The organism is Nocardia sp. CC213A (assembly GCF_030766805.1).
Classification (GTDB): domain Bacteria; phylum Actinomycetota; class Actinomycetes; order Mycobacteriales; family Mycobacteriaceae; genus Nocardia; species Nocardia otitidiscaviarum.
This window is the reverse complement of the sequence record NZ_JASFXA010000022.1, coordinates 1-56,693: the sequence shown is the minus strand read 5'-3', so window position 1 is coordinate 56,693 and position 56,693 is coordinate 1. Positions and strand designations below refer to the sequence as shown.

The window sequence follows — 56,693 nt, the reverse complement described above, 5'->3', positions numbered from 1 at the left end:
ACCGTGCGATTCTGGATCGACGTATCCGAACCCGGCGGGCTCGACCCCGGCGCTCGGGGACGGCAGACCGCCATGCGGGTCCGGATCATGCACGTATTCATCCGCCGCAAGCTCATGGCCCGACCGGAATGGGACTACGACGCCTGGGGCGTGCCGATCAGCGTGGGTGACGCGACGCTGACCCTGATGGGCGGCAGCGTGGTGCCCGGTCTGGCGCTGTGGAGCATCGGACACCAGACCACGGTGCGCGAAATCGAAGCGACACTGCACTTCTGGCGATACGTGGGACATCTGCTCGGTGTGCAGCCGCCGTGGTACCCGCGGGACTTCCGGGAATCGGTGCGGCTCATGTTCGCGGCCTTCGTCAAACGCGCACACACCGCGGGCGTGGACGGCGCGGAACTGGTGGAGTCGTATCTGCCCGCCTTCGAACCGAAACCCGGTACGCCGTGGCGCAAACGACTACGCGACGAGATCAACTATCGGATGCAGATCGGCTACACGGGCGTCTGGCTGCTGCCGTCCACCTACGCGCGCCACTCCATGCCGCGCCGCTTCCCCTGGGTGCTGCACCCCATCGTCCAGGCCCCGCTCATCTTCGGCGCGGAAACCCTGCGGCGCACCATCCCCGGACTGGATGCCGTCGCCGACCGCGTGCAGCGCCACCGGCGGGAGCAGTGGTACCGCAACGAGGTCGGGGACCGCGCGGCCGAATTCGAGCCGGTCGAGGAATTCCGGCGCTGAGCCCGGTGGCGCACGCGTCGACGGTGACGCGCATGCGATCGGCTCGGCACAGGGTGAAGCCGGGCTCCCTCCGCAGCTGGGAGCCCGGCCCCCTGTCGACACACCGGTGTGGGCGGTGGGCCGACGTCTACGCGCCGGATGGCGCGGGGTCAGTGGGCGTGGCGCACGGTGTCCAGCGCCCGGCCCAGCAGGTCCAGGCCGTGGTCGAGCTCCTCGTCCGTAATCGTCAGCGGTGGGAGCAATTTCACCACTTCGTCCTCGGATCCGGAAGTCTCCACCAGCAGTCCCATCTCGAAGGCGATCTGGCTGACCTTGGCGGCCTCGGAGGCTTCCGCGAAGACCAGCCCGTGCACGAGGCCGCGGCCGCGCGTGGACACGCCGTCGAAATGCGCGGCCAGGGCGGTGAGCCCGGCGCGCACCCGCTCCCCCTTGGCCAGGGTCGCGGCTTCCAGCGCGCCGTCGGACCAGTAGTGCCGCAGCGCCGCGGCACCCGTCACGAAGGCGGCGTTGTTACCGCGGAAAGTGCCGTTGTGCTCGCCGGGCGTCCACTGGTCGAGCTCTCGTTTCATGAGCACCAGCGCCATGGGAAGTCCGTATCCGCCAATGGATTTCGAGAGCGTCACGATATCGGGAGTGATACCCGCGACCTCGAAGGAGAAGAACGGTCCGGTACGCCCGCAACCCATCTGCACATCGTCGACGATGAGCAGGATGCCGCGATCGGAGCACAGGTCGGCCAACTGGCGCAGCCATTCGGGGCGCGCCACGTTCACCCCGCCCTCGCCCTGCACGGTTTCCACGATGACCGCGGCGGGGCGGTCCAGGCCCGAGGACGAGTCGTCGAGCGCGCGGCGCATCCAGGCGAAATCGTCTGCCGCACCGAGGTAGCCGTCGTAGGGCATGGGGGTGGCGTGCACCAGCGGCACGCCCGCGCCCGCTCGCTTGGCGGCATTGCCGGTCACCGCGAGCGCGCCCAGGGTCATGCCGTGGAAGGCATTGGTGAAGTTCAGGACGGTGCCGCGGCCGGTGATCTTGCGGGCCAGTTTGAGCGCCGCCTCCACCGCATTGGCTCCGGTCGGGCCCGGGAACTGCACCTTGTAGTCCAGCTCGCGCGGGTCGAGGACCACCTCGCGCAGGGCTTCCAGCAGTCCCCGCTTGGCCGCGGTGGACATGTCGAGGCTGTGCGTGATCCCGTCCGCGAGCAGGTAGTCGATGAGCGCCTGCTTCAGGATCGGATTGTTGTGCCCGTAGTTGAGCGCGCCCGCCCCGGCGAAGAAGTCGAGGTAGTCCTTGCCGCTCTCATCGGTCAGCCAGGCGCCCCGGGCGGTCGCGAAGACCGTCGGCCAGCACCGGCAGTAGCCGCGCACATTTGATTCGAGCGTCTCGAACACGGTCGTCTCGGCGGTGGTCATGGGCGTCCTCGCAGTGCGGCAAAGTGAAACGTGACTGTTTCTATCACTGCGAGGTGGCGGACCGGACCGTTTTCGCCGAATCCCGGCGGGGTGGCCGGAATAAATCCTTTGCGCCAGCGGCGCGGCCACCATACTGTCGACATCTTGTGCGTGCTGACGTAGGGATCTACTGGCAGCTGGTCCGAGCGGGATTCCGCCGACAGTCCTATTACCGATCGGCCATGGTCGCGGGCCTGATCACCAATGTGGTCTTCGGCTTCGTCCGCGCCGCCGTGCTGATGACCGCCGTAAACAGCGGCAGTGAATTCGGCGGCTACGACCAGGGCACCATCGGCGCCTACACCTGGCTGTCACAGGGACTGCTGGGCGCCATCGCATTCTGGGGCGTGCCGAATATCGTGGAGCGCATCAAGTCCGGCGATGTGGCCATCGACTTCCTGCGACCCATCGACATCCAGCTGGCGCACCTGGCGGAATACTGCGGACGCGCCGTCTACACCCTGCTGCCGCGCGGGCTGCCCAGCGTGCTCATCGGCGCGCTCACCTTCGGACTCGCCGTGCCCGCCACGCCGGGGCCCTACCTGCTCGGCGCGATCAGCCTGGTCCTGGCCATCGCCGTATCCTTCCTGTCGCTGTTCACCGTATGCCTGGCCGGATTCTGGGTGGTCGAGACGCGCGGACTGCGGACGCTGCACATGATCCTCGGCACCTTCCTGGCCGGACTCTTCGCACCGGTCCACCTGTTCCCGGAGTGGCTGCGCATCCTGGCCTACTGCACGCCGTTCCCGTCCATGCTGCAATGGCCCATCGACGTGCTCTCCGGGCGCACCGTCGGCTGGCACGCGGTGGGACTGGTCGGAGCGCAGCTCTGCTGGCTGTTCGCGCTGCTGGCCGCCGGGCAGCTGGTGCTGCGCGCCGGACAGCGCAAGCTGGAGGTGCAGGGTGGGTGAGGCGCCCTCGCGGCTGGCCCCCTATCGGGCCGTGCTCGCATCCCGGCTGCGCGCGCAACGCGCCTACCCGCTGTCGTTCGGGCTGGACCTGTGCAGCGCGCTCCTCATCGGCCTCGTCGAATTCGCGGAGATGTACGTGATCTTCGCCAACGTGCCGCGGCTCGGCGGGCTCGACCTCACCGCCATGCTGCTGCTGTTCGGCCTGAGCAATACCGCCTTCACGGTGGCGGACATGCTGGTGGGACATCTCGACACGCTGCCGAACTACATCCGCATGGGACAGCTGGACGCCTTCTATCTGCGCCCGCAGCCGCTGCTGCTGCAATTGGCCACCAGCGATATCGCGCTGCGCCGCATCGCCCGCCTCGCGGTGGCGGTGACGATCCTCGGCCTCGGCATAGCCCACAACGACATCGACTGGACCCCATCGCATCTCGCGTTGTTCGCCCTGACCCTGCTGTCCGGGATCGCGATCTTCGCGGGTTTGTTCGTCTGCGCGGCGGGGCTCCAGTTCTATCTGATCGACGGCGCGGAGCTCACCAACTCCTTCACCTACGGCGGTTCCTACGCCTCGATGCAACCGACCTCGGTGTTCCCCACACCGATGAAACTCATCTTCGGATTCCTGGTGCCCGTGGCCTTCACCTCCTATCTGCCGACCATCGCACTGCTGGAGCTCCCCGGCCCGCCCATGCTGCCGTCCTGGCTGGCCTGGGGCGCGCCGCTGGCGGCGATCTGGGTGTGGGCGGCGGCGCTGGGACTGTGGCGGCTGGGGACCAGGCACTACCAGGGAGGCGGCGGATGACCGGACAGATCATCGATATCGAGGAACTGACCAGGACTTTCGTCCTGCACCGCCGCCAGGGACGCTGGCGGCGACGACGCGAGGAGCTGACGGCGGTGGACGCCATGAGCTTTCGCGTCGAACCGGGCGCCGCGGTCGGCTATATCGGCGCGAACGGAGCCGGGAAGTCGACCACCATCAAGATGATCACCGGCATTCTGGTGCCCTCGTCCGGGACGGTGCGCACCTGCGGGCTCGATCCGGTCCGGCAGCGGCGGGAACTGGCCGCCCGGATCGGGGTGGTGTTCGGGCAGCGCTCCCAGCTGTGGTGGGATCTGCCGCTGCGCGAATCCTTCTCGATTCTCGCGGCCATCCACCGGCTGCCCGAGTCGGCGGCGCGGCGACGCCTGGACGAACTCGTGGAGCAGCTGGAGATGGCCGAGACCCTGGACACTCCGGTACGGCAGCTCTCCCTAGGGCAACGCATGCGCGCGGAAGTCGCCGCGGCCCTGCTGCACTCGCCCGAGCTGGTCATTCTCGACGAGCCGACCATCGGCCTGGATGTGCTGTCCAAACAGCGTTTGCGCGAATTCCTGCGCTACGAACGCACCCGGCGCGGCACCACGCTGCTGCTCACCACCCACGATATGGGCGATATCGAGCGACTGTGCGAGCGCGTCCTGGTGGTCGACCGCGGCCGTCTCGTCTACGACGGCTCGCTGACCGGACTGGCCGCCACCGTCGGGGCGCAGCGGGTGCTGACCGTGGACCTGATCGAGCCCTGCGCCGAACTCACCGACCTGCCGGGCGCGAAACTGCTCGACAGCGAGGGCGCGGGGCTGCGGCAGCGGTTCGCGTTCGACTCCGAGCGCACCACGGCCGCGGAGCTGCTGGCCGCCATCTCGGCCCGCACCCAGGTGCGTGACCTGTCGCTGGAGGAACCCGATATCGAGGATGTGGTGCGGCGCATCTACGAATCCAGCGCGAAACCGCTCGGTTCGTAACAATTCCGCGATACCGCCCGCGGCGACCGGCCGGACCGCCGCGGCTCTCGCGTACCGCCGACACGGCGGTGAGCCGATGGACATCTCGTTGTTTCCCGCCGGACCCGAACTCCACATCCCGCGCGAGCAGGATCGTGTGCGCATGTGACATGCCGTCCTCGACACGGTAACCGATCGAGCAGGAGTCGAATGGTGTTATTCCGACCTACGGCATTGCTGCCGAACGGTAGCGGGAAGCGCGCGCTGGCAACGGCATTGGTACGCCCGCGCACGATCCGCGCCCGGCTGCGGCGCATCCTGCTGGTCTCGGTGGCGATGGTGCTCGGACTGCTCGCGATCATCATCTCCCGGGAGGTCGCGGCCTACCGCGACACCGGGTCGACCGTACGGGCGGTCACCCTCGCCCTGGCGGTCCAGGATCTGGTCCACGAGGCGCAGCGCGAGCGCGGCCTCACCAATGGACTTCAGGGCGGCGACGATTCGCTGCGGCCGGTGGTGGAGCAGCAGCGCGCCGCCACCGATAACGCCCTGCTGGCGCTCGAACGCGCCGTGGCCGCGCAGCCCGCCGGTACCGACCAGGTGCGTTCGGCACTCACGCACGTGGCCGGATTGAGCGCCAACCGCGCCGACGTCGACGCCCGCCGCATCGACCGCTCGGCCTCCTTCCAGTTCTACACCGGTGCCATCACCGCACTGAACCGGGCCCGGCCCGGACTCGACAAGGCCGGGGAAACCGACTTGTGGCACGGCCTCCAGGCGCTGTACGCACTCGGCGACGCCAAGGAATACACCGGACAGGAGCGCGGGTTCCTGCACGGCGTCTTCGCCGCGGGCGGCTTCGAACCGGGCGAATACGTGCGGTTCCTCGATATCCGGGCCGCCAAACAGGCCGCGATCACCGCCTTCGACCGCGACGCCACTCCCGAGCAGCGCGCCCTGCTCATCGCCGCCATGCGTTCCGAGGACGCGGTCGGTGCCGGCGCTGCCGAGGCCGTCGCTATCGCGTCCACCGCGGGACCGCTGCTGGAACCGGTGAGCACCGCCGACTGGTGGCGGCAGATGACGGCCGTCGTCGACCTCGAACACGAGGTGCAGCAGTCGGTCGGAGCCGATATCCGCGCTCGCGCCGACACGCTGCGGGACCGGGCCGCGCTGCTGCTCGGCGGGTACGTGCTCGCGGCGCTGCTGGCCGTGCTGGCACTGGTGGCGCTGGTGGTGGCGACCGTGCGCTCCATTGTGCGGCCGCTGGCGCGACTGGCGTCGGAAGCCGACGACGTGGCGGGTCACCGGCTGCCGGAACTCATCGCGGCCTGGCACCGGGACGCGGACGCGGACCCCGCGCCGCCGCCACCGGTACGGGTCAGTGCCGGGGCGGGCGAGGAAATCGTCTCGGTGGCACAGGCTCTCGACCGCGTCCAGACCACCGCCTTCGACCTGGCCTCGGAACAGGCGCTGCTGCGGCGCAATACGACCGAATCCCTGGCGAACCTGGGACGGCGCAATCAGAATCTGGTGCGCCGCCAGCTCGGGCTGATCAGTGAATTCGAGCGGGCGGAACTGGATCCCACCGCACTGTCCAATCTGTTCGAACTCGACCATCTGGCCACGCGCATGCGCCGCAATGCCGAAAGCCTGCTCGTACTGGTCGGGGAGGCCAGCCCGCGGCGCTGGTCGGAGCCCATTCCGCTCAGCGATGTGATCCGGGCCGGGGCGTCCGAGGTGGACGACTACCGCCGGGTGATGCTGCGGCGGGTGGACGAGATCGCCGTCGTCGGCTCGGCGGTCAGCGAGGTGGCGCATATGCTCGCCGAACTCATCGAGAACGGATTGTCCTTCTCCCCACCGGATCTGGAGGTGGAGATCTACGGGCGGCGGACCGGCCAGCGCTACCTGATCGCCATCGTCGACCACGGCGTCGGCATGCCGCCGGACCAGCTCGCCATCGCCAATGCCCGCCTGCGCGGCGAGGCCGACTTCTTGGTCGCCCCCACCCGCTTCCTCGGCCACTACGTGGTCGGCCGCCTCGCCCGTCGCCTCGGTGTGCAGGTGGAGCTCACCATCTCGCCGGTCAGCGGCGTGGTGGCGCGACTGCTGCTGCCACCGGACCTGGTGGTGGACCAGCGCGCGGAGCAATCCGCACTGACGGCGAAAGACACTGCGCCCCAAGCGATCAGCGTGACACGGGACTCCGACGGCGCGGCCACCTGCGAGCGGCAGTCGTTCCCACTCGACCACGCACCGACCGATCGGACAGCGGGCCCGTCCCCGGCAGTGGAGGTGACGAACCCCCTGCCGGGCAACGCTTCTCGGATTGCGGACGAAGCGAACGGCACGGAGGTGCAACGCACTCGAAACGGGCTCGTCAAGCGGAACCGGAAGGCTCGGGGGCACACCGGTGCGGCGGAGAGCGGGCACCCCGCGCCGACTCGGCAGCCCAGCGCCGCGCTCGCACAACGCTCCCCCGACGAGGTGCGCGGCATCCTCGCCGGATTTCGTGCCGGGCATCAGCGCGGCGCGTCGAACACCCAGGAGGACCGCAGGTGACCACCCACTACACCGAGACCGATCCGCACACCTTCAACTGGCTGCTCGCCGACTTCGTCCGCACCACCGACGGGGTGCGCGACGCCGTCGCGGTGTCCTCGGACGGACTGCTCATGGCCATGTCGGCCGGACTGGACCGCACCGGCGCCGACCGGCTCGCCGCCATTGTCTCCGGACTCACCAGTCTGAGCCGAAGCGCCTCCCGCAGTTACGATTTCGACGGGCTCCGGCTCATCATGATCGAGATGGGCCGGGGCTTCCTGCTCGTCTCCGCCATGGCCGACGGCAGCAGCGTCGGCGTCATCGCCGACAACACCTGCGATGTCGGACTGGTCGGCTACCAGATGGCGGTGCTGGCCGACCGCGCCGGAGCGCTGCTCACCCCGGCGCTCATCACCGAACTGAGAGAGTCGCTGTCGCGATGAACGATCGGCAACGGCTCCCGGACCCCCGCATGATCACGCTGAACCAGCCCGCGGGCTGGGCTCGGCCCACCACCGCCCCGCGCGACAGCCAACTCCGCCCCGACCCCGCCGACGAACTCGTGGTGCGACCGTTCATGGTGACCTCGGGCCGCACCACCCCGCTGATGGACGGTCTGCGCCTGGAGACCCTGGTTCGCGCCACCCCCGCCGCGCTGTCCGCCCCGCTGCGCTTCGAACTCGAACGCGTGGTGCGGCTGTGTCAGCACACCCACTCCATCGCCGAAATCGGCGCGGCCCTGCGGGTTCCGGTCGGCGTCGCCCGCGTGCTGGTCAGCGATCTGGTGAGCGCGGGCCACGTATCGGTCAACGGGGCCGATGAACTGTCCACCGCCGCCATCGAAAGGATCCGGGACCTTGTCCGGGCACTCTGAGCACGTCACCGCCGCACCCGCCCTGGCCTCCTCCGTGAAGATCGTCGTGAGCGGCGGTTTCGGGGTCGGCAAGACCACCTTCATCGGGGCCATCTCCGAGATCGAGCCGCTGGCCACCGAGGCCGCCATGACCGAGGTCTCGGTGGGCGTGGACACTCCCGGCCGCGACACCGGCAAGACCACCACCACGGTGGCGCTCGACTTCGGCCGCCTCACCCTGGACCGATCCTTGGTGCTGTACCTGTTCGGCACGCCCGGCCAGGAGCGCTTCGAATTCCTCTGGGACGATCTGCTCGACGGCGCCCTGGGCGGCGTCGTGCTGGTGGACACCGACCGGATCGAGGACTGCTATCCGGTGCTCGACTTCTTCGAACGGCGGCGCACCCCATTCGTGGTGGCGGTCAACCGATTCGACGCCGGGCAGCGGTTCGAACTCGACGAGGTACGCGAGGCGCTGGAAATCGATCCGGCCATCCATCTCATGGATTGCGATGCGCGCGACCGGAAATCGGTGCAGGCGGTGCTGGTCGCGCTGCTGGAGCAGGTCCTGCTGCGCCGCCGCGCGCCCGCGCTGGCGGGATGAACACCGCCCACACGAAGACCGCCCCGGATGCGCTCGCATCCGGGGCGGTAGCCCGAAAACCCTTCGCGGGCGGTATCAGCCGCCGAAGGAACCCGTCCAGAGGGTGCTCAGAATGCCGTGCAGCGCGGCCGAACCGGTGCTGAACAGACCGTTCAGGGCGGCGCTACCGGTGTCGATGATAACCGGGATCATGGAATCAACCTCTCTGTCGTATGGCGCCCCCGGCGAGGATTTCCCGTCGTGGACGTGACCACACTGCCGACGCAGACTTACAGCGCACTGGCCGGTAGCTGAGAGATCGCTGAGTCCCGTTGTGGGTAGTGTCACCGTAACGAAAGCCGGTGCGCGCCTATCGCGGAGGCTGCGCCCCGGCCGAATACAGACTCACCTCGCCGTCCTCCCCCAGGAAGGCGTTGACCAGCATCGTCGCCGAGGTACGCAACTCGTCCGGTTCGGGTGCGGCGGTGGTGATGGAGATCTGCGGGATGGCGGCCCAGTTGACGACGTAGCGCTCCGGCGGGCCGTTGTCGGTGGACAGGTGCGCGAGCCGGAACACCGACACGGTCCGGCGAACCATGAGCGTGCGCACCACTTCCGCGATTCGCTCCGGGTCTTCCAGTGCGAACATGAAACCGAAGGTCAGCTCCGGTGAGGACACGTATGCTGGCACGAATATCGAGGCTATCCCCGCGAACCCGTCCGGCCCGGTCGCCACGCCCTGCGGATTGCCATCGATGCGCCTGACGATCACCGGGTCGCATGCGCCGACGGTCCCGGCGCGCGGGTGCACCCGCGCCGGCAAGCCGGGCGCTCAGGTGTCGAATCGCCTCGAACCGCACCCCGTGTGTGACCGTCCTGTAATGGTGTATAACGATTCCCCGGCAGCTTCGGCGAATCGCACGCCCACTGGTTGCGCGTCTCCGACAGTCGCGCCAACCTGGATATGTCCCGTATTTCGGACAGTCTTCTCATCGCATCGTCGCGGATTTCCCGGTTTCTTCACCGTGTCGTTTGAGTGGTGGGCTGTGCGTTCCGGCATACGGGGCTGCGCCGGAGCCGAGGGGAGCCCCTCCCCGAAACCCCCTCGGCCCTGGCGCATCCAACACCACAGACAGTCGAGGGTGGAAGTATGACAACCGACTACGGCGCAGCGGTTTTCGGGGAAGAACTGCCGATGTCCGGGGCGCGACTACCCGCACCGGCCACCCTCCTGCGGGCCTTCCGCGAACCGGTCGCCACCGACCGCCCGGACCGCGACGTCCTCGACGCCGCCCATGAGCTGGTGCAATGCCACGAACGCCGACACCAGGCGCAGCAGTCCGCGCACGCCAGCGGGGCCACCCCGCGCCGCGTCGCGCACTGCAGCCAGGTCGTGGAGAACATCGACGCCCGCCGCTCGGAACTCGTCGAACGCATCGACACCTGGGTGGCCGCCAATATCGCGCATCGCAGCGGAGCCTCGCTGCACACCGAGACCCTGGGCGCGGTCATCGATCGAATGGCGGCGAAATGGGTTGCGGCACAACAGGCTTTGGGCATGCCCAGCAGTTCCGCCCGGCCCCCCACGGCCGACGGCCGCCCCCGCCCACGCATCGGACCCCATCGAGGTGACGGGCCACCGGTCCACACCGGCGACGGCCCACGCGGCGGTGCCGACGATTCCGCACGAGGCACTGGCACCGGCCGGGAACACATCGCCAAGAACGGCGACGACGCCGCGCGGCGCAATGGCAGGCGCGGCGTCGACCGGGAAACACATCTACTTTGGTACCGCCTGGCCGAGCTGGCCGACGGCTACCGGGATCTGATCACCGACGTGGCCGAGCACCGGCGTCGGCTGCCCGTGTGGTGACCTGCGCGGATGATCGGCCGCAGGGTCCGGGGACGCGGCGCGTCGCCGGGCGGTGCACCGGGACGCACCCCGGCTCGGCCTCGGTGAACCGGCCGCGGCGGCCCGCCCACCACCGGTCGGCGTGGGGGCATCCGGCTGCCACCCCCGCGCCGACAGGACCCCGATTGCCCGGCGTAATGACGGTCAGTACTGGCGAGGTTCGACCACGACCTCGGCGTCGATGACGTCCCCGGAAGGGGAACGCTTGGGCGAAACATCTTGCGGCGCAGCAATATCCGCGTCATCGTCGAGACCATCGACGCTGCCCGCCGCATCACCCTCCGCGGCACGCTGTGCCTCGGCGTCCCGGGCGGCGGCCGCGGCGGCCTCACGCATCTCGATGGCGTCGGTGATCCAGTCGCCGATCTCGCGGGTCACCTCGGCCACGGTGCCGGTGATGATGTTCGCGATATTGCCGACGTGCTTCGCGCCCGACGACGTCAATTCCTGGATCAGATCCTTGTTGCTCTCGAATTTTCCGATCATCTAAACGCCCACTTCGCTCGGCTTCCCCCGCCGCATGACGATAACACCCGGCTGCGGCGACTTCTTGACGAGGAAGTCCGGCAGTGCCAGCTTGAACAGCTTCGCCCACACCGAGCCGATCTGCTTGCCGAGCCGACCGGCGTTGTACGGCAGGCCGTACTTCTCGCACAGCGCGCGGACCTGGGGCGCGATCTCCGGGTAGCGGTTGGCGGGCAGATCCGGGAACAGGTGGTGCTCGATCTGGTGCGACAGGTTGCCCGACATGATGTGGAACAGCTTGCCGCCGGTGATATTGGCCGAACCCAGCATCTGCCGGACGTACCACTCACCGCGCGTCTCCTCAGCGGTCTCCTCCTTGGTGAACGTCTGTACGCCGGAGGGGAAGTGCCCGCAGAAGATGATCGAGAAGGCCCAGACGTTGCGGATCAGATTGGCGGCCGCGTTGCCCGCCAGCGTGGACAGGAACAGCGGCCCGGTCAGCGCCGGGAACACGATGTAGTCCTTGAGCACCTGCCGCCCGGACTTGCGCCACTGTCCGATCAGCAGCGGCTTGATATCCGACCACTTGCGCTTACCCTGCACGATGTTCTCGGCCTCGAGGTCGTGCAGCATGACGCCCCACTCGAACAGCACCATCAGCCAGAACGCGTAAATGGGGTTGCCCAGGTAGTAGGGGTTCCACTTCTGGCCCTCGTCGATACGAAGGATGCCGTACCCGATATCCCGGTCCATGTCGTGGATATTGGTGAAAGTGTGGTGCATGTAGTTGTGCGAGTGCTTCCACTGGTCGGCGGGGCAGACCGTATCCCACTCGAACACCCGCGAGTTCAGGCCCGGTTCACGCATCCAGTCGTACTGGCCGTGCATGACGTTGTGGCCGATCTCCATATTGTCGAGGATCTTGGACACGCCCAGGGCGGCCACGCCCGCCAGCCAGAACGGCGGCAGGAAGCCCAGGTACATCAGGCCGCGCCCGGCGATCTCGAAGCCGCGCTGCGCTTTGATGATCGTGTAGATGTATTCGCGGTCGCGCTCGCCCAGGTCGGCGACGACACGGGCGCGCAACTCGTCGAGTTCGCGGCCGATCTCCTCGACCTGCTCGGCGGACAGGACCAGGGGTCCCGCGGTGGTTTCGGTCAGAATCGCCATGATGAACCCTCCTTTTCAGATGGCGATGTCAACGTCCCCGACCGGGGCGTTGATGCAGAGCTGGATGGGCTGATCCGGGTCGCTGTCGAGCTCCCCGGTGCGCAGATTGCGGGTGCACCCGCTGGTCTTGACCGCCGTGCAGGAGAAGCAGATCCCCATGCGGCAGCCGTATTCGGGCGTGAGTCCGGCGGCCTCGGCCTGCTCGAGCAGGGTCGCGCCGGAATTGGCGGCGGTGACGCCGCTGCCGGAGAAGGTGACCTCGCCCTCGGCGGTCTCCGGATCGGCCGGGGCCACCGTTAGCGTGAACTCCTCGCTGTGCAGGTGGTCGGCCAGTTGCTCGGCCTCGTAGACGGTGCGCACCGCGTTCATGAGCGCGGGCGGGCCGCACAGGTAGGTCTCGGCGTCGGCGAACCAGGGGGCGAACTCCTCCAGCTGGTCGTAGGAGAAGCGGTGCCCCGGATCGCGTTCCGGATACAGCAGCTCGATGCGCACATTGCCGTGCTGCATGGCGATGGCGTCGAGTTCGGCGCGGTGCGGCACCATTTCCGGAGCACGGTTGTAATGCAGGAAGACGACCTGGCCGGCGTAGCTCTCGGCCGCCAGGGTGCGCAGCATGGACAGCACGGGGGTGATGCCGCTGCCACCGCTGATGAGCACGATGCGGTCCGGGCGCGGGTCGGGCAGATGGAACACTCCCGCCGCCGGGGACAGGTCCACCACCATGCCGGGGATGGCGTGCGCGTTGAGGTACTGGGAGACGAGGCCGTTCGGGTGGGCCTTGACGGTGAGTTCGATATGCCGGTCGCGGCGGCTCTGCGTATTCACCGGCGAGTAGCAGCGGGTGTGGCGCACGCCGTCGATGACCACGCCGATCTGCACGTACTGCCCCGCCAGGTGTCCGGTCCACTGCCGGGTGGGGCGCAGGGTCAGGGTCACCGAGCCCTCCGCGCTGCCCGGCCCCGGATGACGGCGCACGTGGGTGATCTCGGCGCGCATATCGCGCACAGTCAAGGTCGGGCGCACCAGCTCGAGGTAGCGGTCCAGCGGGTGCGGGCTGGTGAGCGTCTGCACCAGTTCGAGCAGTCCAACCATGCGGGCCTCCTGTCGCGTCGCCGAGTTCGCCTCGGCGCGCCCCGTCGATCTTGCGGTGCACCGGGAGCACTAGCTCGCCAGCTTTTCGGTGCACATCTGTACACTGAACTAGTCTGCCGAGTACCCGGCCTCGAGTGCAACCAGCAGTTCGTGTGACCCACGCGACATCTCGTGAAGGAACTGAATGTGAACGCATGTATGCTCATCGACGTGAGCGAGCAGGCAGCTACCCGAGTCGAACGCAAGGAACGCACCCGCGCCGCGCTCCTCGAAGGCACCCTCGCTCTCGCCGCCGACCGCGGGTTCGCCGCCCTGAGCCTGCGCGAGATCGCCCGCTCCGCGGGCATCGTGCCGACCGCCTTCTACCGGCACTTCACCTCCCTCGACGAACTCGGCGCCACCCTGGTGGATCAGGGCGTCCGCGAACTCCGCCTGGCCCTGCGGGAACTGCGCCGCACCCCCGACGCCCGCCTGGCCGAGACCGTCCGCTTCGTCTTCGAGCAAGTCGACGGCAAGGAAGATCTCTACGGCTTCCTGCTCCGCGAACGCCACGGCGGTTCCGCGGCCCTGCGCGGCGCCATCTCCGTCGAACTACAGCTCATAGTCCGCGAACTGGTGGTCGACCTCTCCCGCATCCGCGCCCTCGACGCCTGGTCCCACGACGACCTCGAACTGGCCGCCGACCTCATCGTCTCCACCGTCGCCGCCCGCATAGCCGACTACATCACCGCCGCCCCCCACGACCACACCCACCTGATCGACACCGCCGTCCGCCAGGTCCGACTGATCTCCCTCGGCATGAGCGCCTGGCGCCCGTGAGCCGTCAGTCGGCGCGCAGCGCGGGGGCGCGCACCGGCAGCAGGGCGAGCAGGCCGATCGTCAGCACCAGCAGCAGGCCGACTATGCCCGCGCGGTCGGCGTCGAAGGCGTAGGCGAAGAGGCCGAAAAGGGTGGGGGCGAGGAAGGATACGGCTCGGCCGGTGGTGGTGTAGAGGCCGAACATCTGGCCTTCGCGGCCGGGTGGGGCGAGGCGGGCCAGGAAGGAGCGGGCGGAGGCTTGGGCGGGGCCGACGAAGACGGTGAGCAGGAGGCCGAAGATCCAGAACATGAGGGGGCCGGAGACCGCGAGTAGCGCGGTGCCGCAGATGATCATGGACACCAGTGACACCACGATGACGGATTTGGGGCCGACGCGGTCGTCGAAACGGCCCGCGACGACGGCGCCGAGGGCGGCGACCACGTTCGCGGCGATGCCGAACAGCAGCACGTCGGCGTCGGCGATGCCGTAGACGTTCACGGCCAGGACCGCGCCGAAGGTGAAGACACCCGCCAGGCCGTCGCGGAAGACCGCGCTGGCCAGCAGGAAACCGACCGTGCGGCGGTCGACGCGCCAGAGTTCACGCAGGTCTCGCCACAGCACCCGGTACGAGGTGAGCAGGGCGCGCCACCAGCCGGTCAGCCTGCCGCCGGTCCGAACCCGCACGGCCGCACCGGGATCGGCGTCGGTGCGCGGCAGCTCCGGAACCAGGAACAGCACCGGCAGGGCGAAGGCGGCGAACCAGACGGCCGCCAGCACCGCCACCAGCCGGATGTTCAGGCCGGTATCGGTGGGGACGCCGAACAGGCCGCGGAAATCGCCGTCACCGCTGATGAAACCGAAATAGCAGATGAGCAGCAGCAGGATGCCGCCGAAATAGCCCATGGCCCAGCCGAATCCGGAGACGCGGCCCACCGTGGCGGGCGTGGAGACCTGGCGCAGCATGGCGTTGTAGGGGACGTTCGCGAGTTCGAAGAAGGCCGAGCCGAAGGCCAGCAGCACCAGACCCAGCCACAGGTAGTGGTAGTCGTCGCGCACGAAGAACATGAGCGACATGCTCAGCACGGTCAGCCCGGTCAGAATCGCCAGGGAGAGTTTGCGTTTGGCGGTGGCGTCGAACCACTGGCCGCTCACGGGCGCGGTGAGGGCCACCACCAGACCCGCCGCTCCCAGCGCCCACCCCAGCCAGGCGCTCGCCGAGATGTCACCGGGCAGATTCTCGCCCACCTTGTCGGTGAGGTACACCGAGAATACGAAGGTGAGGATCACGGCATTGAACGCCGCCGAACCCCAGTCCCACAGCCCCCACGCGACCACCTGCCCGCGACCACTGGCCTGCCCGACCGTCGCCTGACCCGAAACCTCCGCCATCAGCGCAGGGTATGCGACGAATCGGAAACGGCGGCGGGAAACACGCCACCGTGCACGCGGCGGCCATGCGGCCGTGCCCAGGCTCACTATGCACCGAGTTGCATAGTACAAGTCGTCGCAGTTATCCTCGGCGCATGGCCCTCGAACACGCGTTGCTGGTATCGCTGACCGAGCGCGCCAGTTCGGGCTACGAACTGGCGCGCCGCTTCGACAAATCCATCGGCTTCTTCTGGAACGCCACCCACCAGCAGATCTACCGCGTCCTCAAGCGTATGGAACAGCATGGCTGGGTGAGCGCCGAGGCCGTGGCACAGGACGGGCGACCGGACAAGAAGGTGTACACGGTCAGCGACGCCGGGCGAGCCGAACTCACCCGCTGGATCGCCGAACCCCTCGACATCGGACCCATGCGCAACGAGCTGGGCGTGAAGCTGCGCGCCGCCTCACACGGCGACATCCCCACGCTCTGCACCGAGGTGACCCGCCTGCGCGATCAGCACGCCCAACGACTCGAGCTGTACCGCGCCTTCGAGAAGAAGGACTTCTCCGCACCGGATCGACTCTCCGGGACGGCCCTGCACCAGTACCTCGTCCTGCGCGGCGGCATCCGCGTCGAGGAGGGGTTCGTCGACTGGTGCGATGAAATCCTCGCCGCCCTGCGGCGGGACACGGACCCGCGAGGCGACACAGCCCCGTCGCCCGCGCCTTGAGAAAGGCAGTGCTCAGCGATGAGTCTCTATCCGCACCTCGTCGAACCGCTCGACCTCGGATTCACCACCCTGCGCAACCGGGTGGTGATGGGTTCCATGCACACCGGTCTGGAGGATCGCGCGTGGAACACCAACAAGCTCGCCGCCTACTTCGCCGAACGCGCCAAAGGCGGTGTGGGACTCATCATCACCGGCGGCTACGCCCCCAACCGCACCGGCTGGCTGCTGCCCTTCGGGGCGAAACTGACCAATAGGACCGAGGCGTACCGGCATCGCGCCATCACCAAGGCGGTACACGCCGAGGGCGGCAAGATCGCCCTGCAGATCCTGCACGCGGGCCGCTACTCGTATATGCCCGGCAGCGTGTCGGCCTCTTCGATCAAGGCCCCGATCAACCCCTTCCGCCCGCGCGCCCTGTCATCCAGGGGCGTCGAGCAGACCATCGACGATTACGCGCGCTGCGCCCAGCTGGCCAAGTTCGCGGGCTACGACGGCGTCGAGATCATGGGCGGCGAGGGCTATTTCATCAACCAGTTCCTGGTGCCGCGCACCAACAAACGCAAGGACAAGTGGGGCGGCAGCTCCGAGAACCGCCGCCGCATCGCCGCCGAGATCGTCGAGCGGGTGCGCGCGGCCACCGGACCGGATTTCATCATCGTATTCCGGCTATCCATGGCCGATTTCGTGGAGAACGGCCAGACCTGGGACGAGATTGCCGCTGTCGCACGGGATGTGGAGGCCGCCGGGGCCACCATCATCAATACCGACATCGGCTGGCACGAGGCGCGCGTGCCCACCATCGTCACCTCGGTGCCGCGCGCGGCGTTCGTGGAATGGACCGCGAAAGTCAAAGACATCGTGAGCATTCCGGTGTGCGCGTCGAACCGCATCAATATGCCCGAGACCGCCGAGGAGATCCTCACCCGCGGCGACGCCGACCTCATCTCGCTGGCCCGCCCGCTGCTGGCCGACCCGGACTGGGTGGTCAAGGCGCAGGAGGCGCGCACCGACGAGATCAACACCTGCATCGCCTGCAACCAGGCCTGCCTCGATCACGCCTTCCAGGCCAAACACGTGTCCTGCCTGCTGAACCCGCGTGCAGGTCACGAAACCGAACTGAAGCTGCTGCCCACCCGGCGCACCCGACGTTTCGCCGTGGTCGGGGCGGGCCCGGCCGGACTCTCCGCGGCGGTCAGCCTGGCCCAACGCGGTCACCACGTGGACCTGTACGAATCCGATGACAAGATCGGCGGCCAGTTCGACATCGCCCGGCGCATTCCGGGCAAGGAGGAGTTCAACGAGACCATCCGCTACTACACGCGGATGATCGAGGTCGCGGGCGTGCGCCTGCATCTGGAGACCCGCGCCACCGCCCAGCAGCTCATCGACGGGAACTACGACGAGGTCATTCTGGCCACCGGCGTGCGGCCCCGCATCCCGAAGATTCCGGGCATCGACCACCCGAAGGTGCTCACCTACGCCGAGCTGGTGCGCGACGGCAAGCCGGTCGGCAAGAAGGTGGCCGTGATCGGCGCGGGCGGCATCGGCTTCGACGTGAGCGAATTCCTCACCGTGGAAGGGCATCCCAGCCTCAAACTCGACGAGTGGAAAGAGGAGTGGGGCGTCACCGACGATGAGAACGTGCGCGGATTCGTCACCACCCCCAAGCCCTCCCCCGCCGCCCGGGACGTGGTGCTGCTGCAACGCAAGACCTCATCCTTCGGCAAGGGGCTCGGCAAGACCAGCGGCTGGGTGCACCGGGCGGCGGTGAAGGCCAAGGGCGTCGAGCAGATCGGCGGCGTGAATTACGAGCGCATCGACGACCGCGGCCTGCACATCAGCTTCGGCGAGAAGCGGGAACGGCCGCGGGTCATCGAATGCGACAACGTGATCCTCTGCGCCGGACAGGAATCCGTGCGGGAACTGGAGGAGCCGCTGCGGACGGCGGGCGTGCGGGTGCATCTCATCGGCGGTGCGGACCTGGCCGCCGAACTCGACGCCAAACGCGCCATCGACCAGGGCACCCGCCTGGCGGCGGCGCTGTAATGCCGCTGCTGACCCGCCTCGGCCTGCCCGGAGACGAGCGAGCCTGGGCGGCACTGGGATTCACCGTCACCGACGGCGCCGTGCGCATCGGCCAGGTGACGTGCACCTTCGGCGAACCCGCGTGGGGTTTCGACGCGGTGCACGCCGACCCGGCGCTGCTGGACGTCCCGGCCCTGCTGGATACGACGGACGCACCGCCCGCGGCACCGCATCCGAACGGCGTGACCCGCGTGGACCACATCGTCTACTGGGTCCCCGACCTGGACACGGCGGTCGAGGACCTGAACGCGGTCCTCGGCGTGCCCCCGCGCCGCCGCTTCCACCCGCGCGGCCCCGACGGCCCGGAAATGGCCTTCTACCGCGTCGGCGAAGCCTTCATCGAGGTCGTCACCTCCGGCCTGCCCCGAGCCCTGGTCGGCGTCGCCTTCATGGCCGACGACCTGGATGCCACGGTCGCGGCCGTGCGTGCCGCGGGCGGTCCCATCGGCGATCCCAAGCCCGCCGTCCAGGGCGGCCGCATCGCCAGCGTCTGGCGGGGACATGTCAACTGGGGCATTGCCTTCATGGAGAAGTAGACCGCAGACGCGACAACTGATCTCGCGAGGCGAGGGCAACTCGTCGGGTACGTCCAGCATGGTTTCGGCACTCACCGCCGGCACGCGCGCACGACTGGCGACGGCTGTCAACCGCGCGCTGCGAATTCGGGAGGCGGGTAAGCTCGCCAACCGTGAGTCTTCCCGCACCCACCGCTGACAACCGTGCCGTCATCACCGGAGCCTCGTCCGGTATCGGCACCGCCCTCGCCACCGAGCTCGCGTCGCGCGGCTACAACGTCATCCTCGTCGCCCGACGCGAGGATCTGCTGAACCAGCTGGCGCAGCGGCTGACCGAGAAGTACGGCGTGATCGCCGAGGTGCGGGCGGTGGACCTGTCCGATCGGGAGCAGCGGGCTCCGCTGGCCAAGGAGCTGTCCGGCCGCGATATCGCGATCCTGTGCAACAACGCCGGGGTGGCCACCTTCGGGGCGCTCGCCGACCTGGATCTGGACTACGAGCGCGACATCATGGAACTCAATGCCGTCGCCGTGCACGATCTGTCCCTGGCGGTGCTGCCGGGCATGCTGGCGCGGCGCGCCGGCGGCATCCTGATCACCGGTTCGGCGGCGGGCAATATGCCCATCCCGAACAATGCCACCTATGCCGCGAGCAAGGCGTTCACCAACACCTTCTCCGAATCGCTGCGCGGTGAGCTCAAGGACACCGGCGTCCACGTCACGCTGCTGGCCCCCGGCCCGGTGCGCACCGACAACCCGGATCAGGAGGATGTGGGCAACAAGATCCCGGACTTCGTCTGGGTCTCCGCCGCGCACGCCGCCAAGATCTCCATCGACGGCCTGGCCCGCAACCGGATGCGCATCGTCCCGGGCGTGCTCAGCAAGGGGATGAGCCTGGCGGGGCAGTTCGGCCCGCGTTCCATCACCTCGGTGGTCGCCGGCTCGGTGTACAAGAAGCTGGGCAGCTGACCGGCTGAGGGGTCAGGAATCCGTCAAGATCGGCCGGGAGGCCGTCAAAGCAGCGTTACCGTACGCGCCGGTCCCCCGGAACCGGCGTAGTCCTGACATCGGCCCCGCATACCGAACGGCGGGGACGACAGCTGGAGACACCGTGACGCTGCTCGACATGTTCCCCTCCCTGGGATCGACGATGGTGCCGCGACTGGCCCCGTCGGTCTGGCCGACCGACACCCACTACGACACGGACGGCCGCATCACCGTCGGCGGGGTGGCCCTCTCCGATATCGCCGACCAGTACGGCACCGCCACCTACGTGCTCGCCGAGGACGAGGTGCGCGCCCGCTGCCGCGCCTACCGCAAATACTTCCCGGACGCGGAGGTCATCTACGCGGGCAAGGCGCTGCTCACCCGGGCGGTAGCGGAATGGGTTACCTCCGAAGGGCTTTCGCTGGACGTCTGCTCGGCCGGAGAACTAGCCATAGCCCTGGCGGCCGGTGTCGACCCCAAGCGAATCATCCTGCACGGCAACGGGAAACCGTTCCACGAGATGCAGGCGGCGGTGCGCGCCGGTGTCGGTCGCATCGTGATCGACTCGCTCACCGAGATCCCGCTGCTGGCCGCGCTGGCCACCACACCGCAGCGGGTGCTGCTGCGCATCTCCCCCGATATCGACATCGACTCGCATCCGGCCGTGCGCACCGGCGTCGCCGATCAGAAGTTCGGCTTCCCGGTGGGCAGCGACCTGGCCGCCGAAGCGGTGGAACGCGTGCTGCGGCAACCGAATCTGCGCCTGGTCGGCTTCCACTGCCATCTCGGCTCGCAGATCCACGACACCTTCCCGTTCGGGGAGGCGGTCCGCCGCCTGGTCTCCGCCATGGCGCGGGTGCGCGACGACCACGACCACCTGCTCACCGAACTGGATCTGGGCGGCGGGCACGCGGTGGCCTACCGGTGCGGTGACGCCGAGATGAACCTGCCCGAACTCGCCGACATCGTCGAGGACGCCCTGGACGCCGCCTGCGCGCGCTACGGCTTCCCGCGCCCGGGGATCGCCGTCGAACCCGGCCGCGCCATCGTGGCGCGGGCCGGGATCACGCTGTACCGGGTGCTGTCCATCAAGCGGATCGACGACGGCCACACCTACGTGACGGTGGACGGCGGCATGAGCGACAACCCGCGCGTGGCGCTGTACGGCGCGCGCTACGACGCCGTGGTCGCCAACCGGCACACCGTCGGCCCGGAGATGACCGCCACCGTCGCGGGCCGCTACTGCGAAGCGGGCGACATCCTCGCCGCCGACGTGCGTCTGCCCGCCGACCTGCGGCCGGGTGAGGTGCTGGCGGTGCCGTGCACCGGCGCGTACCACCACAGCCTCGCCTCCACCTACAACGGCGTCGGCCGCCCGCCCATCGTGGCGATCAGCGGCGGCCGCTGCCGCGAACTGCTGCGCCGCGAGACGGTCGACGATCTGCTGCGCCGCGACGTGGGCTAGCGGCCGTCAGGCGCGATCCGTGGGCCGGCAGGGTGCGGTCACCGCTTCCTGGTGCCGAAGATGCTGCGGCCGATCTCGCGTCCGGCCACGGTGGCGGCGGAGCGCAGGAAGTTCTTGAAGGCCGCGTTGTTGACGATCTTCTCGGCCATGGACTCCTCCACCGGCTCGGCCCGGCGGGAGCGGGAGCGGGTGGGCGCGGGTTCGTCCTCGGCCCGCTCCGCCGCGGCGGCGACCTTCTCGGCGAGGATCTCGTAGGCCGAATCACGGTCGATGGTCTGGCCGTATTTGGCGTACAGGGTGCTCGACTGGGCGCGGGAGCGGATGCCGTCGTCGCCGATAGTGTCCATGAGCGAACGCGGCGGCTGCATGCGGGCCCAGGCCACCGGGGTGGGCGCGCCCTTCTCCGACAGCACGGTGACCACCGCCTCGCCGATACCCAGTGAGGTGAGCGCCTTCTCGAGGTCGTAGGTGGCGGTCTTCGGGTAGGTGCGCACGGTCTTGGACAGCGCCTTCTGGTCCTCCGGGGTGAAGGCGCGCAGCGCGTGCTGGATGCGTGCGCCCAGCTGCGAGAGCACCGAGTTCGGGATGTCGGTGGGCAACTGGGTGCAGAAGAACACGCCGACGCCCTTGGAGCGGATGAGCTTCACCGTCTGCTCCACCTGGTCCAGGAACGCCTTGGACGCGTCGTTGAACAGCAGATGCGCCTCGTCGAAGATGAACACCAGCTTCGGCTTGTCCATATCGCCGATCTCCGGCAGCGTCTGGAACAGATCGGCCAGCACCCACATGAGGAAGGTCGAGAACAGCTGCGGCCGCGCGGCCTGCGAACCCAGTTCGAACAGCGTGATCACGCCCTGACCGCCCGCGGTGCGCAGCAGATCCGACGGATCCAGTTCGGGTTCGCCGAAGAAGGTGTCGCCGCCCTCGGCCTCCAGGTTCACCAAGGCGCGCAGGATCACGCCCGCCGTGGCAGCGGAGACACCGCCGATACCCTTGAGATCCTCCTTGCCCTCCGGGCTGGTGAGGAACTGGATCACCGACCGCAGATCCTTCAGATCCAGCAGCGGGAAGCCGTTCTTGTCCGACCAGTGGAAGATCAGGCCCAGGGTGGATTCCTGGGTTTCGTTGAGTCCCAGCACCTTCGACAGCAGAATCGGCCCGAACGAGGTGATGGTGGCGCGAATGGGCACCCCGATGCCACCGGTGCCCAGCGAGACGAACTCGCACGGATACCCGGTCGGCTGCCAGTCCGGATCGCCGGTCTCCTCGGCCCGCCGCAGAATCTTGTCATTGGACTGTCCCGGCTGCGCGAGCCCGGACAGGTCTCCCTTGATATCGGCGAGCACCACCGGCACCCCCGCCGCCGACAACTGCTCGGCGATGCCCTGAATGGTCTTGGTCTTACCGGTCCCGGTGGCCCCCGCGACCAATCCGTGGCGGTTCATGGTCTTCATCGGAATGCGCACGCGCGCGGAGGGATTCACCTCGCCGTCCACGATGACGGTGCCCAGCTCGAGGGCGAGCCCCTCGAAGGCGTAACCGGCCGCGATGGCCTCGGCCGCCGGCGCGGCGGACCCGGCCGAATTCGGCGCGGCGGAGCCGGACTTGCCGCCGACGGCCCCATCGCCGCCCGCCCCGGGTCCGGCCGATGTGCCGTCGCCCGCGCCGGCGGCGTCAGACGCCGCAGCCGCCTCGACGGACGATCCCGCCGCGTCCTGTACCGCCGCGTCCGGTACCGCCGCGTCATTCACGGCCGCGGCTTCCTTCCGCGCGGCTTTCCTCTCCGCGGTTTCCTTCTCCGCCACTTCCTGTTCGGCCGCTTCCCGCTCGGCGGCCTCGGCCGCGGCGGCCGCCTCCGCCGCGACGCGCGCCGCTTCCTCCGCGGCCTTACGGGCCGCCGCTGCCTTTTCCTGCGGGGTGGTCATCGCGCCGTCCTCCGTTGATCTGCCACTGCCTGCTCTGCCGAACGCACCGCCGAACAACAAACCGACCGCCTGATAACGCGCGGATCTGCTGGCAACGATAACGCGCGGTCGGTCCGCCAACCCGCCCCGACGCGGCCGAAAGACCGGCACCACCGCGACGGCCAGCCGCCGGGGCCGCCGCACCGGGCCCTCCGACACGCCAACTCGGCCATGCGCCGCGCCTCCAGCGCGCCCGCCCGGCACTCCACCGCGCCCCCGACACACCCCGCCCGGCACTCCACCGCGCCCCCGACACACCCCGCCCGGTACTCCACCGCACACCCCGGCGCGCCCGCGCGGTACGGTCCCACGCTGTCGCGCCGGATCGATGGCGACCCGCATCATCCGACGCCACGCCGAACACGCTGGGGCAACGCCATCCGGGTGCGCCCGGCGGACCAGGACCGAACGGCTACTGTGTCTCCGGTGAGCGACAAGTACCTGGTGTGGATCGACTGCGAGATGACGGGCCTACGGCTCGACAGCGACAAGCTGATCGAGGTGGCCGCGCTCGTGACCGACAGTGACCTCAATATCCTCGGCGACGGCGTGGACATCGTGATCCACGCCGACGATGCCGCGCTGGCCGCCATGCCGCCGGTGGTGACCGATATGCACGCCCGCTCCGGGCTGACCGAGGAGGTCCGCCGCTCCACCGTCACCGTCGCCGAGGCCGAACAGCAGATCCTCGACTACATCAAGCAGTACGTGCCCACCCCGCGCACCGTGCCGCTGGCGGGCAATTCCATCGCCACCGACCGCGGCTTCATCGCCCGCGACATGCCCACCCTGGACGCGCACCTGCACTACCGCATGATCGATGTCAGCTCCATCAAGGAACTGGCCCGCCGCTGGTACCCCCGCATCTACTTCGGCCAGCCGGAGAAGGGCCTCGCCCACCGCGCCCTGGCCGATATCCGCGAATCCATTCGCGAGCTCGAGTACTACCGCCGCACCGCGTTCGTCCCCGCCCCCGGCCCCTCCACCGCGGAGATCGCCGCCGTGGCCGCCGACTTGACCGGCACCGAATCCCACCCCGGAAACACCCCCTCATCAGCCGATTAGGAACTCGACGCCGGTTCGCGCTACGATCTACCGCGCCGGAAGTTACCGGCGATGGTGACCGTAGTTCAGTTGGTAGAGCACCAGGTTGTGATCCTGGCTGTCGCGGGTTCGAGTCCCGTCGGTCACCCCGAGCGGAAGCCCGGTCCATCGCGGACCGGGCTTCTCGCATATCCGGCCCGAATGTGTTTCCGGCCGCAGTGCGCCATCGGGGTTTTCGCCCACCATGATCGTGGGAATCCCCAGGGGACGGGAAATCCATGAGGACGGATGCGAAAGATGTTCGGTAGGAATGCTGTTGCCACCACCGTCCTGGCAGTCGCGCCGCTGTTCGGCGCCGCCGGGACCGCGGTATCCCCCGCGTCTCCCACCACGGCGGAACCGGAGTCTCCGGCCGAGGTCGACGTCAAGGGCATGCTGCGCGATCACCGCGGGCGCGTCGGCGAGCAGGCGCGCGTCTACGGTCTCGTGTACTCCGACGCGGCGGTATGGACGCTGGCCTTCGTGTCCGGCGCACCGGAGGAGTACTACACCATCAACGGATCCCGCGCACAGGTGGTGGGCACGGGCGGCGACGCCGTCCGACAGGGGGACGTCTTCACCGGCACCATCACCCTGACCGGCAAGGACAATCTCGGCGATCCGGTGGTCCGGCTCGACGACGTGACGATCATCGGGCACCGCTGGGAATGACCACCTCCGGCGTTCGGGGCACACCGGAAACGCTGTGCCACAATGCGGCATGACCATCAAGATCGACGCATTGGACTCCGCGCTGCTGGCGGAGCTGGCGTCCGACCCGCGTGCGCCGATTCTCGAACTGGCGCAGCGGCTGGGCATCGCGCGCAATACCGTGCAGGCGCGGATGAAGCGGCTGGAGGCCGCGGGCGTCGTGGTCGGTTACCCGCCCAGTATCGACCTGCAGGCCATCGGCTTCGCGGTACACGCACTGCTGGGCATCGAACTCGATCAGAACAAGATGGATGCGATCGTGGCGGCGCTGCGGGAGTTCCCGCACGTCTTGGAGGTGCACGCGACCACCGGCCGGTCGGATCTGCTGGTGCGCATCGCCGCGGAGACGCAGCAGGATCTGCTGGAGATCATCCAGCGGGTGCACGCGATTCCCGGCGTGAAGCACACCGAGACCATGCTCGCGCTGGCGACGCCGATCCCCTACCGGGCCCTGCCGCTCGTGGAGTACCTGACCGGTCGACAGTAATGTGACCGGCGACACCCGCACTCGAGCAAAATGACGCGCGGCCCCGAGTGCCCTAGATCACTTTTGAGCAATCTGATCAACGTTTTGCCCGACTGTTGACACAGATCACACCTTCACGGCAGATTTCGCTGCACCGATCGCTAGTCCCTTCGTTCGCAGCTCACGATCTGGGTTGTGGAAAGTGTGGTGAAGAGTTCATGACCAGCGTTGCCTGCCCGTCCTCGCTACCGCAGGCCGAGCCGACCGCGCCGTACGACCTCGCCGACCGGTATCGCTCCGGGGCCGGACCGGTCCTGCTCACCGGTGTCCAGGCCATCGCCCGGCTGCTGGTCGAACAGCATGTGCGTGATATCCGCGCGGGCCGTCGGGTGGCGACCTTCGTCTCCGGCTATCAGGGCAGCCCGCTGGGCGGCGTGGACAAGATGCTGCTCGGCATGCCGAACGTGCTGGCCGAACACGACATCACCTTCGTGCCGGGCCTGAACGAGGAACTCGCGGCCACCTCGGTGTGGGGCAGCCAGGCCGATCTGCCCGCGGGAACGCCGACCCACGACGGCGTGGTCGGCGTCTGGTACGGCAAGGGGCCCGGTGTGGACCGCGCCACCGACGCGCTGCGGCACGCCAATATGTACGGCGTCAATCCGCGCGGCGGGGTGCTGCTGCTGGTCGGCGACGATCCGGCCTCGAAATCGTCCACGGTGCCCGCGGTGAGCGAACGTTCGCTGGCGGCCATGGGGATTCCGGTGCTGTTCCCGCGCAACGCGGAGGAGATCATCACCATGGGCATGCAGGGCGTGGCGCTCTCGCGCGCCTCGGGCTGCGTGGTGGCCATGAAGATCGTCGCCGATGTGGCGGACGGCGCGTGGACCGTCGATGCCTCGGTCGCGGACCGGCCGTTGACGGTGCCCGAGATCACCTGGGAGGGGCGGCCTTTCGTCTACCGGCAGCGGCCCATGGCGGCGCCGACCGACAGTGTGCTGGCCGAGGCCGACCTGTACGGTCCGCGCTGGGAGCTGGTGCGCACCTTCGGCGCGGTCAACGACCTCGATGTCATCGAGGTGAACCCCACCGACGCCAAGGTCGGAATCGCCGCCACCGGAACCACTTTCGATGCCGTGCGGCAGGCGCTGCTCGATCTCGGCGTCGACGACGCGGCCCTGCACCACGCGGGCATCCGGCTGCTGCGCATCGGCATGCCCTATCCCCTCGGCGCGACGCGGATCACCGAGTTCGCCCGCGGTCTCGACCAGCTCATCGTGGTCGAGGACAAGACCGCCTTCATCGAAACCCAGATCCGCGAAATCCTCTACGACACAACCGATGCCCCGCGTGTGCTCGGCAAGCACGACGAGCGCGGGGCGCTGCTCATGCCCTTCGACGGCGAACTCACCCCGGGTCGCCTGCTCGGCCCACTGCGCCGGGTGCTGCGCGACCACGTGGAGTTGAAGAAGGCCGCGCCGCCGCCGCTGTCGCTGGAGGTGCTGTCCGCCAAGCGCACCCCGTACTTCTGCTCCGGCTGCCCGCACAATCGCTCCACCGCCCTGCCCGAGGGCTCCATCGGCGGCGGCGGCATCGGCTGCCACACCCTGGTGACCATGTCCGGCCGCGACGACAGCGCGGTGACCGGGCTGACCCAGATGGGCGGCGAGGGCAGCCAGTGGATCGGGCAGGCCCCCTTCACCGATGTGCCGCACCTGTTCCAGAACATCGGCGACGGCACCTTCTTCCACTCCGGGCAGCTCGCCGTGCAGGCGTGTGTGGCCGCGGGCGTGAACATCACCTACAAGCTGCTGTGGAACGAAGTCGTCGCCATGACCGGCGCACAGGACGTCGAGGGCGGGCTCACCGTCGCGCAGCTCACCCACAAACTCGCCGTCGAGGGCGTCAAGCAGATCATCATCTGCGCCGACGAACCCAAGCGGCACAACCGGAAAGCCCTCGCCAAGGGCACCCTGCTGTGGCATCGCGACCGGCTCGACGAGGCCCAGCGGATGCTGCGCGAGATCAAGGGCGTCACCGTGCTGATCTACGACCAGCACTGCGCCGCCGACGCCCGCCGCCAGCGCAAACGCGGCAAGCTGCCCGTGCGCAACACCCGCGTGGTCATCAACGAGGCCGTGTGCGAGGGCTGCGGCGACTGCGGGGTCAAGTCGAACTGCCTGTCGGTGCAGCCGGTGGAGACCGAATTCGGCCGCAAGACCCGTATCGACCAGACCTCCTGCAATACCGACTACAGCTGCCTGGACGGCGACTGCCCGTCGTTCGTCACCGTCGAGCTGACGCCGGAGGACAAGCAGAACCGCAAGCGGGACAAGCAGCTCGAACCCCCGACGGCGCCCGATCCGGGGCTGGGCGCGCCACGGCGCACCCAGAATGTGCTCATCGCCGGTATCGGCGGCACCGGCATCGTCACGGTCAACCAGGTGCTGGCCACCGCCGCGCTGCGCGCCGGATACGAGGTGGAAAGCCTCGACCAGATCGGGCTGAGCCAGAAGGCCGGACCGGTCATCTCCCATCTGCGGTTCTCCGCAACGGAATTGGAGCCATCCAACCGACTCACTCCGGGCAGCGCGGACTGCGTCGTGGCCATCGACCTGCTCACCGCCGCCGACCCCAAGAACCTCCAGTACGGCGATCCGGCGACCACCGTGGCGGTCGCCTCCACCAGCCAGACCCCCACCGGTGACATGGTGTACGACAAGTCGGTCGGCTACCCGGCCACCGACTCGCTGCTGGAACGCCTGGCGTCGGTGTCGAATTCACTGCGGCAGTTCGACCACCTGGCGGCGGCACAGCAGCTGTTCGGCAATACCGCCGCGGCCAACTTCCTGATGGTCGGCGCGGCCTTCCAGACCGGCGGTCTGCGCCTGCCCGCCGCCGCCATCGAGGAGGCCATCGGCATCAACGGTGTCGCGGTGGCCGCCAATATCGCCGCCTTCCGGTGGGGGCGGGTCGCGGTCGCCGATCCGGCCGCCTTCCAGGCCGCGGTCGAGCCCGCCCGGAAGCGCCGCGAGCGACCCGCCGTACCCGCGAACCTGTTGGCCGACACCACCTTCGACGGCGAGGTGCGCCGACTGGTGGAACTGCGCGCCGCCGAACTGGTGGGCTACCAGAACGCCAAGGTGGCCCGGAACTACGTCGAGACGGTGCAGTTCGTGTGGGACGCCGAGCGCACCGTCACCGAGCGCACCGACTTCAGCGCGGCCGTGGCGCGCGGACTGCACAAGTTCACCGCCTACAAGGACGAGTACGAGGTCGCCCGGCTACTGGTGGATCCGGACTTCCTCGCCGACGTCCGGGCGCAGGTGCCCGGCGGCGCGAACCTCACCTACAAGCTGCATCCGCCGGTGCTGCGCGCCCTCGGCCGCAAGAAGAAGATCGGTCTCGGCCCGAAATCGCATGTGGCGCTGAAGGTGCTCGCCAAGGGCAAGGCGCTGCGCGGCACCAGGCTGGACCCGTTCGGCTACGCCCACGTGCGCAAGGTGGAGCGGGAACTGCTGTCCCACTACACCGCCATGGTGCGCCGCCTCGCCGTCGAGCTGAGCACCGACACCTACGACACCGCCGCCGAGGCCGCCGCCCTGCCCGATGTGGTGCGCGGCTACGAGGACATCAAGCTCGGCAACGTCGAGCGCTACCGCTCCGCACTGCGCGAACTCGGCATCGAGTTCTGAACCGACGCTGACACCGTCACACCCGCACGTCATACCGCCGTGCCTGCCTGCGACCACATCCCTTGTGCCCGACAGTTATTCGTGACGCACGGGCACCCGCCGCGAACCCGCGGCACCCGACACCGCCACACCCCGGCGGTAACCACCGCCGCCGCACCCCGGCGGCAGCCAGAAAGGAACCATTGTGACCGCGATGCACACCGACGCAGGGGTTTTCGCCCGCTCCCACGAAGTGAGCGCCCGAAGCCACGAACAGGTCGTGTTCTGCGAGGACGACCGGACCGGACTGAAGGCGATCATCGCCATCCACTCGACGGCGCTCGGGCCCGCACTCGGCGGCACCCGCTACTACCCCTACGCCAGCGAGGCGGCGGCACTCGAGGATGTGCTGCGGCTGTCCTGGGGCATGACCTACAAGGCGGCGGCAGCGGGCGTGAATCTGGGCGGCGGCAAGGCCGTCATCATCGGCGATCCGGCTGTGCACAAGACCGAGGCGCTGCTGGCCGCCTACGCGCGGTTCGTGGAAACCCTCGGCGGCCGCTACATCACGGCCGGTGACGTCGGCACCAACACCGACGATCTCGACATCATCGGCAAGCACACCGGCCACGTGACCGGCCGCAGCAAGGCCGCGGGCGGTTCCGGCGACAGTGCCCGGCTCACCGCCCTGGGCGTCTTCCACTCCATGCGCGCCGGTGCCGAATCCGTCTGGGGCCAACCCACTCTCGCGGGCCGCACAGTGGGGGTCGAGGGCGTCGGCAAGGTCGGCCGCGAACTCATCGCCCTGCTGCTCGAAGACGGTGCGGAGGTCTGCGTCACCGATGTGAACGAGGCAGCGCTACAGCAGGTTTCGCAGGCGCACCCGGCGGTGCGGCTGCTGAGTTCGGTGGCCACCGCGCCCGTGGACGTGTACGCGCCCTGCGCGCTGGGCGGCACGCTCACCGCCGCGAGCGTGGCCGACATCGAGGCCAAGCTGGTCTGCGGCGCGGCCAACAACCAGCTGGCGACACCCGCGGTGGAGGACGCGCTCGGCGAGCGCGGCATCACCTGGGTTCCCGACTTCGTGGCCAACGCGGGCGGACTCATCCAGGTGGAGGGTGAACTGCGCCGGGCCGACGCGGCCGCCGTCGAAGCCGATGTGACCCGCATCTTCGACCGCTGCCGCGACATTCTCGCCGCGGCGCGGACCGAGGGCATCGGTTCCGGCGCCGCCGCCAACCGATTCGCCGAGCGGCGACTCGACGCCATCCCGCGCGCGATCTGACAGCGCCGCGGGGAGTTTCAGAGAGGAGACAACAGTGGCGATCGCGAGCGGATTACTCCGCACCAAATCCGTCGAACAGTCGATTCGGGATACCGATGATCCGGATGCCAAGCTACGCAAGGACCTGACGGCCCGCGACCTCACCATCTTCGGTGTGGCGGTGGTCATCGGCGCGGGCATCTTCACCCTCACCGCCCGCACCGCGGGACACGTCGCGGGACCGTCGGTTTCGCTGGCCTTCGTCTTCGCGGCCATCGCCTGCGGGCTCACGGCGCTGTGCTATGCCGAGTTCGCCTCCACGGTGCCGGTGGCGGGCAGTGCGTACACCTACGCCTACGCCACCTTCGGTGAGCTCATCGCGTGGATCATCGGCTGGGATCTGATCCTGGAGTTCGCGCTCGCGGTCTCGGTGGTGGCCAAGGGGTGGTCGCAGTACCTGGGCGCGGTGCTCGGTACCGACGCGCCCATCCTCACCATCGGTTCGATCCACTTCGACTGGGGCGCGGTCACCATCATCGCCGCCGTCGGCGTGCTGCTGGCCACCGGCACCAAACTGTCCTCACGGGTGTCGGCCATCGCGGTGGCCATCAAGCTCGGGGTGATCGCGCTGGTGCTGGTGGTCGGCGCGACCTATTTCAAGGCGTCGAACCTGTCGCCCTACATTCCGCCCGCGCAGGAGTCGGAGAAGGCCGAGGGGCTGCGGCAGTCGCTGTTCGCCTTCCTGACCGGTTCCGGCGGCACCAGTTTCGGCTGGTTCGGGCTGCTGTCTGCGGCCAGCCTGGTGTTCTTCGCCTTCGTCGGCTTCGACGTGGTCGCCACCACCGCCGAGGAGACCCGCAACCCGCAGCGCGATATGCCGCGCGGCCTGTTCGGTTCGCTCGCCATTGTGACCGTGCTCTACGTGGCCGTCTCGCTGGTGCTCACCGGTATGGTGTCCTACACCCAGCTCCAGGGCGAGAACGCCACCCTGGCAACGGCTTTCGCCATCCACGGCGCGACGTGGGTGAAGAACATCATCGCCATCGGCGCGCTGGCGGGCCTGTCCACCGTGGTCATGGTCATGTTCCTGGGCCAGACCCGGGTGCTGTTCGCCATGGCGCGCGACGGGCTGCTCCCCCGCGGTCTCGCGCACACCGGCTCGAAGGGCACCCCCGTCCGGCTCACCGTCATCGTCGGCGTGGTCTGCGCGCTGCTCGCGGGATTCGTGGATTTCGGCACGCTCGAGGAAATGGTGAACATCGGCACGCTGGTCGCCTTCGTCATGGTCTCCATCGGGGTGCCCATCCTGCGCCGCACCCGACCGGACCTGCCGCGCGGCTTCCGCGTCCCGTTCGTCCCGGTGCTGCCCATCGTGGCGGCGCTGGCCTGCCTGTGGCTGATGGTCAACCTGTCCATCGAGACCTGGCTGCGCTTCGTGGTCTGGATGGTGCTGGGCACCGTCATCTACTTCAGCTACAGCCGCCACCACTCGGTGCTGGGACGCACGCGCGATCTCGACGACCCCGTCGTCACACCGGTGCGGTAGCCACCCGCCGATCGCGGAAACCCCGGCCCGATCATGAGGGGGGCCGGGGTTTCACTGTCTCAGCGCTGGAATCGCGCGACGAAGGGCGTATCCACGCCCACCGCCTCGCCGAATTTCAGGGGCCCGCCCGGAACGCCGAGCGGTTCTTCGCGTCCCGGCAGGGTCTCGCTGAAGAAGCGCGCGTTCTCGGTGACGAACTCCTCCTGCCCCGCCGGCACATCGTCCTCGTAGTAGATGGCCTCCACCGGGCAGGCGGGTTCGCAGGCCGAGCAGTCCACGCATTCGTCGGGCTGGATGTAGGCCATGCGGTCGCCGACGTAGATGCAGTTGACGGGGCATTCTTCGACGCAGGCGCGGTCCAGGACGTCGACGCAGTCCGCGCCGATGACATAGGTCATGGTGTCTCCATAGGTGCTGAGGCGGCCCGGGAAATGTCGCCCCTCGAGCCTGCGTCCGGCACGTGCATTCCGGTAGCCACCGAATCGGGAGCACCCCATAATCAATGCTTATGAGTCTGCCGCCGGGAATGCCCGACCTCGAGGTGCTGGACCTGCTTGCCTCGGTCGGCGAACTGGGCAGCCTGGGCGCGGCGGCCCGACGACACGGAATCACCCAGCCCGCCGCGAGCATGCGCATCTCGGCGCTGGAACGACGGCTGCGGCTGCGGCTGCTCGATCGCGGCCCCACCGGCTCCGCACTCACCGAGCCGGGGCGGACGGTGGTGGACTACGCGCGGCCGATCTTGGCGGCGGCGCACACCTTCGCCGAGGGCGTCGCCGCCCTGCGCGCCGCCGACCGGCCGAGGTTGCGCATCGCGGCGTCGAAAACCATTGCCGACCATCGGATGTCGCACTGGCTCACGGCCCTGCGGGAGGCGCGGCCGGAGGTGGCGGTGGCCCTGGAGGTGGGCAATTCGCGGCAGGTGGAGGCGTGGGTGCGCGACGGGCAGGCCGATCTCGGCTTCGTCGAGGGCCCCCATCCCCCGGCCGAACTCGGCAGCCACGTGCTGGGGGCCGACGATCTGGTCGTGGTGGTCGGCAGTGCGCATCCGTGGGCCCGGCGGCGGACGCCGGTGACGGCCGGGGAGCTGGCGCGCACCGCCCTGCTGTGGCGCGAACCGGGCTCCGGCACCCGCGACACTCTCTGGGAGATTCTCGGCGCACAGACCGAACCGGCGCAGCCCGCCGCCGAACTCGGCTCCGCGGCGGCCATCCTCGCCACCGCCCGCACCGGTATGGCACCGGCGGTGCTGAGCCGCCTCATCGCCGACGCCGACCTGCGCAGCGGGGCACTGGTCGAGATCCCGCTCACCGACGCGGTGCTGACCCGCAAGTTCCGCGCCATCTGGCGCAAGCAGTCCCCGCCCGCGGATCCGGCAGATGTGCTGATCCGCTGCGCTGAGCGGTTCGAGCGGCGGCACACATCGGGCTAGCCCGCTGTTCACGGGGTCCCGACGAATAAACTGTGGTTGAAACAACATCACTTCGAATTTGTGGCGCGGCCCACTCGATCTTCGTAGACTTCATCCGAACACGGGGGAGGTCGGGGCCCCCGAACCAGCTCGATCAGAAAGACCGCACTTGTGAATCGTTGCGCCGTAACCACATTCCTGGCGACCGCCGCCATCCTCACCGCCGCACCGGCCACCGCCTCCGCCGTTCCCCTGGAACCGTTCGTCCCGGCCACCGACGTGGCCGACGATCCGATGGAATCCGAGGTCACCGGCTCCGGCTCGGTGCAGAGCAGCGGTTCCACCGGCGGGCTGGTCACCAGCGGCTCCACCGGCACCGGATCGTTCGGCCTGCCGAATCTCGACAAGCTGCTGTTCGGACCGTTCGACACCATGTGCGCGGTGACCGGCAGCGCCTTCGCGCTGGCGGGCAAGGCGGGGCTGGGCTGCGACCTCATCAAGGACAACAAGCCACCACAGACCATCGCCACCGCCGCCGCCATCATCTGAGCGCGGCCGCTTTCTGACAGAGCGCACGCGAAAGGGGCTCCAGCCGTCGAGCTGGAGCCCCTTTCGCTGGAATCAGCGGTTGTCGTCCGCGTTTCCGGCCTTCCAGGTTTCCCACGGGATATTCCAGTCACCCAGGCCGTCGACGCCGGAGAGCGTGCCGCCCACGGTGTTCTTGATGATGGTGATGTCGCCGCGCTTGGCGTTCTCGTACACCCAGCGCGCGTTGGCGGGGCTCAGATTCAGGCAGCCGTGGCTGGTGTTGTACGAACCCTGCGCGCCCACCGACCACGGGGCCGAGTGGAAGAAGATGCCGGAGTAGGAGATTCGCGTCGCGTAGTCCACCGGGGTCTTGTAGCCGTCGGGCGAGTCCACCGCCACGCCGTAGGTCGAGGAGTCCATGATGATCTTCTCGTGCCGGTCGGCCACGATGTAGATGCCGTTGTCGGTGGGTGTGCTGTTCTTGCCCATCGAGGTCGGCATGGTGCGGATCACCTCGCCGTTCTTCTCCACCGTCACCTGCTTGGTGTTGTCGTCGGCGGTGAAGATCACGGCGTCGCCGATGGTGAAGGTGGACGTGATGTCCGCGTCACCGACCAGTCCGTTGCCCAGATCCTTGCCGTACACGTCGACCTCGATGTCGACCTTGGTGCCCGGAGCCCAGAAGTGCTCGGGCCGCCAACGCACCTCGCGGTTGTTCACCCAGTAGAAGGCGCCTTCCACCGCGGGCGTGGTGGTGATTTTGATCGCGTTCTGCGCGGCCTTGCGGTCCGGGATGTTCTCGTCGAACTGGATCGCGATCGGCTGCCCGATACCGACCACCTCGTTCTCCCCCGGGATCAGGTACGGGTGGGTGCGGTTGTTCGGCGAGATCGTGGTGAAGCTCATGCTGGTGGTGTTCGCGCCGCCGAGCCCGATGGCGTCCACGCTCAGCCGATAGGTGCGCCCGAAGCCGAGCGGCTCGGTCAGCTTCCACGACTGCCCGTCGGCGGCCAGTTCACCGCTGACCTCCCGCCCCTCCGGATTGAGCAGGCTCACCTTGTTGATCTTGCCGTCCTCGACCTTCAGCACCAGCGGATCACCCGGTGACACCCCGATCTGCCCGTCCTTGACCGGCGCGACGAGCTTCGGCTTGATCAGCTCGCTGATCGGATTCGAGTCGATGGCGACCGCGGACGAATCCGTCCCCGACCCGGATGAACATGCCCCCAGCGCCAGCACTAGCGCCGACAGCACAGCCACTGCGCCCAGCAGCTTCCGCGATCGGCGTCGGCCCTGACCATTCCTCATATTCACAACCCCACTTCACGTCTCGGTGCGTGCGCGGGGTCCGCTGCCTACCCCGACTACGCCTGCTCGACCCACCACGCCTGCGGGGAGCGGTCGAGACACGATCATTCTGCCAGGCCCCAGGGACACAGACACACGACCACAACCACCCTCCGCAGGGCTCGCCCCGTTCATCCGTTCCCAACCCCATTCCGTTAACACGGATGATCACATCCGTCCACCGCAACAGAAACCCCAGCTAGACCCCGCGATTTCACTTTCAGAGCCACAGCCTGTTAAGGTTTCTTCCGCACCGAAGAGCTCCCGAAACGCCGGCGAGCACACGGCACGCGCCATTAGCTCAATTGGCAGAGCAGCTGACTCTTAATCAGCGGGTTCGGGGTTCGAGTCCCTGATGGCGCACAGAAAACAGCCCCTGACCTGGCAGTGCCGGTCAGGGGCTGTGGTCGTTTCTTCAGGCGAATCGGACCGTTCCCAAAAATATCCCAAAAATTCGCGCGCCCACCGCGTTCGTCACCCGGTTCCGCCGAAACCCCGCTCCAGCACAGCCGACGAGTCCGGCGCTTGCTCGGGTGAGGCGATGTAGTGCCGCTCGGTGATCCCCTCGCGGGAGTGCCCCAACTGCTTGGCGGCCGTCTTCGCATCGGATGCCTCCGCGATCAGGGTCGCGACGGTCTTCCGGAACGTGTACTGCGTGACATCCTTGTACAGCGTGCCCCGCGCCGCCCGCCATGTCCGGTTGAAGTTGTGCGGATCGCGCAGCACCCCGCCTCGACCGGGAAACACCAGCGGCACCTTGTCTTCCACCTCGACGGCGCTGCCAGCCACTTCGCGCAGCGCCTTCACCGCACACATCCGGCCGTACTCCGGATCGTCGCGCAGCCGTTTCAACATGCGCGTCGTGAACTCCGGCAGCGCGACGATCCGCTGCCCGGCATCGGTTTTGGCCCACTCCTGGCGGAACAGCCCCTTCCCGGCGAGCCTGACGACCGTCGCCGATATCGTGAACGTCGCCGGGACAGCATCGAGGTCGAACTGATCCCACGATGCCGCCAGCGCTTCGCCCGGCCGCACGCCCGAGCCGAGAATCAGATCGGCGACATCGAGCACGAGCGGATCCCGCTTCGGCCCATGCGAATACGCGGGGGTTCCAGGAATATCCTTCCCGGCCAACCACTCCCGCAGCTGCACGCGCAAGCCGTCCAGACGGTCCCGTTCGATAGTACGCGGCGTGGTCTTGCGCCTGCGCAGACGAGCGGTATCGCGAACCGGGTTCTCCGCGAGCGCGCCATAGCGGACAGCGACGCCCATGACGCCGGTCAGGATGACCTTGTGCAGCCGCGCCTTCGACTTCAATCCGGCCGCGACGAGAGACTGAATATGCTCGTCGAGCCGACCGGTATCGGCCTCCCAGACCCGGAGACTGCCGAGGGCGGGACGCAGCTTGACCGCATCCTTCTTGGCTCGCTTGTCGGCGCTCGCATCGATCTCTCCCTTGTACCTGTCGTAGGACTGCTGGCCGACGCCTTCGTCTCGTTGCATCTCGTCGAGCCACAGATCCATCAGTACCGTCAGGCGAGTATCCCGGCTGATCTTGCCGCGCGTGCGACCGGCGTACCTCTGCTGGCGAGCCGTGAGCTTCTTCCGCAACGCCGTCTTGGCCTTGCTCTCCGTCGGCCCGTACGACTCCACCAGACGGCCCTTGCCGTCGTAATCACGGAACGTGGCCCACGCCCTCCACCTCCCGTCCTTCTGTTCTTTGGCTCCGATCTCGCCGTAGCCACCGAGTTCGGTTGCTGGTCTTGGCATTGCGGCTCGCCCTCCCTGCAGGGGTTGTTCATGCCGTGTCCGGTTGCTCCTCGGTGTGCACCAGGTGCGCCTCGAGGTAGGCGTCCAGATCGCCGAGCCGATACATGCACGAGGTGCCCGAGGGCTTCGAGTAGCGCGGGCCGTGCCCCTTGGCAGCCCAGTTCGCGAGGGTGCGGGGGTGAACACCGAGATACTCACCCGCTTCCTCTCGGGTGAGCCACCGCTTGCCGGGAAGGTCGTCTCCCGTGCCGTACTCGTCGGCCACGCGTTTCACGGCCGCATTCCCGTCAGATCGGCCCAGTCGAATCCGGACACGGGACGATCAACCCTCCCTGCGATCGGAATCTTCAAGTCGCCCGTCACCGGATCGACTTCGCTCGGCCGACCGTCACCTGGCACCGGACGGCGTGCATGTCGAATGCGTGACACGGAATCCGCACCGGGTACGCACCACACAGGGCCCCGTACGCGGTGGCGTACGGGACCCGGTCCCAGCGATCGCTGGGGCGGCAAACCGTTGCCGCCGGAACGTCGCCGGCCATTCGCGAATCCCACGCGTCGGCCGAGGCGCTGGGACGCTTCGTATCAGCAGGGAGCGACTTGCGTGGATGCTGGCGCGGGAGCGCGATGGTGCCCATGAGCGTCCGCCCTTCGGATCGGTACGGAATGCGTGCATCAATGCACTGGCCGGACGCCTACCGGAAATCGCCCCAACGGTTCGAAGCGGTTGACTCACACCCCAGGTGCCTGGCTGTGCGCGGCAAGCCCCCGCATGCGGCGGTGAGCGATCTCGGTGAAGCTGACGGGAGGGGTCTTCGACGCGCAGCGGGCAGTGGACCGCGCTGGTCCCGTGTGGGAGTTATGGCGCGCCGGGACTGTGTTCTGTCGCCCGAAGGGGTAGGACGCCGTCGAATATGGGCTGGTCACCGCTGGTAGCGTGTACCAGTGCTCTCCAGCCACGCTAACCCAGATACCCGCGATGCGGCCAGCGAAGCGTCGTGGATCGCCCGCACCGCCGACGCCGTGATCGAGCACGCGAAGCAGGTCGGCGCGACGAAGCTGGTATGCGCCTCGGGCATCAGCCCGTCCGGCGATATCCACCTCGGCAATCTGCGGGAAGCGATGACCGCCCATTTGGTGGCCGAAGAACTCCTCGCCCGCGGTCTGGACGCGATCCACCACCACTCCTGGGACGACTACGACCGGTTCCGGAAGGTACCGGCGGGGGTACCGAAGCAGTGGTCCGAGCATGTCGGCAAGCCGCTCGCCGCCGTCCCCGACCCGGCGGGCGAGTTCGAGTCGTACGCGACCCGGCATATGACGCGGTTCACCGACGCCTTGGCACGTCTCGGGGTTCGGATGCGGGAGGTGCGGCAATCCGCCGCGTATCCCGCTGGCACCTACAACGCCCAGATCCGGGTGGCTCTGGATCGGCGCGGCGACGTCTTCGACATTCTCGAGACCTTCCAAACCGAGGGACGCCACGACACTCCCGTCGAGGAACGGCGGGCCGCCTACTACCCGTACAAGCCGTATTGCGAAGTGTGCGGCAAGGACTCGACGGAAGTGACCGGCTGGGACGGCACCGTCGTGACCTACACCTGTCGGTGCGGGCACAGCGGCGGCCACAGCCTCGCAGACGGCAGCCACCCGTTCGGGAAGCTGGTGTGGAAGGTCGATTGGCCGATGCGTTGGGCGTTCGAAGGGGTCCAGTTCGAACCGGCGGGCGAGGATCATCACGCTCCGACCAGCTCGTTCGCTTCCGGCCGCGTCATCATCCGCGCCCTCTACGACGCGGAAGCGCCATCGACGGCGGTGTACTCGTTCGTCCGGCCCGCCGGAGGCGGCGGGAAGCTGTCCAGCAGCAGGGGCGGCGCGGCCACGCCCGACACGATCCTCGAGATCCTCGAGCCGCCGATGGTGCGGTGGCTCTACGCTCGCCGCCTCCCGTCCAATGGATTCACCATCGACCTGTCCCCCTCGGCCATCGTCCGCCTCTACGACGAGTGGGACCGTTACAGCGCGAAAGTCGCTGCCGGACAGGCATCTCCGGTGGATGCGCACCTGTATGACCTCTGCGTTCGGACCCACGTCGGCGAGGTCGAACAGTCCACGCGTCCGGTGTCGTTCCGGCTGCTTTCAGCTCTGGTCGACATCACCGCAGGGAACACCGCCCAGATCGCGCGCCTGCTGCGTGAACAGCTGACTGCGGAGGACACCGGGCAGGAATTGCCCGCGGACGACGACACACTGTTGGGTGAGCTGGAGCCCCGCTTGGGCAACGCCATCCGCTACACCGAGTCCCTGCCGGACGGTGATCGGACCATCGTCCGAACCGAATTCAACACCGAGGCATGGAACGAACTCGACACCGCCACCCAAGAGGGTGTTGCGCTGCTCGTAGACCAGATGGGCGACAACTGGACGATGCCCGGCCTCACCGCGACCGTGTACGCGGTCCCCAAACTGATGGCCGGACTCCCCGCCGATGCCGACCCGACACCCGAGCTGAAGAAGAAACAACGCGCCTTCTTCAAAGCCCTCTACCAGCTGCTCGTATCCCGTGACACGGGGCCTCGCCTGCCGACATTGCTGCTGTCGCTCGGCACCGACCATGCCCGAAAGCTGCTGACACCACACTGAGCGGGCGGATGGCTACGCAGGTGAACCCTTACGTCACCGCGGCGCATGCCTGGTCGGCTGACGTCCGAACGTCGGGCCGTCATCGTCCTTCGGCATGGCGGATCATGGCGAGCACGTCCGATGTCGGGCGCACATCGCCGAACGAGCGGTAGATCGTGTGCAGCGTGGCGTTGTGGTCCTGGTCGCGGCGAGCGGCGTTGCCGTCCGCGACCATGATCACTCGGAAGCCGAGGGTCGCCGCGTCGCGGGCCGAGGACTCACAGCACACGTTTGTGACGGTCCCGGTGATCAGCACTGTGTCGATGTTGCGCTGTTGCAGCTGCTGAGGCAGTGTGCACCGGCCAGGAAAGAAAGCGCTGAACGCGAACTTCTCCAGAAACAGATCCCCGGGATCGGTGATCAACTCCGACCACAGTCGAGTGTGGGATGCACCGGCACCACCGGTATCGCTGTAGGTTTCGGCGATTCGGCGACCGAAGAACTCGATCGCCGCTGGGCCGGGTTCGCTCGCTCCGGGAAGAACCCAGGCGACTGTTCCGCCTGCCGCGCGCAATGTCTCGGCCAAGCGATTGATGTTCGGGACGACCCCGCGGCAGTAGGCGTTGTCAGCGACGTGGAATGGCACCATATCGATGACGACGAGTGCGGTCGTCGCGGGAACGAGAGTGGTGTAGGCGAATCGGCGCCCGCGGCGATCTTCGTGGCGAGCGTACTCGCGTGCTTCGATTCGCCAATTGTGAACTGCACGGGCTGGCTCGGTGTCCCCGACCTCCATGGTTTCGAAGTCTCTCCTCTGATGCGTGGCTCGCTGACAAGCGAGTCCGAAGGTCAGCAAAGCCCTGCCGATCATTGAGGGCCGGTTCCTTTGAAGATGTCAGAAATCGAGCCCATCATGCGACCGGTCTCGTCGACTTCCCCGCGAAGGGTCGACAGTCCCGGGTCGCGCGCACATAGGAAGTCCGTGGCGCGTTCGGACAGAACGAGTCTTCGCGTCTGGGCGAAGTCGTCGACACCGGCTCGGCCATTGACCTCGAGGGCAAACAGAGTGGTGGGGATGGTGAGCGGATCAGGCCCAACATCTTCGCCGAAGACCTCTGCGCGGTCCTGGTAATAGATCGAGCGCTCACCGGTGGCCGGGACCAGTCGATACCCGGTGAAATCGGTTTCTGCCAACGCCTCGGCGAGCGGCTCGGTGACCCCGTGAATTCCACCGAGCCCTGACGAGAACAGTTCGGTTCCGACCGATGCGACGAAGGAGAAGACCACACTGACCAGGGTGGGCGGGTCGGTCGTGTTATCCCAGGTCTTGTCCGCGTTGTCGGCGGGAACCTCGGGCGTGAGGGTAAACCAGGCCATCGATGTGTCCTTCCCCTTTCGGCCAGGCCGATCTGGCCCACTTCCGTGACTAGCTCAAGCCTTCACAGGCCACATCCTGACGGACATTAGAAGGCGCGAACCGCCCGAACCGGCTGACGCGCCGAAGGCATGACGTCATCTTTCACCGTCCTTCGACCACCACTCACTCACCGGCCGACGTCAGAGTTCGCTGACATATGCCGTCAGATTTCACCAGCACAGCCACTTCGCCTTTCCGCATCCCTGGCGTACATGACGGGTCAGCCGTCGAGGTGTGCAACCGCGATGAATAATCTGCCGATAGAATTCCACGCCGCCCGGGGAAGACGGCGATCATCCTAGATTCAGAGCTAGTATCGTTCATTGCCGAAGGGACGCTGATCAGCCGATGAACCCTCTCGAGCAGATACTGGCACTGCACCCGGCCGAGATCTTGACGTGGCTGCAGAGCCCAAACGCACCTGAGGATTTCAACTGGCTCGGATTGGCCGAAGCCGCTGCCCAAGAGGCAATTCACGCCGATTCGCACACGGCCCTCTCCTGGGCCACGGTAGCCATCGACCTGCGGAACCGGATCGCGGCCACCACCCGGGACGAAGCGCTTCGACACAGTCAGACCGTCAGCGCGATGATGCTGCGCGCTACGATGATCGACCGGTACGGGGCTGTGGCCGGTGACCCCATCCGGGACTGCGAGCAGATCTATCGCTGGTTTCTCGATCGGCACGTTGGCCAGATCGATACCACCACCGCCGATGCCCGCCGATGGCGCGACCTCCCGGTCGAGCGCATCCGCGAGCTACGGCGGACCAAGAACGAACTCGCCGTGCTGAGCAACCTTCAGCGCTGCGCGGATGAACCACCCGCCGAAATACAACAATGGCTTCAGCTGCGGCCAGACCTACCCTGACTGCTGCGTTGCCGCACCGGTGCAGCGCATCGCCGACGGCGTCCACGAAGTCGTCCTGGAGGAACGAGGAATCGGAAAGCCACCCATGAGCACACCGACACTGCGCCCCGACGGTCGCTTCGCCGTGTACCAGGGCCACGAGTACTACCGGTCCTCCTGGCGGCCGAACGCGGTCGTCTTACACGATTACGGCCACACCCCACCCGAGGGATTCGTCGCAAACCAAGGCCACTGGCAACAGGTAGTTCCTCCGAAGGATCTCGACCGCATCTTCCTCCGAGACGCCACTTGCTGGTGGCGCGGGGGTCACTTCACGATCGACAAGGTCGATGAGGATATCGTCGAAGGTGGCTTCCTGATAGACGTGTGGCCAGCACCGCGTGCCGAGATGCTCCAATGGCCGCAGATCAGCCAGTCTCCGTGGGACCGCGCCTTTCTCGTCGGCCAGCTCCCGATACCGGAGATCTACGACGTCATCATTCGCGAATACGACATCGACAAGCACACCGGACTCCTGACCGAACCCGCCGACCCGCGAACATTCCCTCAACGCTTCTACCGACCCGAATACTTCACCACCAACCACAGCAACTGAAAATTCGGTCGAGCTACCGTCGTCAGCTGACACGCACCCGTTCGAGGAGCGGTCGCAAGCGGGCAAGCTCGTGATCTGCTGGCAGGGACGCCGAGCCGCGCGCATACTCCCCCTTGTGGGACAAGCGCTTCGCGAACTCGATCCCCGATCGTCGGCTGCGGCCGCGTTCGGTGCCGAGCTGCGGGACCGCCGGGTCGCAGCGCGCCGATCGCTGGCCGAGCTGGGTAGGGCGGTGCTCGTCAGCGGCGATCTGCTCGGAAAGATCGAGAAGGCACAGCGGCGGCCGCACGAGGATTTGGTCCGGCGACTCGACGATGCGCTCGAAGCCCGAGGCGAATTGCTCCGCCTCGCCGCCACGTTCGTCGAGATCGATAGTGCTGTGGCGCTTCCCGAGGTGGAGTCGTTCACGCCTGATACCGCTGAAGCGCGGCTGAGGCGTCTGATCGGAGAGGTCCGCAGCGCGGATCACATTATGGCCGCGGATCGTGTGCAGGAGATCGTCGGCTATTCCAAGGTCGCGGAGAGATTCACGACGAAAGTACCGGTCAACCAACGTGCTCCGCTCTTGCGGACGGTGGCCGAGGCGCAGCAGCTGACGGGGTGGATGATGTTCGACCGGGGCCACTGTGCGAACGCGGAGCGGATGTTGGCCAGCGCCCGTGCTTCGGCGGAACGAGCCGAGGCATTGGACCTGGTGGCATTCGTCGGCGGCCCGAATGCCGCGTTCATGAGCACCTGGACCGGAACACCCGCCCGCGGCGCGGAGCAAGCCTATGGGGCGTGGGCGTGGGCCCGTCGCAGCGGAAACCGGCGTCTGGCGGCTTTCGTCGCGACCATGGCCGCACGCGCACACGCCAGAATGGGAGAAGCCGACCTGTGCCAGCGGATGCTGTCGACCGCCGAGACCGATCTGGCGCGTCACCGAGCCGAGGAGTTCGACCCGGACTGGCTCGCGGTTTTCGACGCGGCGGCGCTGGCGGGACATCGCGGATCATGCCTGCTCGAACTCGGGAAACCGCGCCAAGCCATCGTGGCGCTCCAAGAACAGGAACGCACCGGGCCGAAGGGGTTCATCAGGAACAACATCATCTGGCAGCTCGAGCGCGCCGCCGCCAACCTTCGACTCGGCGAGATCGACGATGCTGTAGCCGGTGTCGATCGAACACTCGTTTATGTGGAACAAAGACCCGTCACACCGCGGGTGGTCAATGTCTTCCGCTCGATAGAACGAAACTTGCGAAGGACGGCTCGCGCCGACAACACCCTCGTCGACCTGAGGGAGCGGCTCCGCAGGTTCATTGTGGAGTCCGGCTGAGTGGATAGGTCGCCCAATGCAATTCGACTGCCGATGACGTCCGGGTCACGATGAGCAGCTCGCCGCGCAAGCGGCCGGCGACAGCTCGAAACTTGCCCGGCCCCTCGGCGATGAAGTGAGTGTCGGTGGTGGCAGGGCTCGAGGCCAGGTGGGCGTGCAGCCCATCGTCGCACCAGCGGAGGACGATCTCATCGGATTCCGACCACCAGATGCCGAGCAGGTCCCGCACGTCGTCCGGGCATGGGGGCGCTGGCCGCCACATCGATGTCGGTGGTGTAGGTCGGCGGGCGATGACGTCGAGCGCTATCTGCGCGGTGAGGTCGCTGAGCGCGATGCCGCGAGTGGAATTGGTGAGTCCGACAACAACCGTGCGGGTTTGCCGATCGAGGGTCAGGGCCGACTGGAATCCGGGCATCGCGCCGGTATGTCCTCCGAGCACCTGATCGTGGTGCCGGTCGAGGATGAGCCCCAATCCCCAACCGCGCGTCCAGGTTCGGGTATCGACCATGACCTGCAAGGTGTGCATGGCATCGACGACGGCCGGTGGCACAATCGTTGCTTCTCCGCCGCACAGCGCGTGCCCCCATCGCAGTAGATCACCTGGCGTGGACCATATTTGGCCGCCGACGCCGACGGCGACCTGATCCATGACCGGCTCGCGGTGGACGATGTCGGCGTAGGGGTCGAGGCGATATCCGAGGACAGCGTCGGTCGGGGGCGTCCAACTTGTACGGTTCAGCTCCAGTGGCTCGAGCAGCGTCTGCTCGATCGCCTTCTCACAGGATTGGCCGCAGACCTGCTCGATGACTTGCCCGATCACCGCGTATCCGAGATTGGAGTAGTGCCACCGCTGCCCCGGTTCCGCTACCAGTTCGACCTGTTCGAAGGAATCGCGTAGTTCGCGCGCGGACGGTCCCCGCATGCTTTCCCACATGTCGCCGGGGGCCTCGCGTTGCAGTCCGCTGCTGTGGGACAGCAGCATCCGCAGCGGGAGATGTTCGAACGGTACGCCGGTCAGATATCGACCGACCGGCGCGTCCAAGTCCAGCTCGCCTCGATGACACAGCAATAGGGTCAACGCCGCGGTGAAGGTCTTGGTTATCGAGCCGATCCGATAGCAGCTCCCGCCGCTGGCTGGCACGAGGTTCTTCAGATCAGCGAAACCCGCCGACGCCTCCGCCAACACAGCGCCGTCGACCCCGACTGCGACGGTCAGGCTGGGCAAACGATGGGCGCTCTGTTCAGCTGCGACGCGAGTCGCCAGTTCGGATTGGAAAACGGTGTCCATACGCCCCTCTCCGTCATCGCTCAGCATCTCACATCGCCGATATCGGGTGGATGCGGACAGATTCACTGTCCGCATCACGGGTCTTCCGCCGTGATGTCGTCGCGGCAGACGCTGGAATCCCACAGCGAGCACCGTGCTCCAGCGGACACGGTCAGATTCGGAGCACGCTGACACGACCAGAAAGGGTGTACCACCAATGACAACCACCTCGCCGCAGTCCTCCCATGGCAGCGATCGCGGCCCCGTTCCGAAGACGGTACGGCCGATGCTGCTCGCCACGTTCGCGAAAGCCGAACTCATGGAGAACGTCCCCGATATCACTCCGCACATCCACGCCTCGCAGTCCAGCTGACCGCGGAAAGGGACAGGGATGCGGTACAACACCCTCGCCGTGCACGTCACGAATCGATGCCCGCTCACCTGCGCCCACTGCATTACCGACTCGTCCCCCCGCGCGCGGGGGGACCTGTACTGGGATCAGGTGGACGCAGCGGTGAGCTCGGCTGCCCCGTACGTCGACGGGGTGTGCGTCACCGGCGGCGAACCCATGCTGCTGCCGGAGCTGGCCCTTGCGACGATCCGGCTCACCCGTGCTCTGGGGTTGCGGTCATCGATGGTGACATCCGGATATTGGGCACGTGATGACGAAAGAACACGCGAGACAATCGCGCAACTGATCGGGGCGGGCCTGGACAAGCTCGCGGTAAGTTTCGACCAGTATCACCTGGTCCAGCCGACCGCGCCGTACATCGGTGAGGTCACGTTGACCCGATTGCTGTCGGCCGCCAACGCCACAGATCTCGAGATGGTGGTGCAGTACTGCGGGCCACCGGATCACGACGCCTACACCGTCGCACGGGAGGCGGCGGAGCGGTTCGGGGCACGGTTCGAACCTGCCGACGTCCTGCCGTTCGGGCGCGGCATTCAGCTGGCCCGCAAACGCGGCGCGACGATCGACGAGGTCCCCGAGACGGCGTGCGGAGTAGTCGGACGACCGGTCCTCACGCCAGAAGGCGACCTCTACACCTGCTGTGGTCCCGCGCGCGGCGCGCCTGCGGACTCGCCGCTCCGCTTGCGGATGCGACAGCCGGGCGATGTCGGTGATGCGCTGGCCGTCGCGGCCCGCGATCCGATCATCAACGCGCTGTATGTGCGCGGCCCTCGCGAGCTGTTCGACATGTTGAGCGCCGATGCTCGCGACCGCATTTCGCCGAAGCTGCTCAACGCCTCCATGTGCGCACTGTGCCGCGCCATCACCAACGACCCGGGTGCCGTCGCCGAATTGCGCGCCGCGCTCACCCCGCAGGCCCTACGCCTGATAGCGCAGGGCGGCGTGGTGCATGTCCGCGCCGACGACCAGCACGCGCACCCGCCCGCTACTGAGAAACCCCTGGAGGTGCAATGACGTCGATCGCGCTGGCGCAGGCCCGGGACGGGGACGATCCGTGGTCCGACATCGCGGCCATGACGCGGGCGATGCTCGACCGGTCGGGCGAATGGCGATCGAAGGAAGTTCTCTCAGCCGTCCTGGCTGTCGGCGCGGAGTCGTCGGTCACAGCGCGCGAGAATCTCCACACGCTGCCCGATGGCACCGCTGTCGGGGTCTCCGCCCCGGCGTGGGTAGCCGAGCACGTCGCGGGCATCTTCGCCGACCTCGACCCGACTATCACGCACAGCCCGGACACCCTCATTGCGGCACTGCGCGAGGTGACAGGCGATCTCCATTGTGTCGCCGCGATACCGGACGGGGGGCTGCTCGCGTATCGATCGCCGATGGCCGCTAGGCCGCTGTTCTACAGTCGCGGCCGGGGTGCGCTGCGGGTGTCATCGACGATCCGTGGCCTGCGGGCCGCCGAACCGGACACGGTTGTCGACCCGGTCGGATTGGCCGCGTTTCTGGTGCCGCCGCTCTGCGACCCGACCGGGTCGGCATGGGCGGGAGTCCGACGTCTCCGGCCTGGATACGCCCTCGTAGTACATGCGGGAGGCGCACAGTCGATTCGCGAGGTCGCCCGGGTCGAGACGGCCGACCTCGACGGTGTGACTCGCAGGGACCTGGTGGCGGGTTTCCGCGCGCACCTGCTGACAGCGCTACGGCGCTGTGGGAGCGGACAGGACGGCGTACTGCTCTCCGGCGGAATCGACTCCGCGTCCCTGGCGACCGCGGCCATCATCGGTTTGCCCGCGCCGCCTTGCGGATTCGCTCTCACCTACAGTGCGCCGACGCTCGCAGCCTGCGATGAACGCCGCTATGTCGACGCGGTCGAGAAGGCCACCGCAATCAACGTGTTGCGGCTACCGGCCGACGAGCTGCTGCCGCTGTGCGCCGCTCACCCGCTGGGTGACGAGCCCGAGGCATGGACATACGCGGCCCGGAACTGGGCGATGCTCCAGGCCATCGCGGCCAGCCCGGAACCGAGGAGATCGGTTCACGCGGGAGAAGGCGGCGACGAATTACTGCTCGGGCAAGTATTCGCCGTCGCGGACAGACAGGCGCACGGCGACGCCACCGGCGCTTCCGCCGAGCTCCGAACATTCCCGAACCCGGCCAAGGCTTGTGCCGTGGTGCAGGGTCTGCTGAGCGGGGCCTATGAGATGCGCGGCACCCGGGTTCGGCGTGCGATCCTCGACATCCCACCTTGGCTCTCCATGCAATACAGGGATCAGAGCGGCCTGATCGACCGGCTCGCCGACGGCTACCCGCACCTCGCCGAGCCGGGCCGATTCACCGAGGACTACTCGCGAACGCTGATCGGCGAGGCGGGCGCGGCCGGACGCGTGCACTGCGGCGGCTGGTGGGAAGACACCGCGCGCCGCGCCGGAGTCACGATCGCCTACCCTTTCCTTGACCCCGACCTGGCCGCCTGGACCTGGGCGCTGCCACCGGAGCTGTTCCGCGACAGAGGAATCGAGAAGGTGGTACTACGCGAGGCGCTACCCGACCTACCCGCGACCGTGGCCGAACGCCGCGACAAGGCCGACGCCCGAGTACTGATGCGGGAAGGACTGCACCGCGCCGCCGACACGATCCGCGCGGTCGCCGACGGCGGGCCGCTGGTCGATTCAGGCATGGTCGACCCGGACCACCTCCGAACAGCCATCGACGACTACATCGCCGGACGAGCACCCGCACACGGACCAGCTCTGTGGGCGACCGTCGCCGTCAACACTTGGCTCACCCAGAAAGGCGGAACACTCCAATGACAACCGACAGTACTGCCGCCGAGGATCGTGGACTTCCTGCCTATCCGAAAACGGTTGCGGCGCAAGCCAGCTGTACCGGAGACACCTGGATACTGGTGCCCGACGACGACTGCGGCACCGTCGCAGTGGTCGACGAAATCGCCCACCGCATCTGGGCGCTGTGCGATGGCACGAATACGCCGGAGCAGATCACCGACCTGGTTACATGGACTACCGGACACCCTATCTCCGACGTACCCGAGTTCCTCGAGCAGCTCCAGCGCGTGGGCCTGCTCACCGACAGCGGATAGCAGCAAGTCGCCCAGTGCCCGGTGTTGTTGCAATCCAAGGCAACCGAACCCCCGCCTTCGCCCATTCAGTCATGCTGGAATGTGATAGCGGTACGCAGGGGGCGGTCACGATGCGAGTCAAGATTCTGTCCGATCACGCTGGCGAGCAGCTGCGGCACTCCGAGCATCAACTCGAAGAAGCCGCGGCGAATCATGCAGCGTGGGAAGGGCAGTACCGACAGGCACACAGGGAGTGGGAAGCGACGAAGCGCGCGAAACCGCTGTGGAGACGGCTACTAGCAGTCCCCACTCCGGCCGAGGAAGCCGCGCAACAGCAGGTCGAACAGGCAGCGCGGCACGCGGCTTGGGCGGACTACAGCGCCCAGCAGGCATCTCACCGGGTCGGGCAGCTCGGTGCTGGCGCGTACGGCGAGGATCTGCTGGCCTGGAAACTCTCGTCCTTGCCCGACGATTGGATCATGATGCGCGGTTATCGAAACCGCCGCGGCGAGACCGACAGTGTACTGATCGGACCCGGAGGAGTCTGGGCGATCGAGGTCAAGCGCCGCCGCGTCCTGTTGCACGCGGTCGGTGACCAGTGGTGGGTCCAACGGATCAGTGCGCGAGGGCATGTGTACGAATCCGAGTGGGCGGTCGACGGCGGCGGCCGCAGCTGGCCGGTCCAGGTCGGTCAGGTAGCTGGTGACTTGGAGGCATGGCTGACGCGAAACCGGCATCAGGTTCGAGTGCGGACCGCGGTCATGCTCATGCACGAGGATGCTCAACTGGTCGAAGTCGCGAACCCCGCAGTCGATTTCGTCGGTACCGACACCGACATGCTCGTGAACACGATGGGGTTCTTGTCGTCACCGTTGCCCTCGGACGAGTGCGCCGCGATCGTCCGGCTGGTCGAGCGCGACCACCGCTTCCACGCCAAACGCCGACAGCGATGAAAGGCGGGTGGTGTTCTCGCGATTCACCGCACGAGAACGGTCTACGCCGGCCTGTCGAACTGCTGGTCGACGATGCCCTTCACGAACGCGTCCCATTCGCCGGGCGTATAGGCCAGCGTGCAACAGGCGTCAACGAGCGAAGCGCTCCCGTCATCACGCACGATCACGCGCAGCCCGCCCAGCTGACCGGAACGGCCGCCGAGGGCGAGAGCTAGGAACTGGGTCCAGAATTCCGCTGGGATCTGCACGATCGGCTGTGTCTCGGCGGGCCCGTCGTATTTGCTGTCGCGAACGAGTACCGCGTCAGCGCGGTGCGCGACTTCGACGCAGCTCTGGTTCGCGCCGCTGTAGCTGGATTTGAAGAACTCGGTACTCACTATTGCCCCGTCTGGTGTGCGATGCGATCGATGAGCTGCAAGGAATCGTCCCTGTCCAGGGCGATGGCTCGAGCCTGCTCATAGAGGTACTGCAATGCGTCCACTTTGCGCGCCTCTTCGGTGAGTTCCCCGTAGATGGCCGTCTCCAACCAGCCGACGGTCGGAAGCCGCGCACTCGGAAAGTCCAGGAGATGGAAGGTTGCCGAGTTCAATCCGGCCAGCGCGTCGCCAGCTTCGAACGGAATCACCCTCAGGTCGATGGTGTCCGAGCGATCCGCGGCAAGGTTACGTAGGTGTAGCAGTTGCTGCTTGTGCACCTGTGGACCACCGACCTGGTACATCAACACCGCTTGGCCGATGACCACCGACAGCTGTACCGGATCCGGTGGGTCCAATCGGCGTTGGCGTTCCATCCGCGCTCGGACGCGCTGCTCTGCTTCGGTGGGCCGGGTTGCCGCCGTCGAACGCATGAGCGCCCGCATGTAATCCTCGGTCTGCAACAGGCCGGGAACAACGCTGGTCTCGAAGGTTCGGATGGCATGCGCTCCCGCTTCGAGGCCGTACAACCGCAGCAAAGACTCGCCGAACAGCGCGCTGTACGCCGCGAAAGGCGCACGTTCCTTCGCAGTTTCCCGCAGCGCTAGCAGCTCGCGTCGGTCAACGTCGTCGAACTCCAGCACGTCGAGGGTCTTCTCGAGGAGTTCGCGCGGGAACAGAAACTTGCCGACGGTCACGCTCGACCAGTACTGCGGCGTGATACCGAGGGATTTGGCGATCGCGCCACCCTTCAGCCCGTGTCGCTGGACCTGCTCCCGAACGCGAAGGCGCAACTCCCAATCCGCCACGACCGGCGATGTCGCGGTCACGAGCACTCCCTTCCTCGTGGGTGGACGTTCCGTCACCCTACTACAACCACGCACGCGAATTTGAGTACGGATTAGACTATGTATTTTACTAAAATACTGTCGTATGATCTGCATCACTATTCACATTCAGCACCGCTCAACACCCCCGTGAAGGGAGGCGTGGTGATGGCGATATACGCAGCTGAGTTGCTGATCACCAGCGACCAGACCAACCATTCGGCGCGATCGGTCGGGCAGGGCCGGTGGGTCGTGTCGTACTTGCCGGGTCGCACGGTCGCAATGGACCAGGCTGTAGTCGCTCTCAAGATCGCCGAGATCGTCGACGAGTTGTCGGAGATGACACAGCAACTGGGCTTGGCCCCGTGTGAAGCAATCGGCCAGGCGCTGTTGCCGCCGCGTCTGGCAGGGCCTCGAAAGGCCGAGCGGAAACGGTGGTTGGCGACCAAGGCACGAACGGTCGATCCGGAGGCATTCCGATGAACGCGCTGCCCTCGAAGGAGCGCCTGCTCGCCGCGTGCCGGGGTGAGATCCGTGAAGATCATCTCCTGCTGCACTGGGCCTGCGAGTTGTCGCAGATCCACCAGCAGTTACTGGCCGCAGGGGGTCGTGGGAACAGTGAGATCGACGGGCGCAGAGCGACTTTGACCCTTGAGATCGATCGGTGGGTGTCCCGACAGGTCCCTGTGCCGACCGGCGGTGCACGCGTGCACACCGAAGCACTGGGCGCGGTGATTGATCGACTCGCACAGTTCACCGCAGCCGCCTACGCCGTATTGTCCAGCGCTTCCGGTGGTGAGGAGCTGCTCGGCCCCTGGGAACGCTTGGGCGAGTTGGCCATCGCCTACCAGGACCTCATCGACGAAGTCTCGTCCGGCCGCCGTCGACTGCCGTGCATGGGGCGAGGCCATTGATGCCGAACCCGGGAGGTGACGATCGTGAACAGCTCACGCGGGACTACGGCGCCGGCGACAGCGAGTGGTAATCGAAGGCCACGAACTGTGGTCGACCCGCATCCGGAAGAGCGCGGGTTGTTGATCACCGCGCGAGTCGCGGTACTGAGCTGCCGTTGCCGGGAGCTCATCAACGGGAGGGCACGTGGCCGCTGGGGCGAGTTGGCCATCGCAGACAGTACCCACAGCCCGGACCGGCCGTCATCGGTCTCACCGGGCTATTCGAGTAGAGGAGGTGCGTAATGGCGATAGCGATTGTCATGTTCCTGTCCGGCATCGGCCTGGGCGCGATCGCGGTGTGGACGATGGTGTCCTACACGGCGGTGAATCCAGTACCTACGGCGCGGCCGAAAGACTCCCGGACGGTGCAGAGCATCATCACGCGGATCGAGCGCGAGCGCCGCGAAGTGGAACAACCCTCTCACGCCGGGTTTCCGGTGCGGTGTGGATGAACAATCCACCCAAGCGGCACAATCGCGCAGGCGAACTCCCGTGACAAGCAGTTTCCCCGATCAACTTGCGCCAACAACCTGAATGCATGTTCATGATCGGCATCGTTACGGCGGCGCTGGCTACGCTGGTGAACGCGGACGGAGGGTATCGGCGAACACTGGCGTCAGTCTCCCGGATCTGAGATCCGTTGGCTCGGCGAGATCTGATGTCATCGGCGACCGTGTCTGGTGCCGTCGGCATGTCCGACTGCACGCTCATGCCGATTACGTGACGCGCAAGGGCCACTTGGCATCCCGATACCAGTGGTGGAGATCTACTGGATAAGCGATGCACAGCGCGCTGTTTAAGTGCGACGGTCCAGATCAGACCGGTCGGACGGATTTTGTTGTGACGTTTGATGTTTCACGGGTGCGCCGGTAGATTCGCTGGCTACAGCGGTTCCGATTCTCGGGCGTATCGGCGCGGCCGGTGCGGGAACTGTCTGCTTCATCGGGCTTTCGTTGAGGCGGCTTCGTATGGCTTTGAAACATTTGATCGTGATACTTCCTGGGATCGGCGGCAGTGTGCTGGGCCGTAACGGGAAACCAGTCTGGGATCTCACACCGGCCAAGGTCGGACGCGCGGTGTGTGTGCCCGACGTGCTCTCGTTGGAGGAGGATCTCGAACCGATCCGGCTCGTCGATACGATGACGGTGATTCCCGGTTTGGTCGCCGTCTCGGGCTATAACGGGATGGTCAGGAATCTGCGGAAGTGGTTTTCGCCGGGATTGCGGATCGTGGATTATGCGCCGGGAGTGCCTATTCCGGCCGATACCGATGTGCTGCGGGTGCCCTACGATTTCCGGCGGTCGATCGCCGCTGCGGCGGGACGACTGGATCGGGCATTGGCGACCGAGGCGGCTCAGCGCGGTGTAGTGATTGTGGCGCATTCGATGGGCGGGCTGGTCGCCCGGGACTGGGTGGCCGAATACCCCGGCTCTGCGGTGCGGTGTCGTGCGGTGATCACATTGGGGACACCGCACCGGGGTGCACCGAAGGCGTTGGATGTGCTGGCAAACGGTTTGCGGTTGTCGGGGTTACGGCACAGGGGCGCGACGCGGGTCATTCGCGGCTGGGAGGGGGCGCACGAGTTGTTGCCGCAGTATCCGGCGGTACAAGTCAGTGGTGGCGTGTGTGAACCGACGGAGCTGCCACCAGAGGTTGTGCAGCCGATGGGCGATCCGAGTGCCGGGGCGCGGTTCGCCGCGATGGCTCGCGGCGCGGCGAAGGTGCATGACGCCATCACGACTCATTGGGCGAACGCACAGGTGCCGGAACTGGTTCCGTTCCACGCTCGCGGGCATCGCACACCGAATTGGGCGGGTGTGATCGACGGGAGAGTGCAGGTCACCACGGAGGATCCGTCGTGGCGGGGCAATGTCGGATGGTTCGGTGACGGCACTGTGCCGGTGTTGTCGACGATCCCTCCGGAACTGAGCGATCGGCCCGGAAGGTGGCATCCGGTGCTGGACAAACACATCGATATGGGTGCTACCACCGGGGTGCGCGATCTGCTGACCGCGTTGATGGGCAGCCCGGTGCCATCGCGGGGGGAAGCGGAGCGGCCGTGGCTCGGGCTCGACACCGAGGATGTGATGTGGGCCGGACACGAGTACGTGGTCGGCGGTGAGGTCTTCGGTGAGGTCGAGGGGCCTGGTTCGAGCGCGACACTGACCGTCGATGGCATCTCAGTGCCGATGAGCCTGCGTAACAATCGTTGGGAGGCTGTGCTTCCTGAACTGCCGGCCGGTGTGCACGAGGTAGTCGTGGAAGCCCACGACGCCGATTACGGATCGCCGATCTGGGGTCAGGCGTCAGTGGTCGTCGAGACCCCTGGCGAGGAGTGGGAACCGGACATCGAAGCGGGCGGAGCGTGAACGGCTGGCCGCAGTGGGATCCCACGCAACCGTTGGATCTGGTGCGGTATGTGCGAACCGGTGTCATGGCCAGGGTGATGCCCGAACACGCACCACTGCCGGGTCGTTCGGCGGCCGGGGCACAGATCAGGTTGCGGAAGATCGTCGAGGCGTTCATCGCCGCGGGCCCCGACTACAGCGACGAAACCTTCACCGCCTGCAGCGAGTACCAGGATATCCGCACCCCCGACGAAGTCTTCGTCAACCCGCGCCTCGGGAACTGTCTCGACCTGTCGGTGGCCTTCGCCAGTGCCTGCCTCGACGCCGGCTTGCACCCGATCATCGTCCTGGTCGACTCCACCCGAGTGGGGCAACCGGGCCACGCCTTGACTGTGGTGTGGCTGCGTGGTGACTGGGCGGGCCTGGAACATCGAGGCGCCAGCACCGAGCCCTATCCGTTCGAGGAAACCCTTCTCACGGCTCGGCCCTGCTGGCCTGGCACCGGGCTGCGCGAAACCTGGCGTGGGCATGGCGAATTCGTCGCCATCGATATCGCCCGCGTCACGCGCGACCACCGCGGCGGGGCAAGCCCGACCCTCGACGAGATCGTTGAGCGGGGGACCGCAGTCCTCACCGGTGACCGCTGGAGCTGGCGCATCGGGATCGATGTCGGACTGGCCTATCCCGCACCCGACCCCCACCCAGTTCCGGACTGGCCGCGACTGCCCCCGCTTGACCCGCCGTATCACGAAAAGCCCACTGCCACCGGCCCACTGGCGAATATCCGGGCCCGCAACAACGTCGTGCGCTTCGAGGAACGTCCAGAACTGCACCAACTCCTCCAGTGGTGCCACGCCAGAGACACCGCGAACAAACCCCGAGTCGTGGGCATCCGCGGGGTCGGAGGATGCGGAAAGACCCGCCTGGCCGCCGAACTCGCTCACCTCCTCGCCACCGAGGGTTGGTATACCGGATTCCTGCGCGAGGACCTGCTCGCGGACCATGAAGCCGCACCGATTGACGATGATGCCGCCCTCCCCGAGTCCGCCCAACTAGCCATCGAGTGGCTCGCGCGCGTCAATCAGCCACTGCTGATCGTGGTCGACTATATCGAGGCCATCCCCACTGCGGCCTTGATCGTGCTGCTGCGTCACTTGTCCGCCCGCAGGCGCCGCACTGTCGTGGTGATGACCGCCCGCGATACCGGCGACTGGTCGCGTGCCCTCGACCGTGGCCTCGACAAAGCCGGGATCCGCGTCGACCGCCACCCCGACCTCACCCTCAAGGACCGCCATCCCCACCCCGAAACCGTGTTCCTGCGGGCCTTCCGGGCCTTCGCCGCGCTCGTGGACAGCCCCGGCGACCTCGTCGTGGAACCGCCCGGTGGCGCACACCGGTGGACCACCCTGGACCTCATCTTCCACGCCTGGATTGCCGCCCATAACGCGACTCGGCTACCCAACAAGCGCGAGAACCTCTATGAGGAGATCCTCGATCGAGAATTCGACAACTGGAACAACGCGCTCGCCAGCCGATTCGGTATGCACGAGCAAGATCCGAAGAAGCGGAAAGCCGTACCGATAGAGGGACTGCGGCGCATCGTCGCGGGAATCAGCCTGCTCACACCGGCACCGGCGACCCTTACCGCCGCACTCCGCGTCCTCGGGCTCGATGACTACACGACCGTGCCACCGGGCGAACTCGCCGAGGTGCTGCGGCCCTTCATTCACGACACAGCCACCGAGCGACTGGCGTTACGTCCCGATGTCTTGGCCGACCATCTCATCATCAACGTATTCGGCTCCGACCGAACTTATTTCGACACAGTCGTCGACCGCGCCGAGCGGACGAATCAGGCGAGCAATATCGCGGCAACCTTGACCCGCGCCGCCGACGACAACTCGACGATCGCCGAACATCTCGCCGAAAGGATGCTGGCCCGGCACCCCAACCAGTGGCGTGCGGCGCTGTCTGTCGCATTCACCCGAGGCGGACCATTCGTCGGTCCGCTCGAAACACTCGCAACAGAACCAGACACACCGCTGCCCCTGGCAGAACTCGCAGATCTCATACCCGAGCGCCACAGTCTCGGCAAGCTCGCCCTAATCGCCTCCACTCACCTCCACGAATCCGCTGCGACGGCCACCAATGCTGCGGCGGCCACCAATATCGAGCAGCTAGCCGAGCGGGCACGACTGCTGAACAACCTGTCTGTCCGGCAGGCCGGGATCGGTGACCGGGAGGCGGCACTGACCTCCATCGTCGAAGCGGTCGGCCACTACCGACGAATGGTCGACACAAACCCGGCGGCATTCCTCCCAAACCTGGCGGGTTCGTTGAACACCCTGTCCAACCAGCAAGCCGAAATCGGTGACCGGGAGGCGGCACTGACCTCCATCGTCGAAGCAGTG

At 67.4% G+C, this 56,693-nt stretch carries 53 protein-coding genes and 2 tRNA genes (1 of these 55 running past the window's edge); 39 read left to right on the top strand and 16 right to left on the bottom strand.

Annotation, left to right across the window (positions count from 1 at the left end; translation table 11 throughout):
• On the top strand, positions 1–744 hold the 3' portion of the coding sequence (locus QJS31_RS31015; protein WP_282776267.1) for an oxygenase MpaB family protein. It extends 537 nt beyond the left edge of the window; the window shows 744 of its 1,281 coding nt (coding positions 538–1,281); its start codon lies off the left edge, out of view; it ends in the stop codon at positions 742–744.
• 149 nt (positions 745–893) lie between these two features.
• On the opposite strand, the gene ectB is transcribed toward QJS31_RS31015, so the two are convergent.
• Positions 894–2,156: a diaminobutyrate--2-oxoglutarate transaminase gene (gene ectB, locus QJS31_RS31010; protein ID WP_306358370.1), complete on the bottom strand. Its 1,263-nt coding sequence runs from the start codon at positions 2,154–2,156 to the stop codon at positions 894–896.
• A 146-nt stretch (positions 2,157–2,302) separates the two neighbouring features.
• Between ectB and QJS31_RS31005 the strand changes: the two genes are divergently transcribed.
• The 7 genes from QJS31_RS31005 to QJS31_RS30975 all read left to right on the top strand — a co-directional run bounded on the left by QJS31_RS31005 (position 2,303) and on the right by QJS31_RS30975 (position 8,877).
• On the top strand, positions 2,303–3,106 hold the full coding sequence (locus QJS31_RS31005; RefSeq protein ID WP_282776263.1) for an ABC-2 family transporter protein: 804 nt from the start codon (positions 2,303–2,305) through the stop codon (positions 3,104–3,106).
• Positions 3,099–3,911: an ABC transporter permease gene (locus tag QJS31_RS31000; RefSeq protein ID WP_282776260.1), complete on the top strand. Its 813-nt coding sequence runs from the start codon at positions 3,099–3,101 to the stop codon at positions 3,909–3,911. Before QJS31_RS31005 ends, QJS31_RS31000 begins: the two co-directional genes overlap by 8 nt.
• The gene (locus QJS31_RS30995) at positions 3,908–4,894 is read left to right on the top strand and encodes an ATP-binding cassette domain-containing protein (RefSeq protein ID WP_282776258.1); all 987 of its coding nucleotides are present in this window, start codon (positions 3,908–3,910) and stop codon (positions 4,892–4,894) included. Before QJS31_RS31000 ends, QJS31_RS30995 begins: the two co-directional genes overlap by 4 nt.
• Positions 4,895–5,083: 189 nt before the next feature.
• Positions 5,084–7,438 (top strand): ATP-binding protein, encoded by a 2,355-nt coding sequence (locus QJS31_RS30990; protein WP_306358369.1) that lies wholly within the window; start codon positions 5,084–5,086, stop codon positions 7,436–7,438.
• Positions 7,435–7,863: a roadblock/LC7 domain-containing protein gene (locus QJS31_RS30985; protein WP_039811017.1), complete on the top strand. Its 429-nt coding sequence runs from the start codon at positions 7,435–7,437 to the stop codon at positions 7,861–7,863. Before QJS31_RS30990 ends, QJS31_RS30985 begins: the two co-directional genes overlap by 4 nt.
• On the top strand, positions 7,860–8,294 hold the full coding sequence (locus QJS31_RS30980) for a DUF742 domain-containing protein (protein WP_282776253.1): 435 nt from the start codon (positions 7,860–7,862) through the stop codon (positions 8,292–8,294). The genes QJS31_RS30985 and QJS31_RS30980 overlap by 4 nt, the downstream gene beginning before the upstream one ends.
• A gap of 22 nt (positions 8,295–8,316) precedes the next feature.
• Positions 8,317–8,877 carry an ATP/GTP-binding protein gene (locus QJS31_RS30975; protein ID WP_029926863.1) on the top strand — a complete coding sequence of 187 codons (561 nt, stop codon included), beginning with the start codon at positions 8,317–8,319 and terminating at the stop codon, positions 8,875–8,877.
• A gap of 349 nt (positions 8,878–9,226) precedes the next feature.
• Here the strand turns inward: QJS31_RS30975 and QJS31_RS30970 are convergent, their stop codons facing one another.
• Positions 9,227–9,547: a hypothetical protein gene (locus tag QJS31_RS30970; protein WP_143984285.1), complete on the bottom strand. Its 321-nt coding sequence runs from the start codon at positions 9,545–9,547 to the stop codon at positions 9,227–9,229.
• Positions 9,548–10,006: 459 nt separating this feature from the next.
• Here QJS31_RS30970 and QJS31_RS30965 point away from each other — a divergent pair, with 459 nt between their 5' ends.
• Complete coding sequence (locus QJS31_RS30965) at positions 10,007–10,729, top strand: DUF4254 domain-containing protein (RefSeq protein WP_282776251.1); 723 nt, start codon at positions 10,007–10,009, stop codon at positions 10,727–10,729.
• Between the two features lie 183 nt (positions 10,730–10,912).
• On the opposite strand, the gene QJS31_RS30960 is transcribed toward QJS31_RS30965, so the two are convergent.
• Genes QJS31_RS30960 through QJS31_RS30950 form a run of 3 tightly spaced genes read right to left on the bottom strand, consistent with a single transcriptional unit; the run spans position 10,913 to position 13,495 of the window.
• Positions 10,913–11,254: a hypothetical protein gene (locus QJS31_RS30960; RefSeq protein ID WP_282776250.1), complete on the bottom strand. Its 342-nt coding sequence runs from the start codon at positions 11,252–11,254 to the stop codon at positions 10,913–10,915.
• The gene (locus QJS31_RS30955) at positions 11,255–12,403 is read right to left on the bottom strand and encodes an acyl-CoA desaturase (protein WP_282776248.1); all 1,149 of its coding nucleotides are present in this window, start codon (positions 12,401–12,403) and stop codon (positions 11,255–11,257) included.
• A 15-nt stretch (positions 12,404–12,418) separates the two neighbouring features.
• Entirely contained in the window at positions 12,419–13,495 is a 1,077-nt protein-coding gene (locus QJS31_RS30950; RefSeq protein ID WP_282776246.1) for a ferredoxin reductase, read from the bottom strand.
• A gap of 198 nt (positions 13,496–13,693) precedes the next feature.
• On the opposite strand from QJS31_RS30950, the gene QJS31_RS30945 reads away from it, so the two are divergent.
• Positions 13,694–14,314 carry a TetR family transcriptional regulator gene (locus QJS31_RS30945; protein WP_282776328.1) on the top strand — a complete coding sequence of 207 codons (621 nt, stop codon included), beginning with the start codon at positions 13,694–13,696 and terminating at the stop codon, positions 14,312–14,314.
• A 4-nt stretch (positions 14,315–14,318) separates the two neighbouring features.
• Here QJS31_RS30945 and QJS31_RS30940 read toward each other — a convergent pair whose 3' ends face one another.
• Positions 14,319–15,683, bottom strand: coding sequence for an MFS transporter (locus QJS31_RS30940; RefSeq protein ID WP_306358367.1), 1,365 nt, complete (start codon positions 15,681–15,683; stop codon positions 14,319–14,321).
• A gap of 134 nt (positions 15,684–15,817) precedes the next feature.
• Here QJS31_RS30940 and QJS31_RS30935 point away from each other — a divergent pair, with 134 nt between their 5' ends.
• The 5 genes from QJS31_RS30935 (at position 15,818) to lysA (ending at position 21,444) form a co-directional block, all read left to right on the top strand.
• Positions 15,818–16,393 (top strand): PadR family transcriptional regulator, encoded by a 576-nt coding sequence (locus QJS31_RS30935; RefSeq protein ID WP_306358366.1) that lies wholly within the window; start codon positions 15,818–15,820, stop codon positions 16,391–16,393.
• Between the two features lie 18 nt (positions 16,394–16,411).
• On the top strand, positions 16,412–18,439 hold the full coding sequence (locus QJS31_RS30930; RefSeq protein ID WP_282785344.1) for an NADPH-dependent 2,4-dienoyl-CoA reductase: 2,028 nt from the start codon (positions 16,412–16,414) through the stop codon (positions 18,437–18,439).
• The gene (locus QJS31_RS30925; RefSeq protein ID WP_282785345.1) at positions 18,439–19,014 is read left to right on the top strand and encodes a VOC family protein; all 576 of its coding nucleotides are present in this window, start codon (positions 18,439–18,441) and stop codon (positions 19,012–19,014) included. Before QJS31_RS30930 ends, QJS31_RS30925 begins: the two co-directional genes overlap by 1 nt.
• 152 nt (positions 19,015–19,166) lie before the next feature.
• Complete coding sequence (cmrA, locus tag QJS31_RS30920; protein ID WP_282785346.1) at positions 19,167–19,961, top strand: mycolate reductase; 795 nt, start codon at positions 19,167–19,169, stop codon at positions 19,959–19,961.
• 142 nt (positions 19,962–20,103) lie between these two features.
• Positions 20,104–21,444, top strand: a complete 1,341-nt coding sequence (gene lysA, locus QJS31_RS30915; RefSeq protein WP_282785347.1) for a diaminopimelate decarboxylase — start codon at positions 20,104–20,106, stop codon at positions 21,442–21,444.
• A gap of 38 nt (positions 21,445–21,482) precedes the next feature.
• Here the strand turns inward: lysA and QJS31_RS30910 are convergent, their stop codons facing one another.
• Complete coding sequence (locus tag QJS31_RS30910; RefSeq protein WP_306358365.1) at positions 21,483–23,369, bottom strand: helicase HerA-like domain-containing protein; 1,887 nt, start codon at positions 23,367–23,369, stop codon at positions 21,483–21,485.
• A gap of 465 nt (positions 23,370–23,834) precedes the next feature.
• Here QJS31_RS30910 and orn point away from each other — a divergent pair, with 465 nt between their 5' ends.
• The 7 genes from orn (at position 23,835) to QJS31_RS30875 (ending at position 32,152) form a co-directional block, all read left to right on the top strand.
• Positions 23,835–24,473 carry an oligoribonuclease gene (gene orn, locus QJS31_RS30905; protein WP_282783626.1) on the top strand — a complete coding sequence of 213 codons (639 nt, stop codon included), beginning with the start codon at positions 23,835–23,837 and terminating at the stop codon, positions 24,471–24,473.
• 54 nt (positions 24,474–24,527) lie between these two features.
• Positions 24,528–24,600: transfer RNA gene (locus QJS31_RS30900), tRNA-His, on the top strand.
• Between the two features lie 149 nt (positions 24,601–24,749).
• Positions 24,750–25,163: a hypothetical protein gene (locus QJS31_RS30895; RefSeq protein WP_039810996.1), complete on the top strand. Its 414-nt coding sequence runs from the start codon at positions 24,750–24,752 to the stop codon at positions 25,161–25,163.
• A 49-nt stretch (positions 25,164–25,212) separates the two neighbouring features.
• The gene (locus QJS31_RS30890; protein ID WP_029926833.1) at positions 25,213–25,689 is read left to right on the top strand and encodes an Lrp/AsnC family transcriptional regulator; all 477 of its coding nucleotides are present in this window, start codon (positions 25,213–25,215) and stop codon (positions 25,687–25,689) included.
• Positions 25,690–25,886: 197 nt separating this feature from the next.
• On the top strand, positions 25,887–29,363 hold the full coding sequence (locus QJS31_RS30885) for an indolepyruvate ferredoxin oxidoreductase family protein (RefSeq protein WP_306358364.1): 3,477 nt from the start codon (positions 25,887–25,889) through the stop codon (positions 29,361–29,363).
• Positions 29,364–29,556: 193 nt separating this feature from the next.
• Positions 29,557–30,627, top strand: coding sequence for a Glu/Leu/Phe/Val dehydrogenase dimerization domain-containing protein (locus QJS31_RS30880; protein ID WP_282783639.1), 1,071 nt, complete (start codon positions 29,557–29,559; stop codon positions 30,625–30,627).
• A 34-nt stretch (positions 30,628–30,661) separates the two neighbouring features.
• A complete protein-coding gene (locus QJS31_RS30875) occupies positions 30,662–32,152 on the top strand; it encodes an amino acid permease (RefSeq protein WP_282783631.1) in 1,491 nt (496 codons plus the stop codon).
• 59 nt (positions 32,153–32,211) lie between these two features.
• On the opposite strand, the gene fdxA is transcribed toward QJS31_RS30875, so the two are convergent.
• Entirely contained in the window at positions 32,212–32,550 is a 339-nt protein-coding gene (gene fdxA / locus QJS31_RS30870) for a ferredoxin (protein ID WP_282783633.1), read from the bottom strand.
• A 110-nt stretch (positions 32,551–32,660) separates the two neighbouring features.
• Between fdxA and QJS31_RS30865 the strand changes: the two genes are divergently transcribed.
• On the top strand, positions 32,661–33,584 hold the full coding sequence (locus tag QJS31_RS30865) for a LysR family transcriptional regulator (RefSeq protein ID WP_282783635.1): 924 nt from the start codon (positions 32,661–32,663) through the stop codon (positions 33,582–33,584).
• A gap of 150 nt (positions 33,585–33,734) precedes the next feature.
• Positions 33,735–34,112 carry a hypothetical protein gene (locus tag QJS31_RS30860; protein ID WP_029926821.1) on the top strand — a complete coding sequence of 126 codons (378 nt, stop codon included), beginning with the start codon at positions 33,735–33,737 and terminating at the stop codon, positions 34,110–34,112.
• Between the two features lie 72 nt (positions 34,113–34,184).
• Here QJS31_RS30860 and QJS31_RS30855 read toward each other — a convergent pair whose 3' ends face one another.
• Positions 34,185–35,399 (bottom strand): Ig-like domain-containing protein, encoded by a 1,215-nt coding sequence (locus QJS31_RS30855; RefSeq protein ID WP_306358363.1) that lies wholly within the window; start codon positions 35,397–35,399, stop codon positions 34,185–34,187.
• 329 nt (positions 35,400–35,728) lie between these two features.
• On the opposite strand from QJS31_RS30855, the gene QJS31_RS30850 reads away from it, so the two are divergent.
• Positions 35,729–35,801: transfer RNA gene (locus tag QJS31_RS30850), tRNA-Lys, on the top strand.
• Between the two features lie 111 nt (positions 35,802–35,912).
• On the opposite strand, the gene QJS31_RS30845 is transcribed toward QJS31_RS30850, so the two are convergent.
• Positions 35,913–37,208, bottom strand: a complete 1,296-nt coding sequence (locus tag QJS31_RS30845) for a tyrosine-type recombinase/integrase (protein WP_306358362.1) — start codon at positions 37,206–37,208, stop codon at positions 35,913–35,915.
• A 28-nt stretch (positions 37,209–37,236) separates the two neighbouring features.
• The gene (locus QJS31_RS30840; RefSeq protein ID WP_306358361.1) at positions 37,237–37,482 is read right to left on the bottom strand and encodes an AlpA family transcriptional regulator; all 246 of its coding nucleotides are present in this window, start codon (positions 37,480–37,482) and stop codon (positions 37,237–37,239) included.
• 671 nt (positions 37,483–38,153) lie between these two features.
• Here QJS31_RS30840 and lysS point away from each other — a divergent pair.
• A complete protein-coding gene (gene lysS / locus QJS31_RS30835) occupies positions 38,154–39,851 on the top strand; it encodes a lysine--tRNA ligase (RefSeq protein WP_306358360.1) in 1,698 nt (565 codons plus the stop codon).
• A gap of 79 nt (positions 39,852–39,930) precedes the next feature.
• On the opposite strand, the gene QJS31_RS30830 is transcribed toward lysS, so the two are convergent.
• Together QJS31_RS30830 and QJS31_RS30825 are read right to left on the bottom strand one after the other, a co-directional pair.
• Complete coding sequence (locus QJS31_RS30830) at positions 39,931–40,701, bottom strand: isochorismatase family cysteine hydrolase (protein ID WP_306358359.1); 771 nt, start codon at positions 40,699–40,701, stop codon at positions 39,931–39,933.
• Positions 40,698–41,207 (bottom strand): hypothetical protein, encoded by a 510-nt coding sequence (locus QJS31_RS30825; protein ID WP_306358358.1) that lies wholly within the window; start codon positions 41,205–41,207, stop codon positions 40,698–40,700. The genes QJS31_RS30830 and QJS31_RS30825 overlap by 4 nt, the downstream gene beginning before the upstream one ends.
• A 388-nt stretch (positions 41,208–41,595) precedes the next feature.
• Here QJS31_RS30825 and QJS31_RS30820 point away from each other — a divergent pair, with 388 nt between their 5' ends.
• The 3 genes from QJS31_RS30820 to QJS31_RS30810 all read left to right on the top strand — a co-directional run bounded on the left by QJS31_RS30820 (position 41,596) and on the right by QJS31_RS30810 (position 44,027).
• Positions 41,596–42,117 (top strand): hypothetical protein, encoded by a 522-nt coding sequence (locus tag QJS31_RS30820; protein WP_306358357.1) that lies wholly within the window; start codon positions 41,596–41,598, stop codon positions 42,115–42,117.
• Positions 42,062–42,712 (top strand): hypothetical protein, encoded by a 651-nt coding sequence (locus QJS31_RS30815; protein WP_306358356.1) that lies wholly within the window; start codon positions 42,062–42,064, stop codon positions 42,710–42,712. The genes QJS31_RS30820 and QJS31_RS30815 overlap by 56 nt, the downstream gene beginning before the upstream one ends.
• A gap of 115 nt (positions 42,713–42,827) precedes the next feature.
• A complete protein-coding gene (locus QJS31_RS30810; protein WP_306358355.1) occupies positions 42,828–44,027 on the top strand; it encodes a helix-turn-helix transcriptional regulator in 1,200 nt (399 codons plus the stop codon).
• Here the strand turns inward: QJS31_RS30810 and QJS31_RS30805 are convergent.
• Positions 44,008–45,315: a serine hydrolase gene (locus QJS31_RS30805; RefSeq protein WP_306358354.1), complete on the bottom strand. Its 1,308-nt coding sequence runs from the start codon at positions 45,313–45,315 to the stop codon at positions 44,008–44,010. The two genes, QJS31_RS30810 and QJS31_RS30805, sit on opposite strands and share 20 nt — an antisense overlap.
• A 196-nt stretch (positions 45,316–45,511) precedes the next feature.
• On the opposite strand from QJS31_RS30805, the gene QJS31_RS30800 reads away from it, so the two are divergent.
• From QJS31_RS30800 to QJS31_RS30780, 5 genes are all read left to right on the top strand, one after another.
• Positions 45,512–45,667 carry a hypothetical protein gene (locus tag QJS31_RS30800; RefSeq protein WP_306358353.1) on the top strand — a complete coding sequence of 52 codons (156 nt, stop codon included), beginning with the start codon at positions 45,512–45,514 and terminating at the stop codon, positions 45,665–45,667.
• 18 nt (positions 45,668–45,685) lie between these two features.
• On the top strand, positions 45,686–46,720 hold the full coding sequence (locus QJS31_RS30795; protein ID WP_306358352.1) for a radical SAM protein: 1,035 nt from the start codon (positions 45,686–45,688) through the stop codon (positions 46,718–46,720).
• Positions 46,717–48,519, top strand: coding sequence for an asparagine synthetase B family protein (locus QJS31_RS30790; protein ID WP_306358351.1), 1,803 nt, complete (start codon positions 46,717–46,719; stop codon positions 48,517–48,519). The genes QJS31_RS30795 and QJS31_RS30790 overlap by 4 nt, the downstream gene beginning before the upstream one ends.
• On the top strand, positions 48,516–48,809 hold the full coding sequence (locus QJS31_RS30785; protein ID WP_306358350.1) for a PqqD family protein: 294 nt from the start codon (positions 48,516–48,518) through the stop codon (positions 48,807–48,809). Before QJS31_RS30790 ends, QJS31_RS30785 begins: the two co-directional genes overlap by 4 nt.
• Before the next feature lie 71 nt (positions 48,810–48,880).
• Positions 48,881–49,741, top strand: coding sequence for a nuclease-related domain-containing protein (locus QJS31_RS30780; protein WP_306358349.1), 861 nt, complete (start codon positions 48,881–48,883; stop codon positions 49,739–49,741).
• 41 nt (positions 49,742–49,782) lie between these two features.
• On the opposite strand, the gene QJS31_RS30775 is transcribed toward QJS31_RS30780, so the two are convergent.
• Entirely contained in the window at positions 49,783–50,118 is a 336-nt protein-coding gene (locus QJS31_RS30775) for a DUF397 domain-containing protein (RefSeq protein WP_306358348.1), read from the bottom strand.
• Positions 50,118–50,984: a DUF5753 domain-containing protein gene (locus QJS31_RS30770; RefSeq protein ID WP_306358347.1), complete on the bottom strand. Its 867-nt coding sequence runs from the start codon at positions 50,982–50,984 to the stop codon at positions 50,118–50,120. Before QJS31_RS30770 ends, QJS31_RS30775 begins: the two co-directional genes overlap by 1 nt.
• A 78-nt stretch (positions 50,985–51,062) precedes the next feature.
• Here QJS31_RS30770 and QJS31_RS30765 point away from each other — a divergent pair, with 78 nt between their 5' ends.
• From QJS31_RS30765 to QJS31_RS30745, 5 genes are all read left to right on the top strand, one after another.
• The gene (locus QJS31_RS30765) at positions 51,063–51,464 is read left to right on the top strand and encodes a hypothetical protein (protein ID WP_306358346.1); all 402 of its coding nucleotides are present in this window, start codon (positions 51,063–51,065) and stop codon (positions 51,462–51,464) included.
• A complete protein-coding gene (locus QJS31_RS30760) occupies positions 51,461–51,895 on the top strand; it encodes a DUF4254 domain-containing protein (protein ID WP_306358345.1) in 435 nt (144 codons plus the stop codon). Before QJS31_RS30765 ends, QJS31_RS30760 begins: the two co-directional genes overlap by 4 nt.
• 281 nt (positions 51,896–52,176) lie before the next feature.
• Entirely contained in the window at positions 52,177–52,386 is a 210-nt protein-coding gene (locus QJS31_RS30755) for a hypothetical protein (protein WP_306358344.1), read from the top strand.
• Positions 52,387–52,902: 516 nt separating this feature from the next.
• A complete protein-coding gene (locus tag QJS31_RS30750) occupies positions 52,903–54,303 on the top strand; it encodes a hypothetical protein (RefSeq protein ID WP_306358343.1) in 1,401 nt (466 codons plus the stop codon).
• Positions 54,304–54,368: 65 nt separating this feature from the next.
• A partial coding sequence (locus tag QJS31_RS30745) for a hypothetical protein (RefSeq protein WP_306358342.1) occupies positions 54,369–56,693 on the top strand: 2,325 nt, incomplete at its 3' end.

What these genes read in the sequence shown, in the direction of transcription:
- QJS31_RS30780 (WP_306358349.1), top strand. Translation starts at nt 48,881, where the DNA reads ATGCTGGAATGTGATAGCGGTACGCAGGGGGCGGTCACGATGCGAGTC.
- QJS31_RS30990 (WP_306358369.1), top strand. Translation starts at nt 5,084, where the DNA reads ATGGTGTTATTCCGACCTACGGCATTGCTGCCGAACGGTAGCGGGAAG.
- QJS31_RS30790 (WP_306358351.1), top strand. Translation starts at nt 46,717, where the DNA reads ATGACGTCGATCGCGCTGGCGCAGGCCCGGGACGGGGACGATCCGTGG.
- QJS31_RS30925 (WP_282785345.1), top strand. Translation starts at nt 18,439, where the DNA reads ATGCCGCTGCTGACCCGCCTCGGCCTGCCCGGAGACGAGCGAGCCTGG.
- QJS31_RS30950 (WP_282776246.1), bottom strand. Translation starts at nt 13,495, where the DNA reads ATGGTTGGACTGCTCGAACTGGTGCAGACGCTCACCAGCCCGCACCCG.
- QJS31_RS30885 (WP_306358364.1), top strand. Translation starts at nt 25,887, where the DNA reads ATGACCAGCGTTGCCTGCCCGTCCTCGCTACCGCAGGCCGAGCCGACC.
- QJS31_RS30855 (WP_306358363.1), bottom strand. Translation starts at nt 35,399, where the DNA reads ATGAGGAATGGTCAGGGCCGACGCCGATCGCGGAAGCTGCTGGGCGCA.
- QJS31_RS30785 (WP_306358350.1), top strand. Translation starts at nt 48,516, where the DNA reads ATGACAACCGACAGTACTGCCGCCGAGGATCGTGGACTTCCTGCCTAT.
- QJS31_RS30815 (WP_306358356.1), top strand. Translation starts at nt 42,062, where the DNA reads ATGAACCACCCGCCGAAATACAACAATGGCTTCAGCTGCGGCCAGACC.
- QJS31_RS30940 (WP_306358367.1), bottom strand. Translation starts at nt 15,683, where the DNA reads ATGGCGGAGGTTTCGGGTCAGGCGACGGTCGGGCAGGCCAGTGGTCGC.
- QJS31_RS30960 (WP_282776250.1), bottom strand. Translation starts at nt 11,254, where the DNA reads ATGATCGGAAAATTCGAGAGCAACAAGGATCTGATCCAGGAATTGACG.
- QJS31_RS30800 (WP_306358353.1), top strand. Translation starts at nt 45,512, where the DNA reads ATGACAACCACCTCGCCGCAGTCCTCCCATGGCAGCGATCGCGGCCCC.
- QJS31_RS30880 (WP_282783639.1), top strand. Translation starts at nt 29,557, where the DNA reads ATGCACACCGACGCAGGGGTTTTCGCCCGCTCCCACGAAGTGAGCGCC.
- QJS31_RS30895 (WP_039810996.1), top strand. Translation starts at nt 24,750, where the DNA reads ATGTTCGGTAGGAATGCTGTTGCCACCACCGTCCTGGCAGTCGCGCCG.
- QJS31_RS30945 (WP_282776328.1), top strand. Translation starts at nt 13,694, where the DNA reads ATGCTCATCGACGTGAGCGAGCAGGCAGCTACCCGAGTCGAACGCAAG.
- QJS31_RS30930 (WP_282785344.1), top strand. Translation starts at nt 16,412, where the DNA reads ATGAGTCTCTATCCGCACCTCGTCGAACCGCTCGACCTCGGATTCACC.
- QJS31_RS30890 (WP_029926833.1), top strand. Translation starts at nt 25,213, where the DNA reads ATGACCATCAAGATCGACGCATTGGACTCCGCGCTGCTGGCGGAGCTG.
- QJS31_RS30865 (WP_282783635.1), top strand. Translation starts at nt 32,661, where the DNA reads ATGAGTCTGCCGCCGGGAATGCCCGACCTCGAGGTGCTGGACCTGCTT.
- QJS31_RS30955 (WP_282776248.1), bottom strand. Translation starts at nt 12,403, where the DNA reads ATGGCGATTCTGACCGAAACCACCGCGGGACCCCTGGTCCTGTCCGCC.
- QJS31_RS30830 (WP_306358359.1), bottom strand. Translation starts at nt 40,701, where the DNA reads ATGATCGGCAGGGCTTTGCTGACCTTCGGACTCGCTTGTCAGCGAGCC.
- QJS31_RS30750 (WP_306358343.1), top strand. Translation starts at nt 52,903, where the DNA reads ATGGCTTTGAAACATTTGATCGTGATACTTCCTGGGATCGGCGGCAGT.
- QJS31_RS30910 (WP_306358365.1), bottom strand. Translation starts at nt 23,369, where the DNA reads ATGACCACCCCGCAGGAAAAGGCAGCGGCGGCCCGTAAGGCCGCGGAG.
- QJS31_RS30760 (WP_306358345.1), top strand. Translation starts at nt 51,461, where the DNA reads ATGAACGCGCTGCCCTCGAAGGAGCGCCTGCTCGCCGCGTGCCGGGGT.
- QJS31_RS30755 (WP_306358344.1), top strand. Translation starts at nt 52,177, where the DNA reads ATGGCGATAGCGATTGTCATGTTCCTGTCCGGCATCGGCCTGGGCGCG.
- ectB (WP_306358370.1), bottom strand. Translation starts at nt 2,156, where the DNA reads ATGACCACCGCCGAGACGACCGTGTTCGAGACGCTCGAATCAAATGTG.
- QJS31_RS30765 (WP_306358346.1), top strand. Translation starts at nt 51,063, where the DNA reads ATGTATTTTACTAAAATACTGTCGTATGATCTGCATCACTATTCACAT.
- QJS31_RS30795 (WP_306358352.1), top strand. Translation starts at nt 45,686, where the DNA reads ATGCGGTACAACACCCTCGCCGTGCACGTCACGAATCGATGCCCGCTC.
- QJS31_RS30935 (WP_306358366.1), top strand. Translation starts at nt 15,818, where the DNA reads ATGGCCCTCGAACACGCGTTGCTGGTATCGCTGACCGAGCGCGCCAGT.
- QJS31_RS30965 (WP_282776251.1), top strand. Translation starts at nt 10,007, where the DNA reads ATGACAACCGACTACGGCGCAGCGGTTTTCGGGGAAGAACTGCCGATG.
- QJS31_RS30805 (WP_306358354.1), bottom strand. Translation starts at nt 45,315, where the DNA reads ATGGACACCGTTTTCCAATCCGAACTGGCGACTCGCGTCGCAGCTGAA.
- QJS31_RS30820 (WP_306358357.1), top strand. Translation starts at nt 41,596, where the DNA reads ATGAACCCTCTCGAGCAGATACTGGCACTGCACCCGGCCGAGATCTTG.
- QJS31_RS30845 (WP_306358362.1), bottom strand. Translation starts at nt 37,208, where the DNA reads ATGCCAAGACCAGCAACCGAACTCGGTGGCTACGGCGAGATCGGAGCC.
- QJS31_RS30995 (WP_282776258.1), top strand. Translation starts at nt 3,908, where the DNA reads ATGACCGGACAGATCATCGATATCGAGGAACTGACCAGGACTTTCGTC.
- QJS31_RS30980 (WP_282776253.1), top strand. Translation starts at nt 7,860, where the DNA reads ATGAACGATCGGCAACGGCTCCCGGACCCCCGCATGATCACGCTGAAC.
- QJS31_RS30825 (WP_306358358.1), bottom strand. Translation starts at nt 41,207, where the DNA reads ATGGCCTGGTTTACCCTCACGCCCGAGGTTCCCGCCGACAACGCGGAC.
- fdxA (WP_282783633.1), bottom strand. Translation starts at nt 32,550, where the DNA reads ATGACCTATGTCATCGGCGCGGACTGCGTCGACGTCCTGGACCGCGCC.